Source organism: Rhizobium brockwellii (assembly GCF_000769405.2).
Lineage (GTDB): Bacteria > Pseudomonadota > Alphaproteobacteria > Rhizobiales > Rhizobiaceae > Rhizobium > Rhizobium brockwellii.
This window is the reverse complement of the sequence record NZ_CP053441.1, coordinates 339,634-397,304: the sequence shown is the minus strand read 5'-3', so window position 1 is coordinate 397,304 and position 57,671 is coordinate 339,634. Positions and strand designations below refer to the sequence as shown.

The 57,671-nt window shown below is 61.0% G+C and carries 53 protein-coding genes (2 of these 53 only partly in view); 29 read left to right on the top strand and 24 right to left on the bottom strand.

Going from position 1 to position 57,671, the window contains the following annotated elements:
- From RLCC275e_RS29950 to RLCC275e_RS29935, 4 genes are all read right to left on the bottom strand, one after another.
- Positions 1–366: the 5' portion of a DUF6481 family protein gene (locus RLCC275e_RS29950; protein WP_033183531.1), read on the bottom strand. 15 nt of this gene lie to the left of the window's left edge; only the first 366 of its 381 coding nucleotides appear in the window; the start codon lies at positions 364–366; its stop codon lies beyond the left edge, outside the window.
- Positions 367–614: 248 nt separating this feature from the next.
- On the bottom strand, positions 615–839 hold the full coding sequence (locus RLCC275e_RS29945; protein ID WP_033183532.1) for a hypothetical protein: 225 nt from the start codon (positions 837–839) through the stop codon (positions 615–617).
- Positions 840–968: 129 nt separating this feature from the next.
- Positions 969–1,178: a cold-shock protein gene (locus RLCC275e_RS29940; protein WP_003548109.1), complete on the bottom strand. Its 210-nt coding sequence runs from the start codon at positions 1,176–1,178 to the stop codon at positions 969–971.
- Between the two features lie 279 nt (positions 1,179–1,457).
- Positions 1,458–3,827 carry a trimethylamine N-oxide demethylase gene (locus RLCC275e_RS29935; protein WP_033183533.1) on the bottom strand — a complete coding sequence of 790 codons (2,370 nt, stop codon included), beginning with the start codon at positions 3,825–3,827 and terminating at the stop codon, positions 1,458–1,460.
- A gap of 250 nt (positions 3,828–4,077) precedes the next feature.
- On the opposite strand from RLCC275e_RS29935, the gene RLCC275e_RS29930 reads away from it, so the two are divergent.
- Positions 4,078–5,862: a trimethylamine N-oxide permease gene (locus RLCC275e_RS29930; RefSeq protein ID WP_033183534.1), complete on the top strand. Its 1,785-nt coding sequence runs from the start codon at positions 4,078–4,080 to the stop codon at positions 5,860–5,862.
- Between the two features lie 150 nt (positions 5,863–6,012).
- Here the strand turns inward: RLCC275e_RS29930 and RLCC275e_RS29925 are convergent, their stop codons facing one another.
- The 5 genes from RLCC275e_RS29925 to RLCC275e_RS29905 all read right to left on the bottom strand — a co-directional run bounded on the left by RLCC275e_RS29925 (position 6,013) and on the right by RLCC275e_RS29905 (position 10,960).
- A complete protein-coding gene (locus RLCC275e_RS29925) occupies positions 6,013–6,774 on the bottom strand; it encodes an SDR family NAD(P)-dependent oxidoreductase (protein ID WP_033183535.1) in 762 nt (253 codons plus the stop codon).
- Between the two features lie 13 nt (positions 6,775–6,787).
- A complete protein-coding gene (locus RLCC275e_RS29920; protein ID WP_033183536.1) occupies positions 6,788–7,597 on the bottom strand; it encodes an ABC transporter permease in 810 nt (269 codons plus the stop codon).
- Positions 7,597–8,463: an ABC transporter permease gene (locus RLCC275e_RS29915; protein ID WP_033183537.1), complete on the bottom strand. Its 867-nt coding sequence runs from the start codon at positions 8,461–8,463 to the stop codon at positions 7,597–7,599. Before RLCC275e_RS29915 ends, RLCC275e_RS29920 begins: the two co-directional genes overlap by 1 nt.
- A gap of 204 nt (positions 8,464–8,667) precedes the next feature.
- Positions 8,668–9,828, bottom strand: a complete 1,161-nt coding sequence (locus RLCC275e_RS29910) for a polyamine ABC transporter substrate-binding protein (RefSeq protein ID WP_033183538.1) — start codon at positions 9,826–9,828, stop codon at positions 8,668–8,670.
- Positions 9,829–9,850: 22 nt separating this feature from the next.
- Entirely contained in the window at positions 9,851–10,960 is a 1,110-nt protein-coding gene (locus RLCC275e_RS29905) for an ABC transporter ATP-binding protein (RefSeq protein ID WP_033183539.1), read from the bottom strand.
- Positions 10,961–11,151: 191 nt separating this feature from the next.
- Here RLCC275e_RS29905 and RLCC275e_RS29900 point away from each other — a divergent pair, with 191 nt between their 5' ends.
- Positions 11,152–12,006: a helix-turn-helix transcriptional regulator gene (locus RLCC275e_RS29900; RefSeq protein ID WP_033183540.1), complete on the top strand. Its 855-nt coding sequence runs from the start codon at positions 11,152–11,154 to the stop codon at positions 12,004–12,006.
- A 70-nt stretch (positions 12,007–12,076) separates the two neighbouring features.
- Here RLCC275e_RS29900 and RLCC275e_RS29895 read toward each other — a convergent pair whose 3' ends face one another.
- The 3 genes from RLCC275e_RS29895 to RLCC275e_RS29885 form a co-directional block, all read right to left on the bottom strand.
- Complete coding sequence (locus RLCC275e_RS29895; RefSeq protein WP_033183541.1) at positions 12,077–13,108, bottom strand: aldo/keto reductase; 1,032 nt, start codon at positions 13,106–13,108, stop codon at positions 12,077–12,079.
- A gap of 240 nt (positions 13,109–13,348) precedes the next feature.
- Positions 13,349–14,611 carry a flavin monoamine oxidase family protein gene (locus tag RLCC275e_RS29890; protein WP_033183542.1) on the bottom strand — a complete coding sequence of 421 codons (1,263 nt, stop codon included), beginning with the start codon at positions 14,609–14,611 and terminating at the stop codon, positions 13,349–13,351.
- A gap of 64 nt (positions 14,612–14,675) precedes the next feature.
- Positions 14,676–15,095 carry a MarR family winged helix-turn-helix transcriptional regulator gene (locus RLCC275e_RS29885; protein ID WP_033183543.1) on the bottom strand — a complete coding sequence of 140 codons (420 nt, stop codon included), beginning with the start codon at positions 15,093–15,095 and terminating at the stop codon, positions 14,676–14,678.
- A gap of 88 nt (positions 15,096–15,183) precedes the next feature.
- Here RLCC275e_RS29885 and RLCC275e_RS29880 point away from each other — a divergent pair, with 88 nt between their 5' ends.
- The 9 genes from RLCC275e_RS29880 (at position 15,184) to RLCC275e_RS29840 (ending at position 23,551) form a co-directional block, all read left to right on the top strand.
- A complete protein-coding gene (locus RLCC275e_RS29880; RefSeq protein WP_033183544.1) occupies positions 15,184–16,074 on the top strand; it encodes a haloalkane dehalogenase in 891 nt (296 codons plus the stop codon).
- A gap of 95 nt (positions 16,075–16,169) precedes the next feature.
- Positions 16,170–16,769, top strand: coding sequence for a class I SAM-dependent methyltransferase (locus tag RLCC275e_RS29875; RefSeq protein WP_130708117.1), 600 nt, complete (start codon positions 16,170–16,172; stop codon positions 16,767–16,769).
- Positions 16,770–16,890: 121 nt separating this feature from the next.
- The gene (locus RLCC275e_RS29870) at positions 16,891–17,565 is read left to right on the top strand and encodes a response regulator transcription factor (RefSeq protein WP_033183545.1); all 675 of its coding nucleotides are present in this window, start codon (positions 16,891–16,893) and stop codon (positions 17,563–17,565) included.
- A complete protein-coding gene (locus RLCC275e_RS29865) occupies positions 17,562–18,941 on the top strand; it encodes an ATP-binding protein (RefSeq protein ID WP_033183546.1) in 1,380 nt (459 codons plus the stop codon). The genes RLCC275e_RS29870 and RLCC275e_RS29865 overlap by 4 nt, the downstream gene beginning before the upstream one ends.
- A gap of 96 nt (positions 18,942–19,037) precedes the next feature.
- Positions 19,038–20,018, top strand: a complete 981-nt coding sequence (locus RLCC275e_RS29860; protein WP_033183547.1) for a 3'-5' exonuclease — start codon at positions 19,038–19,040, stop codon at positions 20,016–20,018.
- Positions 20,019–20,201: 183 nt separating this feature from the next.
- Complete coding sequence (locus RLCC275e_RS29855; protein ID WP_003548073.1) at positions 20,202–20,348, top strand: DUF1127 domain-containing protein; 147 nt, start codon at positions 20,202–20,204, stop codon at positions 20,346–20,348.
- Between the two features lie 624 nt (positions 20,349–20,972).
- Entirely contained in the window at positions 20,973–21,809 is an 837-nt protein-coding gene (gene kduI, locus RLCC275e_RS29850; RefSeq protein WP_033183548.1) for a 5-dehydro-4-deoxy-D-glucuronate isomerase, read from the top strand.
- The gene (gene kduD / locus RLCC275e_RS29845; protein ID WP_281032334.1) at positions 21,806–22,570 is read left to right on the top strand and encodes a 2-dehydro-3-deoxy-D-gluconate 5-dehydrogenase KduD; all 765 of its coding nucleotides are present in this window, start codon (positions 21,806–21,808) and stop codon (positions 22,568–22,570) included. The genes kduI and kduD overlap by 4 nt, the downstream gene beginning before the upstream one ends.
- Positions 22,571–22,810: 240 nt before the next feature.
- Complete coding sequence (locus tag RLCC275e_RS29840) at positions 22,811–23,551, top strand: FadR/GntR family transcriptional regulator (RefSeq protein ID WP_033183550.1); 741 nt, start codon at positions 22,811–22,813, stop codon at positions 23,549–23,551.
- Positions 23,552–23,578: 27 nt separating this feature from the next.
- Here the strand turns inward: RLCC275e_RS29840 and RLCC275e_RS29835 are convergent, their stop codons facing one another.
- Complete coding sequence (locus RLCC275e_RS29835; protein ID WP_033183551.1) at positions 23,579–26,866, bottom strand: GH36-type glycosyl hydrolase domain-containing protein; 3,288 nt, start codon at positions 26,864–26,866, stop codon at positions 23,579–23,581.
- A gap of 343 nt (positions 26,867–27,209) precedes the next feature.
- On the opposite strand from RLCC275e_RS29835, the gene RLCC275e_RS29830 reads away from it, so the two are divergent.
- From RLCC275e_RS29830 to RLCC275e_RS29815, 4 genes are all read left to right on the top strand, one after another.
- Positions 27,210–27,878: a hypothetical protein gene (locus tag RLCC275e_RS29830; RefSeq protein ID WP_033183552.1), complete on the top strand. Its 669-nt coding sequence runs from the start codon at positions 27,210–27,212 to the stop codon at positions 27,876–27,878.
- An 821-nt stretch (positions 27,879–28,699) separates the two neighbouring features.
- Positions 28,700–29,488, top strand: a complete 789-nt coding sequence (locus tag RLCC275e_RS29825; protein ID WP_050516852.1) for a DNA polymerase III subunit epsilon — start codon at positions 28,700–28,702, stop codon at positions 29,486–29,488.
- Between the two features lie 48 nt (positions 29,489–29,536).
- Positions 29,537–29,797 carry a hypothetical protein gene (locus RLCC275e_RS29820; RefSeq protein ID WP_033183553.1) on the top strand — a complete coding sequence of 87 codons (261 nt, stop codon included), beginning with the start codon at positions 29,537–29,539 and terminating at the stop codon, positions 29,795–29,797.
- Between the two features lie 222 nt (positions 29,798–30,019).
- Positions 30,020–30,316 (top strand): PRC-barrel domain-containing protein, encoded by a 297-nt coding sequence (locus RLCC275e_RS29815; RefSeq protein WP_033183554.1) that lies wholly within the window; start codon positions 30,020–30,022, stop codon positions 30,314–30,316.
- Between the two features lie 104 nt (positions 30,317–30,420).
- Here RLCC275e_RS29815 and RLCC275e_RS29810 read toward each other — a convergent pair whose 3' ends face one another.
- On the bottom strand, positions 30,421–31,962 hold the full coding sequence (locus tag RLCC275e_RS29810) for a DHA2 family efflux MFS transporter permease subunit (RefSeq protein WP_033183555.1): 1,542 nt from the start codon (positions 31,960–31,962) through the stop codon (positions 30,421–30,423).
- 269 nt (positions 31,963–32,231) lie between these two features.
- Positions 32,232–33,140, bottom strand: a complete 909-nt coding sequence (locus RLCC275e_RS29805; RefSeq protein ID WP_033183556.1) for a flagellin N-terminal helical domain-containing protein — start codon at positions 33,138–33,140, stop codon at positions 32,232–32,234.
- 310 nt (positions 33,141–33,450) lie between these two features.
- Between RLCC275e_RS29805 and RLCC275e_RS29800 the strand changes: the two genes are divergently transcribed.
- Genes RLCC275e_RS29800 through RLCC275e_RS29770 form a run of 7 tightly spaced genes read left to right on the top strand, consistent with a single transcriptional unit; the run spans position 33,451 to position 41,302 of the window.
- Entirely contained in the window at positions 33,451–35,142 is a 1,692-nt protein-coding gene (locus RLCC275e_RS29800) for an ABC transporter substrate-binding protein (RefSeq protein WP_033183557.1), read from the top strand.
- A 17-nt stretch (positions 35,143–35,159) separates the two neighbouring features.
- The gene (locus RLCC275e_RS29795) at positions 35,160–36,140 is read left to right on the top strand and encodes an ABC transporter permease (protein WP_033183558.1); all 981 of its coding nucleotides are present in this window, start codon (positions 35,160–35,162) and stop codon (positions 36,138–36,140) included.
- Positions 36,140–37,042, top strand: a complete 903-nt coding sequence (locus tag RLCC275e_RS29790) for an ABC transporter permease (RefSeq protein WP_033183559.1) — start codon at positions 36,140–36,142, stop codon at positions 37,040–37,042. Before RLCC275e_RS29795 ends, RLCC275e_RS29790 begins: the two co-directional genes overlap by 1 nt.
- On the top strand, positions 37,039–37,854 hold the full coding sequence (locus tag RLCC275e_RS29785) for an ABC transporter ATP-binding protein (RefSeq protein ID WP_033183560.1): 816 nt from the start codon (positions 37,039–37,041) through the stop codon (positions 37,852–37,854). The genes RLCC275e_RS29790 and RLCC275e_RS29785 overlap by 4 nt, the downstream gene beginning before the upstream one ends.
- Positions 37,851–38,777, top strand: coding sequence for an ABC transporter ATP-binding protein (locus RLCC275e_RS29780; protein WP_033183561.1), 927 nt, complete (start codon positions 37,851–37,853; stop codon positions 38,775–38,777). Before RLCC275e_RS29785 ends, RLCC275e_RS29780 begins: the two co-directional genes overlap by 4 nt.
- 11 nt (positions 38,778–38,788) lie before the next feature.
- Positions 38,789–39,259, top strand: a complete 471-nt coding sequence (locus tag RLCC275e_RS29775; protein ID WP_033183562.1) for a GNAT family N-acetyltransferase — start codon at positions 38,789–38,791, stop codon at positions 39,257–39,259.
- Between the two features lie 21 nt (positions 39,260–39,280).
- On the top strand, positions 39,281–41,302 hold the full coding sequence (locus tag RLCC275e_RS29770) for a beta-N-acetylhexosaminidase (protein WP_033183563.1): 2,022 nt from the start codon (positions 39,281–39,283) through the stop codon (positions 41,300–41,302).
- Positions 41,303–41,389: 87 nt separating this feature from the next.
- On the opposite strand, the gene RLCC275e_RS29765 is transcribed toward RLCC275e_RS29770, so the two are convergent.
- Positions 41,390–41,866: a winged helix-turn-helix transcriptional regulator gene (locus RLCC275e_RS29765; protein ID WP_033183564.1), complete on the bottom strand. Its 477-nt coding sequence runs from the start codon at positions 41,864–41,866 to the stop codon at positions 41,390–41,392.
- 90 nt (positions 41,867–41,956) lie between these two features.
- Here RLCC275e_RS29765 and RLCC275e_RS29760 point away from each other — a divergent pair, with 90 nt between their 5' ends.
- Together RLCC275e_RS29760 and RLCC275e_RS29755 are read left to right on the top strand one after the other, a co-directional pair.
- Positions 41,957–42,772, top strand: a complete 816-nt coding sequence (locus RLCC275e_RS29760) for an oxidoreductase (RefSeq protein ID WP_033183565.1) — start codon at positions 41,957–41,959, stop codon at positions 42,770–42,772.
- 50 nt (positions 42,773–42,822) lie between these two features.
- Entirely contained in the window at positions 42,823–43,824 is a 1,002-nt protein-coding gene (locus tag RLCC275e_RS29755; protein WP_033183566.1) for an NADP-dependent oxidoreductase, read from the top strand.
- A 105-nt stretch (positions 43,825–43,929) separates the two neighbouring features.
- Here RLCC275e_RS29755 and RLCC275e_RS29750 read toward each other — a convergent pair whose 3' ends face one another.
- Entirely contained in the window at positions 43,930–44,793 is an 864-nt protein-coding gene (locus tag RLCC275e_RS29750) for a helix-turn-helix domain-containing protein (RefSeq protein ID WP_497006843.1), read from the bottom strand.
- 154 nt (positions 44,794–44,947) lie between these two features.
- On the opposite strand from RLCC275e_RS29750, the gene RLCC275e_RS29745 reads away from it, so the two are divergent.
- Entirely contained in the window at positions 44,948–45,862 is a 915-nt protein-coding gene (locus tag RLCC275e_RS29745) for a DMT family transporter (protein WP_033183568.1), read from the top strand.
- A gap of 29 nt (positions 45,863–45,891) precedes the next feature.
- Here RLCC275e_RS29745 and RLCC275e_RS29740 read toward each other — a convergent pair whose 3' ends face one another.
- From RLCC275e_RS29740 to RLCC275e_RS29720, 5 genes are all read right to left on the bottom strand, one after another.
- Positions 45,892–47,094 carry an ROK family transcriptional regulator gene (locus RLCC275e_RS29740; protein ID WP_033183877.1) on the bottom strand — a complete coding sequence of 401 codons (1,203 nt, stop codon included), beginning with the start codon at positions 47,092–47,094 and terminating at the stop codon, positions 45,892–45,894.
- A gap of 95 nt (positions 47,095–47,189) precedes the next feature.
- On the bottom strand, positions 47,190–48,389 hold the full coding sequence (locus RLCC275e_RS29735) for an MFS transporter (RefSeq protein ID WP_033183569.1): 1,200 nt from the start codon (positions 48,387–48,389) through the stop codon (positions 47,190–47,192).
- 163 nt (positions 48,390–48,552) lie between these two features.
- Positions 48,553–49,329, bottom strand: a complete 777-nt coding sequence (locus RLCC275e_RS29730) for an SDR family oxidoreductase (protein WP_033183878.1) — start codon at positions 49,327–49,329, stop codon at positions 48,553–48,555.
- A 25-nt stretch (positions 49,330–49,354) separates the two neighbouring features.
- Entirely contained in the window at positions 49,355–50,218 is an 864-nt protein-coding gene (locus RLCC275e_RS29725) for a MurR/RpiR family transcriptional regulator (RefSeq protein ID WP_128459551.1), read from the bottom strand.
- Positions 50,219–50,240: 22 nt separating this feature from the next.
- Complete coding sequence (locus RLCC275e_RS29720; RefSeq protein WP_033183570.1) at positions 50,241–50,630, bottom strand: RidA family protein; 390 nt, start codon at positions 50,628–50,630, stop codon at positions 50,241–50,243.
- Positions 50,631–50,741: 111 nt separating this feature from the next.
- On the opposite strand from RLCC275e_RS29720, the gene RLCC275e_RS29715 reads away from it, so the two are divergent.
- From RLCC275e_RS29715 to RLCC275e_RS29700, 4 genes are all read left to right on the top strand, one after another.
- Positions 50,742–51,224 (top strand): hypothetical protein, encoded by a 483-nt coding sequence (locus RLCC275e_RS29715; protein WP_033183571.1) that lies wholly within the window; start codon positions 50,742–50,744, stop codon positions 51,222–51,224.
- A 31-nt stretch (positions 51,225–51,255) separates the two neighbouring features.
- Entirely contained in the window at positions 51,256–52,731 is a 1,476-nt protein-coding gene (locus tag RLCC275e_RS29710) for a M81 family metallopeptidase (protein ID WP_033183572.1), read from the top strand.
- Entirely contained in the window at positions 52,732–53,832 is a 1,101-nt protein-coding gene (locus tag RLCC275e_RS29705) for a D-TA family PLP-dependent enzyme (protein ID WP_033183573.1), read from the top strand.
- A 441-nt stretch (positions 53,833–54,273) separates the two neighbouring features.
- Entirely contained in the window at positions 54,274–55,980 is a 1,707-nt protein-coding gene (locus RLCC275e_RS29700) for an adenylate/guanylate cyclase domain-containing protein (RefSeq protein WP_033183574.1), read from the top strand.
- A gap of 305 nt (positions 55,981–56,285) precedes the next feature.
- On the opposite strand, the gene RLCC275e_RS29695 is transcribed toward RLCC275e_RS29700, so the two are convergent.
- Together RLCC275e_RS29695 and RLCC275e_RS29690 are read right to left on the bottom strand one after the other, a co-directional pair.
- Positions 56,286–57,419: an ABC transporter ATP-binding protein gene (locus tag RLCC275e_RS29695; RefSeq protein WP_033183575.1), complete on the bottom strand. Its 1,134-nt coding sequence runs from the start codon at positions 57,417–57,419 to the stop codon at positions 56,286–56,288.
- A gap of 89 nt (positions 57,420–57,508) precedes the next feature.
- Positions 57,509–57,671 carry the 3' portion of an ABC transporter substrate-binding protein gene (locus tag RLCC275e_RS29690; protein WP_033183576.1) on the bottom strand. It continues 1,043 nt past the right edge of the window, so the window shows 163 of its 1,206 coding nt (coding positions 1,044–1,206); the start codon falls outside the window, past its right edge; the stop codon is at positions 57,509–57,511.

The window sequence follows — 57,671 nt, the reverse complement described above, 5'->3', positions numbered from 1 at the left end:
TTTGCGATTGGCGTAACGCAGGTCGCGTTCGGCCTTTCGGGCGGCTTCGTCGGCAATCACGCGGGCGATCCGCTCTTTGTCGGCCGCTTCGCGCGCGTCGGCATCGGCGCGTGCTGCGGCCTCGGCGGCAGCCTGACGTTCGGCCTCGGCGGCCTGAGCCCGTTCCAGCTCCTCGAGCTTGATCCGTTCTCGCTGAGCGCGACGTTCTTCCCTGGCCGCGGCAATGGCTTGACGCTCCGCCTGCTTTGCCAGCCTTGTCGGTTCGGCTGAATCCTTGGCGCTACGATACGCATTGAGGAGAGCCGCCTTGGCTTCGGCAGCGGCGCTGCGGCGATCGGAAAGCTCGTTGTTTTTGGCGTTTTTCAAATCTGTTTCCTGACTGTTTGACTTCGACCCTAGAGCATGATGCCGAAAACTGTGCGCGGTTTTCGGACGACATCATGCTCTAACTCTTTAATTTATAACAGGATTCAGATTTTAGGCCGATCCGGCCTAAAATCATCCTGTTCTACGGCGCAGCACGTCTTAAGACGTGCAAAGGGCGCTGTAATATTTTGAACTGCTGCATCGCTTTATCCTGAAATCGGACCGATTTAAGGAATTCTGCCGTAGGGTCAGATTTTCTTTTTTCGCTTCGCGCTGGGAGCAGTACCCCCTGTCAAGCGATCCTGCAATTCCTTGGCTTCACGCGCTTCGCGTAACCGCAAGGTTTTTTCCTCGCGGGCACGTACGGTCGAATCGATCTCTTCGACCGCGCGGCTTCGCGCCAGGAACTGCGATTGCGCGTTTCCGAAGGCAATCTCCGCCTGCTTGCGTGATTTGCTGTGTGACTCTGTCATATCAATCCTGGATTTATGAGCCCGCTTGGCGGAACGCAGCAAAAAGGCCAGGCAACTTGCCTGACCTTGATAGTATCATACTTTCGACTGTGCCGGTACATCCGCGGTCAAAGGAAAGCAGATTTCAGTTTAAGCGGCTTGGAGATTGCAAGCGGACATTTTGCCCGACTTGTTATCGCGCTCAAGCTCGTAGCCAATCTTCTGGCCTTCGACGATTTCGCGCATTCCGGCGCGTTCGACGGCAGAGATGTGGACGAAGGCGTCAGCGCCGCCGTCGTCAGGCTGAATGAAGCCGAAGCCCTTGGTGGAATTGAACCATTTAACTGTGCCAGTGGTCATAACGAACCCTTTCATAGCAATTGAAGGCCGCACGTGCGGAAGCACGACGGATGATGATCTCGATTTTGAAGAGGGAAGTTCGTCCAGGGCACGTTGCCAGCGCGCGATAACAAAAGTCAAACAAGCAATATCGACAACCGAGATATAATCATTGACGTCAGAAATGTCAACTTTTAGTTTTTTCGAGCCGTCATTTCGCCACCAGATTGTATCTCGACAGTCTTGCGCGCGCCACAAGATCGAGCGTCGACCGCCGTCCCCTGATCTTGAAAGCATGCGCTACGAGCGCGGCCGCGTCTTCTGCGGATCGTAATGCGAAAGCGGCACGATCGTCGCCGGCAGGCGCTTCTGGTGGCCGTCGAGTTTACCGATCTCGACCTCGGTGCCGGGGCTCGCATGCATCACGTCGATGCGGGCGAGCGCGATCGTCTTGCCGAGGATCGGCGAGCGCGTGGCGCTGGTGACGACGCCCACCTGAGCCCGGCCGATATGGATGCAATCGCCATGACCGACGGCCTCGTTCGCCTTGATATCAAGGCCGACGAGCAGATGGCGCGGGTGCTCCTTGCGCCGGATCAGCGCCTCGCGGCCAATGAAATCGTCCTGCTTGGATTTCAGCGGCACGGTAAAGCCGATGCCGGCCTCGAACGGGTCCGTCTGGTCGGTGAATTCATGATGGGCAAAGATCAGGCCCGCCTCGATGCGGACCATGTCGAGCGCCTCCAGTCCCATCGGCTTCAACCCGTGCGGCTGTCCGGCCTCCCAGACCGCGTCGAACACCGTCAGCGCGTCCTTCGGATGGCAGAAAATCTCATAGCCGAGCTCGCCGGTGTAACCCGTGCGCGAGACGACGACAGGCGTACCTTCGAAGCCGCCGATACGGCCAACGGTGAAACGGAACCATTCGAGCTCGCCAATCGTCGGCTGGCGCGGCGCCGTCCAAATGATCTCCTTCAGGATATCGCGGCTCTTCGGTCCCTGCAGAGCGATATTGTGCATCTGGTCGGTCGATGAGCGGACCCACGCCTTGAAGCCCTTCTTCTCAGCCTGCTGACGCAACCATACGCCGCTGAAATCATCGCCGCCGATCCAGCGGAAATTCTTGTCGCCGAGCCGGAAGAGCGTGCCGTCATCGATCATGCCGCCGTTCTCATAGCACATGGCGGAATAGACGACCTGGCCGGTCGAGAGCTTGCGCACATCGCGGGTCAGGCAATATTGCAGCAGCTCCTCGGCATCCGGTCCCGTCACCTCGAACTTGCGCAGGGGCGAGAGGTCGATGACGGCGGCGCGCTCGCGGCAGGCCCAGTATTCCTCGGTAGGTCCTTCGCTGGAAAAGCGGTTCGGCAGCCAGTAGCCGCGATATTCCGTGTAATCCCGCGTCAGCGCGGAGAGGCGGGGATGAAAGGCGGTTTCCCGCGTCAGTTCGGCGTCGGCATCAGGGGTCATGCGATAGGCTACCGCTCGTGAGAATTTCTCTTTTCCGGAAAAGGTGCGAACGTGGATATCCGTCGGATCCCAGCCGTTCGCCGCATCGATATCGTCAGGGCAGGACGATGAGACGCAGACGAGATCGGTCAACGCCCGCATCAGCACGTAGTCACCAGGACGCGACCAGGGCTCGTCGAGATAGAGCTGGTTGTTGTGGTCGATATTGGTGTTGTAGAAATAATTCAGCGCTTCCCAGCCTTTGCGGCCGGCAATGCCATAAGGCGCCAGTGCGGCATTGAAATTGTCCGTGCAGTTGACATGGCCGGGATAGCCCATGTCGTCGTAATAGCGGGAATTGCAGGCGGTCGCGAAAGCGTCGTGACGGCCAACTGTATCCTGAACGATCTCGACCAGCGGCTCGAAATCCCGGTCGAAGGCCTTGGAGGGGAGGCCCGGCATCGGATAGCTGCGGCCGAGCAGCGTGCGGGTGACGGTGGAATCAAGCGCGAGGTCGAGACCCTTGTCGACCTTGCGGGCGGCAAAAGCCTGGAAATCGGTGCACTGACGCCCATAAACGTCGATGATTTGGATGAATTCGCCAGCGCGCACGAAATAGGCAGACGCAGTCGCCGCCCGGATGCGGATATCCTCGACCGGATCGGCGACCGGTTCCGGCAGGGCGGAGGCATAATCGCGGATCAGCAGGCTGCGCTTGATCCTGACCTCGATCGGTGTTGCCGTATCCTGCGCCTCCGGCGACATGGCGCTGGCCGGTGCTGCGACGATCAGCAGGCCCTTCAGGGAAATCGTGAATTCCGCCCGGCTGCCCGGCGTCGAGCCCGCGCCGAAAATGCTGAGCGCGCCGGCCTTTGCCAGATCGGCGCCGCGACGCTGAAGTGCTGTACGCGTGCGGGCAGCACTCTCATCCTCCGTCTGAAGAATGGCCTTCAAACCCTCGGCCGAATTGCTGAATGCCGTTCCGAGACCGGCCGCCAGGAAGCGCCCTTTCTCGTCGAGAAAAGAGAGCTCGCAGACCTGTGCGCCCTCGCTGTCGATAACGCTGACGCGGTCGCCCGGCTCGACGCGCAGAACGACCGATCCGCCGCCCTTTGCCCTGTAACGCTCGGTCCCCTCCGGCAGGGTGGGAATGCCGGGATAGTGCACGAGGCTCGCAGCCGCCGGCCGCAAGCCCGTCATAGCAGGGTGAAGTTCTCGCATGCTGCCCTCATGGGAGGATCGGGCATCCTCCGACACCCACCCATACAGGTTACAAAATGCGTCACGAAAGTAAAGTCGAGTTGACTAAAAAGAAAAAATCTTCACTATGCATCAAGAGTTGAGACTCGGGGAATCCGTCGGGAACGCGGATCGCAAAAATCATCCGGGCGGGCTTGAGACGGTCAGGGAGACACGTTCAGGGAGACGTACAAAGATACGTCCGGAACAAATAGAATGGGGAATTTCACCGATGACAGACGTTGTGGAGGCCGGGATTGCATCCGGCACCGAAGGTAAGCTTGTACGTGCGCTCGACTGGAAGGGCGCATTCTGGGTGGCTGCGGGCGTGCCGCCGCTCGTTCTTTTCTCCATTGGCGGCATCGCAGGCACGACGGGCAAGCTCGCCTTCGTCGTCTGGATCATCTCGATGGTGATGGGTTTCCTGCAATCATTCACCTATGCCGAAATCGCCGGCATGTTCGCCAACAAATCCGGCGGCGCCTCGGTCTATGGCGCCACCGCCTGGCTGCGCTATTCGAAATTCATCGCGCCGCTGTCCGTCTGGTGCAACTGGTTTGCCTGGTCGCCGGTGCTGTCGCTCGGCTGCGCCATCGCCGCCGGTTACATCCTCAACGCATTCTACCCGATTCCGGCAGCGGATTCGCAGATGGTCCTCGACTGGATCTCAGCCCATGCCGCTTCCATCACGGCCGACAGCCCCCGCGTCGCCGAATATATCGCAGCCCATGCCGGCACCACGCCGGATGACGCCATCAAGGCATTGCTCGGCACCGATGGTATCGCCGCCCTGACGCCGGCGATCCGCAACTGGTCGCTCTTCAGCTTCAACATTCCCTTCCTTGCCACCGCCAATATCAACGCCACCTTCTTCATCGGCGGCATCCTGATGCTGATCATCTTCGCGATCCAGCATCGCGGCATTTCCGAAACGGCAAGCGTGCAGAAGTGGCTGGCCATCATCGTGCTGGTGCCGTTGCTCATCATCGGCCTCTACCCGATCGTCAGCGGCCAGATCCTTGCCACCAACGTCACCGGTCTCGTGCCGCCGACGGCCGCCTATGCCGCTGCCGACGGCACCTGGAGCAACGGCGGCTGGACACTCTTCCTCGGTGGCCTCTATATCGCCGCCTGGTCGACCTACGGCTTCGAGACGGCGGTCTGCTACACCCGCGAACTCAAGAACCCGAAGACCGACACCTTCAAGGCGATCTTCTATTCCGGCCTTGCCTGCTGCCTGTTCTTCTTCCTCGTGCCCTTCGCCTTCCAGGGCGTTCTCGGCCATGCAGGCATGCTGGCCCCCGGCATCGTCGATGGCACCGGTGTTGCCGAAGCGCTCGGCGGCCTGATCGGCGCCGGCCGCGTCGTCACCCAGTTGCTCGTCGTCCTGATGATCATGGCGCTCTTCCTCGCCATCATGACGGCGATGGCCGGTTCCTCGCGCACGCTCTACCAGGGCTCGAAGGACGGCTGGCTGCCGAAATATCTCGACCACGTCAACGAACACGGCGCGCCGACCAGGGCGATGTGGACCGATTTCGCCTTCAATCTCTTCCTGCTGGCGATCGCCTCGGATGTCGGCGGCTACTTCTTCGTGCTCGCCGTCTCGAATGTCGGCTACATCATCTTCAACTTCCTCAACCTCAATTCCGGCTGGATCCACCGGATGGATTCCGGCCATATCGAACGCCCCTGGAAGGCGCCGACCTGGCTGATCGGCCTCAACACCGTGCTAGCCTTCGTCAACGCGCTGTTTCTCGGTGCGGGTGCCAAGGTCTGGGGTTATTCCAATGCGCTCTGGGTCGGCTTCATCTTCGCCGCCCTGATCCTGCCGGTCTTCGCCTATCGCCATTATGTGCGCGACGGCGGCAAATTCCCCGCAGGCGCAATGGAGGATCTCGGCCTCGTCGGCCAGGATCTCGGCGTCAAGAAAGCCGGCATGCTGCCTTATCTCGCACTCGCTGGCGGTCTGGCGATCGTCCTGATCGCCAACGTGATCTTCCAGCTTCCGGCCTAAAATCGCCTCCCAAGCAGACAGGCCGTCAAGCCGCCATGGAAACATGGCGGCTTTTTCGCGCTCAGATTCTTTGATTTAGATCCGGATGACTATAAGCCGAACCGACCTAAAATCACCCGGATGCAATGGTGCAAACCCGTTTCACCACGGTCATACGATGGTCTCGCCGCCATCGACGACGAGGATCTGCCCGGTCACGTAGGACGAGCGGTCCGAGACGAGGAAGAGAATGGGCTCGGCAATCTCCGAGACATTAGCCCAGCGTCCGAGCGGCACCTTCTCGGCGATATAGGCCTCGATCGCGTCGCGCCCGCCCATCTGGGCGATGAACGGTTCGTTGAAGGGCGTATCCACCCAGCCTGGGCAAAGCGCGTTGACGCGGATGCCGAACCTGGCGTAGTCGCCCGCCATCTGCCGGGTCATCGCGATGACGGCATGTTTCGTCGTCGTATAGGCAATCATCTCGCGATCGTAGAGCACGCCAGACGAGGAGGAGGTGTTGAGGATGACGCCGCGGCCGGCCTTCTTCATCAGCGGCATGACGAAGCGAGCCGCCATGAAATGCGCTCGGACATTCAGGCTCCACGACCTGTCGAAGCCTTCGACGGCCACCTGTTCCAGATCGCCCGCCACCTGTGCGCCGGCATGATTGTGGAGGATGTCGATCCGACCGTGACGTTCGGCGACCGCGGCGATGCCGGCTTCGAGTGCAGCATCGTCAGTCACGTCGAGAACGAGGCTCTCGGCCTTGCCGCCGGCGGCCTCGATCCGGCCGACGGTCTCCGCGGCATTGGCGGCATTCAGGTCGGCCACCACGACGAACGCGCCTTCCCCTGCCATGATCAGCGCGCCGGCCTGGCCGATGCCCGACCCCGCTCCGGTGACGATCGCGACGCGATTATCAAGAATCATTGGTGTTTCCCGTTCAGTTTGTTGTTTTCTCGCGCATCAGAAAGCGCGCGATGAGGATCAGTCCCAGCGATGCGACAAGCACCATGGTGGCAATGGCGTTGATCTCCGGCGTCACGCCACGTCGGATCGAGGCGAAGACATAGATCGGTAGTGTCGTGTTTGAGCCTGCAACGAAGAAGGCGATGATGAAATCGTCGAAGGAGAAGGTGAAGGCGAGCAGGAAACCGGCAAGGATCGACGGCAGGATCTGCGGCAGCACGATCTGGCGGAAGGTCGTGAAGGGCGTGGCGTAAAGATCGCTCGACGCCTCGACGATGTCGCGGCCAAGGCCGGCGATGCGCGCTTTGACGATCATCGTCACCAGCGCCATGGTGAAGAGGCCGTGGGCGGCGATGATCGAGCCGTAGCCGAGCGAAAGTTTCGGCGCCTGTTCGCTTGGCCAGACGGCGGCGATCAGTGGATTGGCGAAGCCGAAGACTTCGACCAACGCCACCAGCGTCGCAATGCCGATCACGACGCCGGGAACGACGATCGCCGCAGCGAACAGCCCGTCGAAGACCGCTCGCGTGCGGGCGCCGAGCCGCTCCATGCCGATAGCCGCCATCGTGCCGAAAATGGCCGCCAGCCCGGCGCTGGTAAAGGCGATGATCAGGCTGTTCTGCAGCGCTTCCATCAGGAAGGTGTTGGCGAGCGCCTTGCAATACCATTGCGTCGAGAAGCCGGTGAACTCGCTGGCATTGCGGCCGCCATTGAAGGAGAACAGCACGACAAGCGCGATCGGGGTGTAGAGGAACAGGTAGACTGCGGTGACCAGCGCGCGCATCAGACGAGATCCACCTGGCGGGTACCGGCAACGCGCCAGGCGATGCGCATGGCGATCAAAAGTACGATGACGACGACAACGACGAGGGTGACGGCGATTGCGGAACCGAACGGCCAGTTGCGAGACTGCAGGAAGAGGTCGACCAGCGCATTGCCGATGAAGAAGACCTTGCCGCCGCCAAGCAGCTGCGGGATCAGATATTCGCCGAGCAGTAGGATGGTGACGAGGGCGATGCCGGTCATCACCCCTGGAAGCGACAGCGGCAGCGTGATGCCGAAGAAGGTCGAAAGCGGCCGCGCGCCGAGATCGGCGGACGCCTCCAGCAGGCGGCGATCGAGCTTTTCGAGGCTGACATAGATCGGCATGATCATCAGCGGCAGGTAGCCGTAGACGATGCCGAGCAGCACGGCGCCTGGCGTGTTCAGCAGCCTGACATTTTCGATGCCGACCATCTCCAGGAGATGCGGAATGCCGCGGGCGCCCAAGATGTACATCCAGGCATAGGTGCGCACCAGAAGGCTGGTCCAGAAGGGCACGACGACGAGAGAGACCAGCAGCAGCCGGTATTTGGCGCTTGCCTTGACGGCCAGGTAATAGGCAACCGGATAGGCGACGAGCAGGCAGGCGAAGGCCCCGATCGGCGCAAGGATCAGCGTATTCTTGAAGGCTGCGGCGCGCGAACCGAGATTGGCGAACTGTGCAAAGGTGAAAGCCGCCTGATAACCACCCTCGGGCGCCCGCTCGCCGAAAGCGAAGACGATGATGGCGATAAAGGGCAGCACCAGGAACACGAACAGCCAGATGCTGGCCGGCGCAACCAGCGTGGCCGTGACGAGGCGTTTTTTCGTGTTCGGTGCAAGGGGCATTTCAGTCCACGCAACTTTTTGAAAGAGCAACTTTCGGCGCCCCACTCTCCCTCTTCTCCCCGGCGGGGAGAAGAGCCGAGCAAAGCGAGGGGATGAGGAGCGAAGCGACGAATGCCTTGAGCTCACGCGAAAGGCAGCATCTGTCGCCCCCTCATCCGACCCTTTGGGCCACCTTCTCCCCGCTGGGGAGAAGGCGAGATCGGATCAAGCCGACTTGAAGCGCGCCATCAGCTCCGCGCGCCCGGGATCGGTCAGCGTTACCGCCGCGCCGAATTCCAGCGGCGTCAGCTGCGCCTCGTCGGGATAGACGATCTTGTTGGTGGTGATCTCCTTCGGCAGCAGCGCGATGACGCGGCTGTCTGTCGTCGGCGCACCGTTGGCGATGTGCTCCTTGACGGCATTGGCCGGGTCCATCAGGTAGTTGAGCAGCGCATAACCCGCCGCCTTGTTCGGTGCATCCTTCGGGATGGCGTAATAATCGGTCCAGATCTCGCCGCCATCGGTGCCGAGCACGTAGGCGATCTCGGGAACGTCGCGGTTCAGCTGCGCGCCGTCATTGGTCCAGCACATGGTGAGCCAGGCGTCGGTGGCGCGCATGGCCGGCTGGTAGTCGCTGTTGATGGCGAAAAGGTGCGGCTTGACCTTGATCAGCAGTTCCTCGGCCTTGGCGAGTTCGTCCGCCTTGATCGAGTTGAAGCCGTAGCCGAGCGAGACCAGCGCGCTGCCGATCGTCGTCAGTTGATAGTCGTGCACCATGGCCCGGCCGTCGGCTTCGGTCTGGACGATCTCGAAGAAGTGCTTCCAGCTGGATAGCTTGGTCTTGATCTTCGAGGTATTGACCGAGAATCCGGTCGTGCCCCAGTTCTTCGGCACGGCATAGGTCTTGCCGTCGATCATGCCTTCCTTGGTGAAGCGTGGATTCTCCGTCGCCTGGCTGAAATTCGGGATCTTCGACAGATCGAGTTCGTCGATCAGGCCGAGCTTGTGATGGGTGGAGATCGTGTAGTTGGTTGGCACGAAGAGCGACCAGCCGGAGGCGCCCGCCTGGAGCTTGGCCAGCATTTCCTCGTTGGAGCCAAAGACGTTGACCTCGACGGCAACGCCGGTCGCTGCCTTGAAGTTCTCGAAGGTCGCAGGATCATGGTAGTTCGGCCAGGTGGCGATCGACATCTGGGTACCGAGATCCTCGGCATAGGCAGGCGTCGACAGTGCGCCGGGGAAGCGCGACAGCACGGCGGTCGCAAGGCCGAGGCCTGTGATGCCGAGGAAGTGGCGGCGGCTGACGGAGCCGCGCTTCAGGCGCATGAACTCGTCCATGAAGCCTTCAGGGGTAATGGGCAGATTATCCTTGTAGTCCTTGCTCATGATGCTGTTCCCTTGTTCTGGTTTATGCACTCGATGCAGAAGAAGCTTGGGCAGGAAAAACGTGGGCCATGTCAGGATCGAAGCCGAGGAAGACCGCTTCGCCCGGCTCGACCAGATCGCTCTCGTTCATGCTGCGCCGGTCGGCGGTGACGAGAAAATCGCCAAGCCCCGGAACTGTGACGGCATATTCGGCCGAGGAGCCGAGGAAGATGCGGTGCGTGACCGTGCCGGCAAAGGACGTGCTGCCAACGGCCGCCCGCGTCAGCCGGATCGCCTCCGGCCGGATCGCGACGATGACCTCGCCTGGGACAAGGCCGGACCGGGCGCCCGCTGTGAACGCAGAACCGTCGGCAAGGCGCAGCGTTTTGCCGTCGGCTTCCATCGTCGCGTCGATCCGGTTGGCCTTGCCGACGAAATCCGCGACGAAAAGATCGGCCGGGCGATCGTAGACCTCCTGCGGCGAGCCGAGCTGACGAATGCGCCCGGCGCTCATGACGCAGACGATGTCGGCCATCGACAGCGCTTCTTCCTGATCGTGGGTGACGAGCACGAAGGTGATGCCGAGCTCGCGCTGCAGCGTCTGCAATTCGATCTGCATGGCCGAGCGCAGCTTCTTGTCGAGTGCTGCCAGCGGCTCGTCGAGCAGCAGCACTGAAGGCCGGTTGACGATCGCCCGCGCCAAAGCCACCCGCTGCTGCTGGCCGCCGGACATCTCGTGGATGCGCCGCTTGGCGAAACCGCCGAGCCGCACCATCTCCAGTGCTTCGGCTACGCGGCGGTTGATTTCGGCCGCCGCGATCCTCGGGCGCATCTGCCTCAGGCCATAGGCGACGTTCTCCACGACATTGAAGTGCGGGAACAGAGCATAATGCTGGAAGACCATGTTGACGGGGCGGCGATAGGCCGGAACACCGTTCATCTCCCGCCCATCGATCAGCACGGCGCCCTCGCTCGGCTGCTCGAAACCACCGATCATGCGAAGACACGTGGTCTTGCCGCAGCCGGAAGGTCCGAGCAAAGCGAGGAAAGCGCCCTTCGGTACATTCAGGTTTATGTCGGTCACGGCGGTCACCGCGCCATAATTCTTGGTGACCGAACGGAATTCGATATCGTTCGTCGAAGCGGATGCCACGTCTGTTCCCTGCGGTTGGTCGGTACGGGCAGTCTAGCGCTGCCTTTTTGCCACCGTCGTTAGCGAAAGACTAAGCCCGGGCCTCCCGCGCGGTATATACCCCGAAAGAGGTATTCTACCTCACATCTCTTCGTGGAAGGTGTATATGAAATTGCACCCATTCCTGATGAGACGATTGGGGGAGGCCATCGATGAGCATTGATCTCGAGTCGCTGTTTCAGGCTTTCGACGCCACTGTCGGAAAGCCCGCCATGGCGGATGCAGAGTTTGGAGAGACGTTCCGCCGGATGATGGCGGCGCTGGTACGCTTCGACTATGTCGTGGTTTTTGCCTATCGCGGCAAGGAACGGCCGATCGATCTCTACAGCACCTTCGATCCGCAAGAGAACGTCGTTTTCGTTACCCTCTACCAGGTCGGTCCCTATCTGCTCGACCCCTTCTACCAGACCGCCCGCGCGCGTCGCGCCGGCGTCTTCCGCATGCGCGAGCTGGCGCCCGACCGCTTCTTCTCCAGCGAATATTACCGGAGCTACTACGTCCAGACCGGGCTTGCCGAGGAGATCGGCTTCTTCGTGACACTCGACGACGATATAACCATCGTGCTGTCGCTGATGCGCCGGGAAAAGACCGGCTCGTTTCCGCCGGCTGAATTCGCGCTTCTGAAAAAGGCGGAGCCACTGGTCACGAGCCTTGTCCGGCATTTCTGGCCGGGGCTCGGCGCCCGCTTCGACGCGCAACGTGATGCCGGCATGAGGACGGGGAGGAAACGCGGTGCGGCGACGCAGGCGCTACAGCCGGCCGACACTGTCTGGCGCGACCTCAAGCTGACGAGCCGCGAAACCGCCATCGTCGATCTGGTATTGCAGGGACATTCCTCGGAATCGATCGGCCTTAGGCTCAACATCTCGACGGGCACGGTGAAGGTCCATCGCCGCAACGTCTACCGCAAGCTCGGCATCTCCTCGCAGACGCAGCTTTTGTCGATCTACCTGAAGACATTCGGCAGCACGGGCGACCGACCGGCAGCCCAGAACACGAGTCGATAGACCTCGGCCCGGACAGCCTGTCCGCTTCGGCGAGAAGCGGACAGGCTTCGTTCAGATGCGGCCGAAAGGCTCAGCGGCCGCCCTCGATCTTGCGGTGACGCTGGTTGATGCCGCCCTTGCCGTAGGGATAGTCGAGTGGCTGGGGCGCACTCACCTCGTTGAGCCGCGCCATGTCGTCATCGGAGAGCTTCAGTTTCATGGCGCCGAGGTTGTCGGCGAGCTGTTCCGGCGTGCGGGCGCCGAGGATGACGGATGTGATTGCCGGCTGCGCCGCCGTCCAGCCGAGCGCCACCTGCGCCATGCTGACGCCGTGCGCCTGGGCGATCTCCTCGACGACAGCGATGATCGCCCAGGTTCGCTCCAGCGCATTACGAGGCGCATAGGATTCGCCGCCGCGATTGGGGTTTTCACCGAGGCGGGTGGCGCCTGTCGGCATCTCGTCACGCTTGTACTTGCCGGTCAGCCAACCGCCGCCGAGCGGCGACCACGGCAACAGGCCCATGCCGGCATCCTGGCAGGCCGCGACGATCTCGAGCTCGATGTCGCGCACCAGCAGGTTATATTGCGGCTGCAGCGTCACCGGGCGGGTATAACCGCGCGCCTTGGCGATTTCCGAGGCCTTGGCGATGTGCCAGCCGACATAATTGGAGAAGCCGTAATAGCCGACCTTGCCGGAAGAAACCGCATCGTCGAGGAAACGCAGCGTCTCCTCGATCGGCGTCAGCGCGTCCCAGGCATGCATCTGGTAGAGGTCGATCTGCTCGAGGTCGAGGCGGCGGAGCGAATCGTCGAGCGCCTGGCTAAGATGCCGGCGCGATAGGCCGATATCGTTAGGTCCGTTGCCCATCGGAAAGCGCCCTTTGGTGGCGACGATCGCCTGGCGGGCCTCGGTCGGGCGCGCCTTCAGCCAGCGTCCGATGATCTCTTCCGACTTGCCGGCGCTATAGACATCGGCGGTATCGATGAAATTGCCGCCCCAGGCGAAATAATCGTCGAGCAGCTTGTGCGAGGCGGCCTCATCGGCCTCCGCGCCGAAGGTCATGGTGCCGAGGCAATAGGCGGTGACGACGGTCCCGCTGGGACCGAGCTTGCGATAATCCATTTCTTCCTCCTCATGCGGATACCCGCAGCCGACGTGCAAACGTCGGGGTAGAAGCCGGGGCTCCTGCAATCAATGACAATGACAATATTGTGCTTGAGGGCGGCCGCTTGCCGCCGGATGACGTATGGCGCCCCAGGCTGGGAGCACAGGGGCCGGGGCAAGCATACCCAATCCCACCCGCGCGACAAGTGAGAAAAAAATATTCCTGCCTGCGGTCGCAGCCGGCGAGGATCACAGATTTTACGAAAACGAGCCGGCGATCCGATCGGCTGCGCCGACGCCCGTCTCATAGGCGCCGTGCGCCGTCGAATAACGCGACGTCGAACAGGCTTCGCCGGCAAAGAAGATCCGCTCGTCATGCGGCGCGGCGAGACAGCTGCGCAGATCGGAGGCGCCGGGCTCGGCGTAGGAATAGGAGCCGCCGATATGGGGCGCTGCGGCCCAGGCCGACATTGCCGCCACCGACAATTCCTTGCGGATGTCCGCGCCAAAATGTGCCGCCAGTTCATCTCCAGCGAAGGAGAAGGCAGCCTCTCTGCCTTGCCCCTCAAGATCATGCGCGAGGTCGCCGGCAAAATAGGCTTCGACGACGGGGGCGCCGAACGGCCGGAGCTGATAGGTGCCGGTTGCGCCGCGACTGGTAGAGCCGAGCATATGCGTGTCCGCCGGCAACGCCTCCCGATTTGCGAGCCTCAAGAACAGCTTGTCGGCGAGCCCCAGGGGTAAACGGGCTGCTGCCTCGATCTTGTCAGGCAAAGGCGGGTCGAAGGCGATCTTGCCGGCGGCAAGCACATTCGTCGAAACGGTCACCAGCACCGCGCGGGCACTGAGCACACCCTGGTTCGTCTCGATGGCGATACGGCCGGCATGACGATGGTCGATGCGTGTGACTTCGGTGCCGAGCCTTGCCCGAACCGGCTTGCCGTAAAGCGAGACCAGCGTTCCATAGCCCTCGCGCACCCGCCAGTCAGGGCCAGGCCCCGGATCGTATCTGTTGTAATCGACGACCGACGACCGCCCCAGTTCGGCGCCGGTGATGTAGGTGCCGACCGCCCGGATCTGGCCGTTCCAGGGATTACCGGGCTCGAGCATATCGGCCATGGCTGCGTCATTCCCCGCGTGGCTCTCGAGGCGCTCGAAATAGGCGCCGATCGCCTGCCTTGCGGCACGCGCCTCCGCGTCATCCCGCTGAAGCCGCCGTCCGCCATCACTCCAGGGCGCAGGCGTGCGGTCGACCGTCAGTCCGACCTCACCGGCGATCGCAGTCCAGGCATTGGTCCGCGCGCCATGCAGCCAGCCGCAGCCGAGATCGAGCCCGATATCGGTGGCTTCAGGCAGCCCGACCGTCCAGGCGCGACCGCCGAGACGATCGCCAGCTTCAAGCAGGAGGATGGAAAGATCCGGGCGGATTGCCTGCAGGCGACGGGCGGCGGCAATGCCGGCGGCACCGGCGCCGATGATGACGACGTCCTCCTTGGCGCCCTTGCTTTTGTCACCAGGCATACATTCTCCTTCGGTCGCGCGACGGTTAGGTGGAAAGGGTCGCCCCCATACCAGCCCCGCTTCGCTATTGCAGCTGCTCCAGCAGCCGCCGGAGTGCTGTCCGCAAATCGTCCATCTGTTGCTGGCTGGTCAGGGCGGCCCAGCTTTCATCGACGCGCCGGCCCGCCGCCATCGCTATCGGCCTGACCCCCTGGCCTTTTTCCGTCAGAAACACCAGCCGGCCGCGCCGGTCATTCGGATCGGGCCGGCGCTCGACATAACCCAAGCGCTCGAGTTCTTCCACGGCCTGCGTCATCGTCTGCTTGCGAACACGGGCGAGCTTGGTCAGCTCGCTGACCTGGATGCCCTCCGGCCGCGCGAAGGTGAAGACATTGGCGTGCGGCGGGCGGATATCGCCGTAGCCGGCCTCATCGAGTGCCGCTTCGACGGCCTGTGTCCAATGCTGATGGACCAGACGCAACAACAGGCCAAGGGAAGAAGACATGAAACCCCGCGCAGATATAGACAGTTACCTGTCTATATGATAAATGGACAGTCGCCTGCCTATATAGCACGAAAGCGTGGAGCTCCATATGCCGACCATCGATATCCTCACCTCGTTCATCTCCTACGAGGAGCTGGGGGAGGGCGACCCGATCGTCTTCCTTCACGGCAATCCCACCTCATCGCATCTCTGGCGGAACATCATGCCCGGCACCGGGCCCGGCCGCTGCCTGGCGCCCGATCTCATCGGCATGGGACGCTCCGGCAAACCCGATATCGGCTATCGCTATGGCGATCACATCGCCTATCTCGACGCCTGGTTCGATGCGCTTGACCTCGACGACGTCGTGCTCGTCGGCCACGACTGGGGCGGCGCGCTGGCATTCGACTGGGCCTCGCGCCACGCCGAGCGAGTGCGCGGCATCGCCTTCATGGAAACCATCCTGCGGCCGATGGGCTGGGAGGATCTGCCGGGCGGCGGAAAGGCGCGTTATGAACTGTTGCGGGGTGCGGGAACCGGCGAGGCCAAGGTCCTCGACGAAAATTTCTTCATCGAACAAGCCTTGCGCGCGACCACGCTGAAAGGGCTCAGCGATGCCGACTGGGATGTCTACCGCGCACCCTATCCGGACCGTGACAGCCGACGCCCGCTGCTGGAATGGCCGCGCGCCATGCCGATCAACGGCGAGCCAGCCGATGTGGTCGCCAGGATCGAGACCTATGACCGCTGGCTTTCCGCCAGTCCTGAGACTCCCAAGCTGCTGCTGACCTTCGACGGTCCCTCCGAAACGCTGTTGATCGGCAGCGAGATGATTTCGTGGTGCCTCGACAACGTCGCCGGCCTGGAGATCAGGGGTTGCGGGCCGGCGCGCCACATTGCCCCCGAGGACCAGCCCGAGGCGATTGCCGCCGAAATCAAAAGCTGGATCGACAGGAGGGGGCTCAGAGCAACGCGCCGGAAGGTCGCGTCTCAGGCATAAAAATCTGCGTCTGCGTCACCGTGACTACGACATGACAGACTGTTGCAATGTTGAGCCGGTTCATGGGGGGATCAATCAGCCACTGTGAAGGTCCAATGCCACGTTTCGATCGCCGACGCTTTCTTCTTGCCTGGCTTCGCGCGCCGCTGCGCATCGCCTCGATCACACCATCAGGCCCCCACCTTGCGGGCCTGATGACCAAGGAAATTTCTACGCTGACCGGGCCGGTTCTCGAACTCGGCCCAGGCACCGGGGTTTTCACCGCGGCCCTTTTGGAACGCGGCATTGCAGAGCGCGATCTTACTCTGATCGAATACGAACGGGATTTCGCCACGCTGCTTCAAGATCGCTTTCCCGATGCCAGGGTGCTGCAGCTGGACGTGCGGGAGATGTGGAAGACGGCGCTTTCCAGAAGCTTCTTCGGCGGTATCGTCAGCGGGCTTCCGCTTCTTGCCATGCGGCCGGACGATGTGCAGGCGCTGCTCGAGGGCTGCTTTTCCAACCTCAGACCCCATGGTGCCTTGTATCAATTCACCTACGGGCCAAAATGCCCGGTACCCGTCGAAATCCTCGACTCCCTCGGTCTTGTCTCAAAGAGGATCGGCTGGACGTTGCGCAATATCCCGCCGGCTGCGGTTTATCGCATCAGCCGCAGGTACCAGCCAATGGCCCTGATCGAGCAGCGCCGCGCATGATGAGAGATAGGGTCCGTGTTCGAGGCGGCAATCCGGCGTTCGATACGCTACCGCTGCTGCGGGCGTCGCTGAGGTGATATGGTCTCCTCCTGTGGATCGACGGCCCCGATAGGAATGTGAGATGCGCATATTACTGATCGAGGATGAACCGCAAATGGCTGTGGCGCTCCGGGGCGCCCTGACCAGGCACGACATGGTGATGGACCACGTCTCGACCCTATGTGACGCCGAGCTGGTGATCGGCGACGGCGCCTACGACGCCGTCCTCCTGGATCGGCAACTGCCGGACGGCGACGGCCTTGAACTCATTCCGAAGATCCGCAAAAAGGGGTTGACGCTGCCAATCATCGTCATCACCGCCAAGGGAGAGGTTCCAGACAGGATCACCGGCCTTGAGACCGGCGCCGACGATTACCTCGCCAAGCCCTTCGTCTTCGACGAACTTCTGGCGCGGCTGCGTGCCGTCATGCGCCGCTCCGAAACCTTACGCCCGGCGCTGATCTCGGTCGGCCGGCTTTTATTCGATCCGACCTATTGCGACATCATCGTCTCCGGCCAGCGTCTGGAAATGCCGCGCCGGGAGGCGCTGGTGCTCGAATGCCTCATGCGCCGTGCCGGTCGCATGGTGCCGCGACCGGCCTTGATGGAAGCGGTCTTCGGCTTCGACGACGAGATCCAGTCGAACGCGCTCGATTCCCATATATCGCGGTTGCGGCGCAAGCTGGCAGCATCGCAAGCAGGCGTGGTCATCAACGTTATCCGGGGCGTGGGTTACCTCCTGCGTGAAGCATCATGAGCAAACGATGCTCCTATTCGCTGCGCAAGCGCCTGTTCTGGCGGCTCCTTGCCGTGCAATCGGTCGTGCTCATCCTGGTGATGATCGTGCTGATTTCGGTTGGCAAGATATCCGAATTCAGGTCGACAGAGGGCACGATCGAGATCCTGCGCCAGGCCGTCTTCCGCCAGCCCACCGGAGAGTTGAGCCTGAGGGAGACCGAGGATTTGCGACAGCTGCGGAAAGATGCGCCCGATCTCTGGTTCACCATTCGCGACCTGCAGGGACATGTTTTGACCGAGGGCCGGATTCCGGAAGAATATGCCACCATCGGCAATACGCTCGATCATGTCGGCCAGGCAAGGTTCGGCTCGGATCTCGGCGACCACGACCGTCCGGCTGCCCGGATGATGTGGATTGCGATGGATTGGGGACAGGTGCAGTTTCTGACGGGCACCGACGGTCCGAACTCGCTCACCTTCATCCTGTTCCGCGTTTCATTGATCCTTGTGAAAGTTGTTATCCCCATCGTCGCAGTGATGGCGTTGGGCGCGCTGATCGCAACGCCGCTCGTCGTGCGAAGGTCGCTGGTCGGGATCGACCAGGCCGCACTCCAGGCCGATATGATCGATATCGACCAGCGTGGCGGGCGGCTGTCGGAAAACGATACTCCCGAAGAGATCGCGCCGTTGGTGCATGCCGTCAACCGCGCGCTCGGCCGTCTCGACGAGGGTTATGAGCGGCAGGAACGGTTTCTGACCGACGCCGCCCATGAGCTGCGCACGCCGATCGCCATTCTGAATACGAGAATTGGATCCCTGCCGCACAGTTCGATCAAGACCGACCTGTTGGAAGATGCCGCAAGACTTGCCGTTCTCACCGAGCAGATGCTCGATCTTCAGCGGCTGAAACAGGGCAAGGTCCAGTTCAGCAAGGTCGATTTGGGCCAGCTGGCGAGGAAGGTCATCATCGAGATGGCGCCGCTGGCCTTTGCCGCCGGTTATACGGTGCAGTTCGATGTCGACGGCGCCGGCGAGATTGAGGGCGATCCCCTGGCGCTGCAGCGCGCCCTGATGAACATCCTGCAGAACGCGATCAACCACGGCGGCAGGAAAGGTATCATCTCGCTGACATCAGGCTGCAACTGGATCGAGGTCAAAGACGAGGGGCCGGGCATTCCCGCCGATATGCGGGATCGGATATTCGAGCCGTTCTTCAAGCGCCATCACGACGGACGCGGCGCCGGCCTCGGCCTCAATCTCGTTCGTGACATCCTGCGCATGCACGGCGGCGAAGTGACGATCGACAACCGCAGTCCCGGCGCGGTCTGCCGGCTGAGCTTCCCACCGGACAAAACCGCAGGCGTTCAGACGCCGCCGCGCCTGGCGACTGCATAATTCAAAGGGCTACAGCGTCCTTTGCGCGGTTCTCGAAAAAACGCGCGGCGCTGTCGTGCGATGGATTAAATCGCGTCTCCGTGACATATAGATTCGATGAGCGTGCACAGAGATTCGCAACTCGACATGTTTGCCAAGGCATCGCCCGCGACGGCCAAGGCGCGCGGTCCATCGCACCGGCGGCCGTCACGGCCGATCGCCTACTCTGATGAAGACATGGCGCGGACGCTGGAAGAGAGCGGCAACTTTCGCATCTTGAGAAAACTGGCCGCCAGGCCGGTTGCGCCAGTCAGACGGCCGGGGTTTCCGCGGCTCGGCGTCATTCTCGATACGGAGACCACAGGTCTCAACCACCGCAGCGACGAGATCATCGAAATCGGCGCCGTCGCCTTTACCTTCGACGATGACGGCGCGATCGGCGATATCGTCGGCATTTACGGCGGCCTGCAACAGCCGTCCCGGCCGATCCCGCCCGAGATCACCCGGCTGACTGGTATCACCGATGCGATGGTCGAAGGACAGCTCATCGATATCCAATCGCTGAGGACCCTGATCGAGCCGGCAGATCTGATCATTGCCCACAATGCCGGTTTCGACCGGCCGTTCTGCGAGGCCTTCTCGAAGATTTTCACCGGCAAGGCCTGGGCATGCTCGGTTTCGGAGATCGACTGGAGCGCCCGCGGCTTCGAGGGTACGAAGCTCGGCTATCTCGTCGGCCAGGCCGGATATTTCCACGAAGGCCATCGCGCCGTGGACGACTGCCACGCACTCCTCGAAATCCTCGATCGAGAGCAGCGCGACGGTGAAAGCCCGTTCACCGAGCTTTACCGCGCCAGCCAGCGCTCACGCATCCGTATCTTTGCCGAACACAGCCCGTTCGAGATGAAGGATCATCTGAAAGCGAGGGGTTATCGCTGGTCGGACGGAAGCGACGGCCGCCTGAAGTCCTGGTGGATCGAAGTTGGCGAAGAGGATCTCGGCGACGAGCTTTCCTATCTGCGCTCGGATATTTACCGCTGGGCCGAGGCGGAGCCGCCGATCGTGCGGCTGACGGCCTTCGATCGTTTCAAACTCTGACCGCGGAGCGGTTCGGATCCTGATTGGCTACTACATATGGCGACCCATGCAATCGCCGCATAGGTGCAGTGATGCATTGGCGCTGCAATAATCAGATGTCTCATACTATATACAACTCATCGAAGCGAACGAAGCGCCAAGGACTGGCAGCTAAGCTTCGAAAGCCCACGAAAGGGGATCATCATGAACGTAGCACGCTCTTTTAACAACTGGCGCAAGTACCGTCAGACGGTCGCTGAACTGGGTCGTATGTCCGCACGCGAACTGGATGACCTCGGCATCGGCCGCAGCGAAATCCGCAACGTCGCCCGCGCAGCCATCGCCCGCTAACGGCAGCTTAGACCAAGCATCTTCGAGACTATGCCAGCGCCTGCTTCCTCCCGAGCGGGCGCTTTGCTTTTGTGCCTGCGGCAGATGGAGCAGGCTGATCAAGCCGCCCGCTTTTCGCATAACGCATAGCTGCCCTGCAAAGAAATGCCTATCAACTGAGCAAAAAATAAGTATGATTATTCCTATCGAAGTGATGCACCTCCTCCCGCATCCCTTCGATATACAGGCGCCCCATCCTCCTCCCAGGGTCGTCTGTGGAATGACAGCACTCCTCCTCCCAGCTGTCGTTCGGTTTTTTTCGAAAGCCTGCCGCACCTCCTCCCGCGGCAGGCTTTTTCGTTTTGGCCCAAGAAAATTCCGGACCGCGCCGAAGCGACCACTTGCGATCATCGCTTGATGATGGCGTCATCCTATCCGCAAATTCTCCTGTCTATTCCCAGATTTTCTTTCGTGCTCTTGCGGGCCTTGCGTCTCCTCAAGCGCGCACCGACAAACCTGTTGACACCAAACTTGTCGTACAACTATGTAACCGGATGGATACCGCCGCGGTGGAACAGGCCGGACAAGATCGGCTTCCGCAATAGCGACGACCCCTGGCGACAATGAAGCGGAAGGAAAATTGACATGCAGATCGACGTGAGGCACGCCTCCCATCCAGAGGCCGTGCGTGATTTCGACACGGAGACGCTGCGGCGTCACTTTCTGGTGGAAACCGTCTTCGCGAGCGGCGAGATCCGGCTTACATATTCGCATTACGACCGGATGGTCATCGGCGGCGCGACGCCGATCGGCCCCGGGCTGACGCTGACGGCGCCGACAGCGATCGGACAAGAAACCTTCCTTGCCGAACGTGAACTGGGCGCCCTGAACATCGGTGGTGCCGGCCGTATCATCGTCGACGGCACGAATTACGATCTTGCCAAATATGATTGCCTCTATGTCGGCAAGGGTGCCAAGGACATCAGGTTCGAGAGCGCGGATACTGCCAATCCGGCAAAGTTCTATCTGGTCTCGACGCCAGCCCATCAAGCGCACCCGACCGTGTTGCTCACCCGCGAAAAGGCCCGTCACCTGACGCCGGGCGAAGCCGCGACGGCCAACAAGCGGTCGATCTACCAGTTCATCCATCCTGAGGTCTGCCAGTCCTGCCAACTCACTCTGGGCTTCACCATGATCGAGCCGGGCAGCGTCTGGAACACAATGCCGGCCCATACGCATGACCGCCGCATGGAAGCCTATCTCTATTTCGATCTCGAAGCGGAGCAGCGTGTGTTCCACTTCATGGGGGAGCCGCAGCAGACCCGGCATATGCTTGTCGCCAACGAACAGGCGGTCATCTCGCCGCCCTGGTCGATCCATTCGGGCGCCGGCACCAAGAACTACAGCTTCATCTGGGCGATGGCCGGCGACAATAAGAGCTTCACCGACATGGACCATATCGCCATCGCGGACCTGAGGTGAGCGTCGTGGCAAATCCCTTCGACCTTTCCGGCCGGGTTGCCGTCGTCACCGGCGCCAATACAGGGCTCGGCCAGGCCATCGCGGCCGCACTGGCAGAGGCCGGTGCGTCGATCGTCGCCGTCGGACGCTCCTCGATGGACGAAACCGAGGCGCTGGTGAAGGAAGCGGGAAGCCGCTTCCATGTCGTCAAGGCCGATCTCGCCAGCATCGAACCGGTCAAGGGGATCGTCACTGAGACCATCCAGACCTTCGGCGGCCTCGACATCCTCGTCAACAATGCCGGCATCATCCGCCGCGCCGATGCGCTCGACTTCACCGAGGAAGACTGGGACGCGGTGATCGACGTCAATCTGAAGACCGCCTTCTTCCTGTCGCAGGCAGCCGGCCGCCATATGGTCGACAAGGGCAGGGGCAAGATCATCAACATCGCCTCGCTGCTCTCCTTCCAGGGCGGCATCCGGATTCCGTCCTATACCGCCTCGAAAAGCGGCCTCGCCGGACTGACCAAGCTGCTTGCCTGCGAATGGGCTGGCAAGGGCGTCAACGTCAACGCCATTGCCCCTGGCTACTTCGTGACCAACAACACCACGGCGTTGCGCGAGGATGCCGACCGCAATGCCGCCATCCTTGCCCGCATCCCGGCCGGGCGCTGGGGAACGCCGTCCGAACTCGGCGGTGCAGCGGTATTCCTGGCATCGTCGGCATCCGACTACGTGCATGGAACGGTGCTGCCCGTCGATGGCGGCTGGCTGGCGCGCTGATCGGTCTCACCAATCGGTCACACCGAGAGCGCCTCGCGTCTTTTCAGACGCGTCAAGACGCTCTATCGCCTTGATTTTCCGCATAACCCCGAAAGTCGATTCCGGTTTTCGGGGTTATGCGCTAGAGCATGATGCGGAAAAGTGTGAGCGGTTTTCGGACGACATCATGCTCTGACCATACAATGTAGAACAGGAAACGGGGTCGGAGCGGCCGCCTCGACACCAGGATCTCGAAACAGGATGGCAGACAAGGACAACGCGGTCTTCAACACCATTCAGCAGGCGCCGAACCTGCGTAGCAACCTTGCCGATATGCTGACGGCGCAAATCGAGTCCGGCGACCTGAAGCCCGGCCAGCGCCTGCCGACCGAACAGGCGATCATGATAGCGACCGGCGTCAGCCGGACGATCGTTCGCGAAGCGCTCGCCGCGCTGCGCGCGAAGGGGCTGATCACCACGCGGCAAGGCCTTGGGGCTTTTGTCTCGAACGATCCGACGCCCCGATCCTTCTCCATCATTCCGAACGACCTGCAGTCGATCGACGAGGTTCTGCGCGTGCTGGAGCTGCGCATGGGGGTCGAATACGAAGCCGCCGGTCTTGCCGCGCTGCGGCGCACGCAGGAGGACATCGACCGGATGCAGGATCGTCTCGATGCCCTCGACAAGGCGCTCGAGGAGGGTGGATACGGCGCGCAAGAAGACTACGCCTTCCACAGGTCCATTCTGGTCGCGACGCAGAACTCCTATTACGGCCGTCTCTTCGATACGTTCGGCAACATCATGGTGCCACGGCAATGGGCGCGCCTGGACAAGATGACATCAGCCGAGCGCAAGCGCCATGCGACGCGCATGCGCAGGGAACACCACGCCATATTCGCAGCGATCCGCGACCGCGACGAGCCCGCCGCGCGCCGCGCCATCCGAAGCCACCTGTCGAAAAGTGCCGCGCGCTTCGAAGAGTTGCGCGACGCTACCGCATAATGCCGCAGTGAATGGCGCGGGCCCGCGTCACACCTCAGGCTTCGGCTTCATCAGCCGCCGCCAGGCGGCGTGGTCGGTTTGCAGATCGGCAGAGGCGTAGATCGCGGGCAGAAGTGGTTTGCGTTTGCGCCGGCCGAAGCGTCGTTTGAAGCCGAGGATATTTTCGACGAAGCTTCTGGTGTAGAGCCCGGGGCCGCTTGAATAGATGCGCCATCCGCCGTCGACGGCCATCTCTCCCGCCTTGACGCGCTCCCATTCGGCCGTTGCCTGATAACGGTCATGGAAAGCCGCATCGCTGCTGCTGAAATAGGTATTGCGCTGGCGCAGCGATGCATGCGGCAGCGCTGATGTGACTGAAATCGGATTGACGACGGCGATCGCCTTCCAGAGCTCGTCCACTTCCGCCTCCAGCGCCAGCGTCTCGCAATAACGCAAATGCGCATGCACATACATCAGCCCGATCTCGCGGCCGAAGAAGGAGGAGGATTCCGCGCGGCGAAACAGCGTCTCGGGGCCGCCGGCATAGGTCGCCGGCTTCTCCATCAGCCGCACGCCGTCGGGAAACAGCAGATGCTCTTCGATCAGCTTCATATGACCCTGTCTCTGAGCCGGCGTGAAGAGGCCGCCGAGCATCGCCTGCGTCATCGAGATCAGCGAGTAATGCAGGCCGGTGCGCCGGTCGCTCGGGTGAAGCAGCAATTCGACGCCATCATGGCTGGGATCGAAGATGCCATAACCGGCAACGACGCCGTCACGCACGAGATGGCGGTTGAAATCCCGGCGCATCGCCGTCGCGATCTTCCTCAAGCCTTTGGCCTTGCTGCCATGGCCGAGGCGGCGCAGGATCGCCGAATAACGGACGATCTGCTCGTAGAGCAGGGCAACGGTCCAACTGCTGACCATCCAGTCGCGCAGATGCGGATCGGCCGGCTGCAGAGAATCGTTCCAGTCTCCCTCGCCATAGCGGATCAGATGCGTTCCGGGGATGAAAGCTTCGCGAACAGTATCGAGCAGCTTCTCGACATGGATTGCAATAGTGTCGGGCTCCGGCGCCCTGGCCATCGTCTTTTCATCGCGCCAGGAGACTTTCTCGTCGAGGATGGCGAGATCGCCGGTCGCTTCGATATAGTCGCATAGCGCCTTCAACGGCCAGACGACGATATCGCCGTGACTATCGCCCGCCCGGATGTTGGCATAGGGCTCCAGCATGAACCATTGCGGCCAGTCGCCTTTTTCCAGGTATTGTTCACTGAAGACGGTTTTCAGCACCTCCTTGGCTTCGCGGTCATGCTCATAGGCAAGCAGGAATTCGATCGGCCCCTGGCAGGCGTCGCGTGTGCCCCAGGCCGCACCGGTATATTGCTCGAGGCCGTGCGGCACGCTCAGATGCACAATGGCATCATGCGCAAGCCAGGGCAGCAGGGTCGTCTGCGCGGCAAGGTCGGGCGACGTGCTGCCGATCGCCACGCCGCGCACGGTGTTCCGCCAGAATATTGATGCCGGTGCAAGCATGGCCTCACCGGTGACGCCGGCCTCATAACGCTGCGCCAGTCGCTCGGCTTCCGTCGCATCGGTCATCGAGCCGACGACGGCGAAAGAGAGCGCCTGCGTCATCAGGGATCGGAGCGCGACGAAGGCGCCGTTGCGTGCAATCCCATCACTATAGAGCAGTTCGTCGCCGCCGATTTCATCGATGGCATCGGGCGTCGAACTGACCAGCCAATAGCCGGCATCGGGATAGCGCTCGCCCCAGAGCCAGGCCGGGTCCGGCCGGAAAAGAATGCGTTTGCCGGCCGTATCGAATTCGATCTGCCCGCCCGCGTCATATTCGCGCTCGCCGAGCACGACATGACCAAACACCAGGAAGCGGCACGGTTTGCCCTCGACGGAGACGGTCCATTGCATCGCCGCATCCGCGCCCGAGGCGACCGCCGACACGATGATCGTGCGTTCGGGGAGGCGATAGATCCAGCGGCAATCGCTGAGCCCCATCTCGAAAGCCGACGGCACCGCCAGAAGCTGCCAGCCGGCGCCGACATCGGCCATGATGCGCAGCCCGCTGGCACGCGTCAGATTGTAGGGGTCGCGCGAAACGGAAAAGAGCTTGTGAAAGGACGTATTGCCGATCGTCAGCTGGGCGGCGAAGATGCCCTGCATCCAGCAGGTCGCGGCGAGCGTCGCATCGTCGAGCAGCATATTCTCACCGCTTCTGACGATCGCCCCGTGACGGCGCGCCACAATCAGCTCCTTGTCGCGCAGGACCACATGACGGTTCAAAACGCCGTCCGACACGAAAAACGAAAGAAGCTTTCCGTCGACGCGCTCTTCCAGGCTCCGCTCCGGATAGAGCTGGCTGATCGCCTTTTTATCCAGCGCCTCGGCCTTCAGCAAAGCAGCATCCTGGAGCAGGCTGCGGACCGGCGCGACCTCCTCGATATCGGCCGCCGCACCCTCTGTCGCCGCGAGCTCGTCAAGCCGTGAGAGGTCGGCATCGCTCGACGCCTCGGGATGATCGGCGGCGAAGACGGCAAAGAAGGTCGCGGTCACACCGCTTGCCGGGACGGAAAGCGATTTCGACTGGATGGCGGGGCACGCCGTCTCCTGCTGCCGTCGTTTGCTCGGCAGGCTGGTACCGAAGGGGCCGACCAGCAAGTCGTCGAGGCGGTCGCTCGCCTGCACCAGCTGGATCGCATCGGTGGCATAGGCAGCCGCCCCATCGAGGCAGCCCTGTGCGAGCCAAGGGTTGCGGGCGCCCGACTGCTTGAGATTTTGCCGGTTCATCACGACAGGACCGAATGTCTTGTGATCGGCGATATGATGATCGACATATTGCGAGGCATAGGCTTCGCTGTTCATTAGGAAGCCGCGATCGCCGAGACCGACGTCCTGGATCAGCACCAGATCGACCGGCAGCGTGCCATCCTTCAGATGCCTAATGGAGGCACGCCAGAACCAGGCCGTTTCGGAGGGATGAAGCTCGAGGCGGACATTGTAGCCGATGTCGCCTCTCTTGCCGCTCCAGGAGAGACTTGTCGCATCGTGCCCGAAGCTGCCATCGGCGCGAGACCCGACAAGCTCGACGACATCAGGTGCCGCACCGCCGATGCGCAGATAAAGGCGACTGACGCCGCCGGTGAGCGGCGAGCCCTGGATCTGGTTGATCTGCACCGATCCCTTATCGTCGGCATATTCGATGGCAAACAGGGTGCCGTTCGGCAGGGCCGATATCGACAGGCCGGAACCGTTGCTGATCGTGAAGAGGCCAAGCTCGTCGCGTCGGGGCATTTGAAAATTGCGGTCAAGGTCCGTGGCCATTGAGATCTCGTCGATTGGCTTCAGAGGGGAATTGGAGGATGACGCAAAATGGTTGAGAGAAATCTTACCAACATCGCCGGTTCTCGATTAGGTCCTTGAAAGCCAGGCCAGTCGATATCACTTAATATTCTAATTCGATAGTTGCAGCGATAGGTCATTGCCAACGCTTCAAAGGAACTGTGGTCGCCGGTGACGATATGCCCTCAGGTTCTCAATGGCGCCATACCGGCGGGAGCGGAGTTCCCTATCGTTTAAGTTCAAGGCAAACTAGGACGGAAAGCGCTGATTCCGTCTGTGCGTGCTTCTTGCGCAACTCGCAGCTCCTATTCAACGAGGTTGACCATTGACGCAGTTCTTCGAAACCACTCAAGGGATCATGGCAATGGGAGCGTTCATCGGCGCTGGCGGTTTAGCCGCTGGCTCCTTGCTTCCCATCGTCATTCGACTTGCGAAGTCTGGGATCAACCGGCGCCCGAAAGCCGAGGTTAAAAACCTGGCGATGCTGACGGTGCTGGCCCTGGACGATTTTGTCGGAGCCAGCTATGCGGCCGTTCACGACATGCCCGAATTCAATCCGATGGATGAAGGCCAATTCGCGTTTCACGTTCCCGATCCAACCCTTGCACTTCCGCATGACGCAAACTGGGGGCTTTTTAATACCGAGCTTTCAGAAGAAATTTTGTGGTTGTCGAACCGAGTGAAGACCCTTTCTTATGCGTTGGATAGTCTCGACCTTTCCAGGCCCGGATACGATGGCTTCTTCGAACGACGCCAAGAAGGTTATGCTGGTCTGGCGGCTGAAGCGATGGACATTATTGAGCGGATGCTTGAAGAGTTTGACCTCACCCTGCCTGCCAAGCCAGATTATTATCGCCAGCGGGAAGGTCTCGTTTCAGCTGTCCAAAAGGCTGGAGAAAATAACTCGCAGCGCTCAAAGGCTCGCACTCTCGCGCACCCGAGTGGGTCAAACGTGCTGCAACTGTTCCCAAAGGCGAACGACGACGCCGAGTAAAATCAAGCGAAATCGTCGAACCCGACCAAAGGTATCGCATCCTCACGCATGGCCTCTTCTCCAGTGGATGGCTCGTTCCATTGCGGCTAGTCCGGCGCCAGATCGACGCCTTCTAAAAAGTTCAAGATCCAGGTCGCAGTAGCAGCCTTCAAGATGCCATCCTCCACGGACTACTTTCGGCTAGATGATCCGCCATTGCATAGCTGCATTGCACAAAAAATGTTTTCCAACTGGTCAAAAAAGGAGCATAACGATCATAGCTGATGCAACACGACGGCTTTCCTCCCAGTTCCGTCGTTTCAGCTGTTCCCCTCTGGAGGTTTATATCTCCACAATTAATGGGCCACGGTTTACCGTCGGCCCTCTTTTTTTGTCTCCGAAAATCACGCGTTGCCGTCGGGTTTGATCGACCGGCATATCCAATTGCCAGGCGCTGGCCTCGGTCCGCGATTGCAATGGAGAAAAACTTATAGGGCGCTCAACCCGTGTCCGGGGAGCGCCCTTTTTGTTGCTCAAAGCGCGAAAACCAACGAGTCGGCAGGCGATTTGAAGTGGCGCTGGAATACAGGCGAGACGCCGTCGCGTAAAGTCCCGATTTCTGAGGCCTAGTAGGTGGCCACCGTACTTTCCGGAACATTGGGCATAGCGACCTACCGCTCGGAATAATCTCCAAATTGAACAGTGCTAGCGGCGGAGCAGGCCTCTTTTAGCCATGTCGCTAAGCTTAAGCACGTCACCTTGTCGACTATCGTTAGCAAGTCCGTCGCATCGTGTCCGAGTGATATCTGGACTTTTACGGCATTCGGCCGAAATAGATAAATATGTTGATTGAGAGCAGTGGGATCCTATCAAAACCTGTAGATCATAAATCTCGCATCCGGGTGGTTGACCTCGAAACAGCCGGGAATGGCCAGAATGATGTTTGCGAGATCGGATGGCAGGACGTCGTGCTTGGTCATGACGGGGGATGGCGGGTGGACGATGAGCGCGGATCATTGCTTATAAATCCAGGGCGACCGATCTCTCCTGAGACGATGGCAATACATCACATCGTGGACGCGGAGGTCGCGACGGCACCTTTTTGGAAAGAAATCGCCTCCAGCGTCTTACGGCCGGAAGGTGGAGTGATCGCACTGGCTGCACATAGGGCAAGTTTCGAGCAGCGCTACTGCACCCCCAGATTTACAGGCGGATCGGCCTGGATATGTACGTGGAAATGCGCACTTCGGCTGTGGCCTGACCTGCCGAGGTTCTCCAACCAGATGCTCCGGTATCTGCGTATGCCCGAGGGACTGGTGCACGCGATGGGCCTTCCCGCCCACCGCGCAATGCCCGATGCATACGTAACCGCACACCATTTGCGAGACATGTTGAATGAATCCACCTTCGAGCAACTGGTGAAATGGAGCAGCGAGCCGGGCCTTTTGCCACGAGTACCTTCAGGCCCCGAGCGTGGCAAAAGCTGGGATCGGCTGGATATTGCGGCATCGCGGGCGTTCGCTTGCGATCGGGATGCCGACGTCCGCTTCAGCGCGGAGACGGAACTTCGCTGCCGAGGCGACGCGGACATGAAAGTAGCTGACGAAGCCGAGCAGGGAACACTGTTTTAGGAGTTCTTCGACTCCTGCAGGGAAAAAAGACACAACGGTGAGGGTTTGATGGCAGAACGAATGTCTGAACGCGCCAAGGGTGACATCGACGCCATTTTGGAACGGCTCTATCGGGTTTCCCCGGAGCTGGATAGAATCGCCGCCGATTGCGAGAGAGCTTTGCGGCTCAATGCTGAAGCAAGAGGCGATTACATTTCGCCACGAACCACGCAGGCGTTTGCCGAAATGCGCGCTGCGGTAAGCGCGCTGTACGGCTCGGCGCAGAACGCGATGAAGGAAGCCGATAGGTTCTTCAAGCCGAAATCGTAGGTTAGATTTCGCTACGATTGCGCGATAGGGCCATGGGGCTTGGCACGGCTGATGATTTCAACCCATTCGCCAAGTTAACCGTTCTTCTACCGGAGCTTAGACAACCAGGAGCGACAACGGTTCCCAAAGGCCGATAGCTCTTGAGCGTCAGCCATTAGCCTCACGCAGGAACAAACTGCACCCCGGTGGCTTTCACATGGGCTCGAACGGAGGAGTTTGAAAATGGGCCACAGCAAGCACGTGAGACTTGGCACCGACGAACTAACGCCCGCAGTCCTTGAAGGCGCTACTGTCTACCGCGCAGATGACGACAAGGTTGGAAGCGTGGACCACGTGCACGGTTCAGGCACCAGCGCAAATGTCGTCATCGACGTCGGTGGGTTTCTCGGCATTGGCGCGAAACCTGTTTCCGTGCCGATCAGCGATCTGGACTTCATGCGCGATGAAGATGGTGACGTTCACGCAGTTACGTCCCGGACAAAAGATCAGCTGAAAGAAATGCCTGAGCATCGAGACTAACTCGCGGCGAGGAAGCTGAAAGCCCGATCTCAGCATCAGTCTCGCTCCAGGTTTTTCAACAACTTGGTCGATTCTCTTCAGAGCGGTTTCGTCAACCCCAGTATTCACGTTGACGTTGGCCGCCTGGCAAAGGGCACGGAGAGCAGGGCGCAGCCGGTCAGGACGGCAATCACCATCCAGGCTTCGTTGATTGCCTGGACGCTTGCCGCGGTCTGGACCAGCGGATCGAGCAGTGCCGTCGTATCCGCGTCGAAACTGCCACTACGCCCCGCTATCGTCTGAAGAGGCGCGCCGACGAATGACGCAGCCTCGACGTCGCCGGCTTGAAGGCGGGTCCAGAGGCCTTGTCCCAGCGGCTCCGAGCGCGTGTAGATGATCGTATCGATCAGAGCGATGCCGATTGCCCCGCCGAGATTGCGCATCAGGTTGAAAAGTCCGCTGGCATCGGGGATGCGCTCTGGCGGCAGTGTACCGAGCGCCAGCCGCGTCGGCGGCAGCAAGCAGAACATGATGGCGACGCCGCGCACAACCTGCGGCCAGAACATCGCATCATAATCCGAACGAGGATCCTGAAAAGCGCTCATCCCGACACCGATCGCAAAGAGAGCGAAACCGGCGGCCGACAGCAATCGCGCATCCATCCGCTTCTCCAGCGCCACTGCGATCGGCGCCGTGATCAATTGCGCGATACCGGTGACCAGCATCGTCATGCCGATTTCGAGGGCGTCGTGTCCCCTGATGAAAGCGAGATAGACCGGCATGAGATAGACCGAGCCGAAGAGGCCGATGCCGAGCACGAAGCTCAAAACCGAGCCGACCAGAAAGTTCCGGTCGCCGAAATTGCCGAGATCGACGATCGGACGGCGTCGGCGCAGCGTTCGCCATATGAACACGCCTCCCGATGTAAGACAGATCGTCAGCAGACTGAGCACATAGGTCGATATCCAGCCGCTCGTCGGCGCCTCTTTCAGGCTGAGTTCCAAAGTTGTCAGCGCGGTTGCCATCAGCAGGAGCGACAGACCGTCAAGATGCCTGAGTTCGGACGGATCAGTCGCCTGCCGCGGCAAGGACCGTGCCGCCAGGATCGCGGAGCCGATACCGGGGATGATGTTGATCAGGAACAGCCAGTGCCAGGAATAGGTCTGCGTCAGCCATCCGCCGACGATCGGCCCGACGGTAGGTGCCAGCACCGCAAGCACGCCGGCGATCGTCGTCGCCAGCGCCTGCCGCTCGTTCGGAAAGAGAATGAACACGGCCGAAAACACCGAGGGGATCAGGGTTCCGCCGGAAAAACCCTGAAGCACCCGCCAGGCGACCAACTCGCCGAAACTGCCGCTCGCCGCACAGCCGGCGGAGGCGGCGACGAACAGGCTGATGGCAATGACGAACAGCCATCGCATCGTCAGCAGCCGGGTCAAGAAGCCGGTGAGCGGGATCGCCACCACTTCGGCGATGAGATAGGCCGTTTGTATCCAGCTCATCTGGTCCGGATCGATGCCGAGCGCCGACTGGATGGTCGGCAACGATGTCGCCACCACCTGGACGTCGAGGATCGCCATGAACATGCCGACGCACATCGCCAGGAAGCCGAGCCAGACGATGGCGGGCGTTTCATCAGGACGGGCAGATTCAAGTCGTTCCGACATGCGATGATCCCGCGCGCTGCGTTCTCCGCCCTGAGGTGCGAAGACTAAGGCCGATCGTGGTTGCGATCGAGACGACGGACAGCATGGCTCAGAGGTGAACCGCGATTTCGCCGATCGCGACACCATAGTTCGGATGAGGACAGGAGGGATAGGGACCCGCCGGCACAAATTTGCACGCAGTGAAATGAACGCGATCGAGCCTGACCGGGTAGGCCAGGCTCGATCGTGTGATCGACGGATTTGGTCCGAGCGTCCTATATATCCGGTGCTTAGCTGCGGAAGAGCGACAGGATATTCTGGGACGACGAATTCGCGATCGATAGCGACTGGATCGCAAGCTGCTGTTGTGTTTGCAAGGCAGAGAGTTTGCTCGACTCCTCCTCCATGTCGGCATCGACCAGCCGGCCCACGCCCGAGTCGATCGAATCGGAAAGCGCACCGACGAAGTCTTCCTGCAGATCGATGCGCGTCGAGATCGAACCTAGTTGCGCACCGGCAGAGGTCATTGCCGACAGCGCAGATTCGATGGTCGACAGCGCCGACTGGATCTGACCGGTGGTGAAGTCGGTGATATCAAGCGAATAGACGGAATCGCCGTTTGCGTCAGCCGTTCCGAGGATGCCCGCCGAGGTATCGATCGTTCCGCTGCTCATGCCGAACAACACATTGCCGGTGGAGCTGGTGTCCAAAGCGTATTCCGTCATTTTAACGGAAACGGCGCCGGAGCCGTCGCGAACGAAGGACGACACGACACTTTTCGTGCCATCCGCGCCCGCGACCCAGTTCTCACCGGAGAACGACGCCGACTGGGCAATGCTCAGCAGCTGTTCCTGAAGCTGACTGATTTCTTCCTGGACCTTCGACTTGTCGACACCGTCCTCGGTTGCCGCGACAAGCTTGGATTTGATCTCGTCGACGACGTCGATCGCATTGTCCATGGCCGTATAGGCAGTATCGACCTTTGCTGCGCCGAGGCCGAGCGCGTCGGACACGGCGGAGAGCGCCTTGTTGTCGGACCGCATCGTGGTTGCGATCGACCAGTAGGCGGCATTATCGGATGCAGTGTCTACCCGATAGCCGGTGGAAACACTGTTCTGTGTCGTTTCGAGACTGGAGTTGATGTTGCGCAGCGTCTGAAGGGCAGACATCGCTGAATTGTTCGTATTGATGCTCGTCATGGGAAATTCGACCCGCTCTTAGAAGTTGAATGTGTTGCATCCCGGGGAACATCCCGGCCGTGGCGAGCAGCCTCATGCTTATCGACCAATGTTCGAGCAGGTCGATTCGCCATCGTTGAAAACAATTATGGTACTTAAAGGTACATTAATTATTAACGCCTGAATTATCTTTATAAAACAACATAGTGAACTAGCCCGGAGACCGTTGCAAAAAGTTTGAGATCGGCAATTGACGTGTCGGCAGGAAACTGACTATCAATATTAAATCAATTTGATTGACTTCAAAAATAAACAACAGGGGAACGATGGAATGAGATTGAGCAAGAGTGCAATCCGCAACAATTCCATGCGCGCCAGCTTTGCGGCGGCAACCGCTCTGACGGCGCTCGTCGTTTTTGGGACGGGTGGTGCAGCCGCAGAGTCGGTGCTGACGATGCATATCGAGGAGCAGAGCAGCTGGGTTCAGAACTTCAATCCGTTCGACCTTGCCGGCCGCCGACAGAGCACGATGGATTTCATCTACGAGCCCCTGGTCATCTTCAATGCCGAGGATGGCGGCAAGCCGGTGTTTCGCCTGGCGACCGACTATAAATTCTCCGAGGATATGAAATCGGTCACTTATACGCTGCGGCCCGGCGTGAAATGGTCCGACGGGCAGCCGCTGACCTCGGCCGACGTGAAATACACGATCGATCTCATGCTGAAGAACGCCGCGCTCGATACCGTCGGCGTCGGCGAGACCGTTGCCTCCGTCGAGGCGCCGTCGCCGACCGAGGTCAGGATCGATCTCAAGGCCGTCAACTCCGATTTCCCGGAAACGCTTGCAGACCTCGCCGTCGTTCCCGAGCATATCTGGAAGGATGTTTCCGATCCGGTCGCCTTCAAGAACGAGAAGCCGGTCGGGTCAGGCCCGATGACGGAGCTGCGCCGTTTCACGCCGCACGTCTACGAGCAATGCCGCAACCCGAACTACTGGGATGCCGCCTCGCTGCATGTCGATTGCCTCAGACTGCCGCAGATCTCGGGCAACGACCAGATGCTTGCCATCCTGCCGGAAGGCAATATGGACTGGATCGGCTCCTTCATTCCGCAGATCGACAAGACCTTCGTGGCGCTCGATCCCGACCATAACGGCTACTGGCAGCCGCCAGCCGAGACCGTCGCCTTCCAGATGAACTTCAAGAGCGGCAATGAGGGCAACCTCGAGGCCTACAAGGACCTGAACTTCCGCCATGCCTTCAGCCTCGCCATGGACCGCGCGTCGATGGTCGATATTGCCGGCTTCGGCTATCCTGTCGTCAACGAGCATGCGACCGGCCTGCCGCCGCGCTTCGAGACCTGGCGCAACAAGGGCGCCGAAGGCGACAAGGACGCCTTCATGGGCTTCGATACCGAGAAGGCCAACAAGATTCTCGACGATGCCGGCTACAAGAAGGGTGCTGACGGCTTCCGCACCACGCCGAGCGGCAAGCCGCTCGCCTTTCCGATCATCGTTCCGAACGGCTGGACGGACTGGATCGACGCCGTCCAGATCGCGGTCGAAGGATTGCGTGCTGCCGGCATCAACGCGTCGGTTGCCACCCCGGAATATGAACAATGGCGCAAGCAGATCATCGATGGCAGCTTCGAGGTCGTCATGAACTCCCGCGCGGACGGCGCAACACCGTTCCGCGGTTATTACCAGAGCCTGTCGACCGCCTATGGCGGGCGCATCACCGGCGCGCCCTCGCGCTATTCGAACCCGAAGCTGGACGCGCTTTTCGATCAGTATCTGAAGGCGACGTCAGAGTACGATCACAAGAAGATCTTCAACGACATCCAGCTGCTGATCGCCGATGACTTTCCTGTCGTGCCGGTATTCAACGGGCCGACCTGGTATCAGTTCTCCAGCAAGCGTTTCACCGGCTGGGTCACCGACAAGGATCCCGTCATGAACCCGGAAGATCATGACAACAACCGCATGCGCCTGATGCATCTGCTACGCCTCAAGCCGGTCCAATAAACCTCGCGGGTGCAGGAATGCGTATTTCGAGCCGGCGCCTCGGCGTCTATGCGGTCGCCCTGGCGTTCGCCATCGTCATGAACTTCATTCTTCCCCGGCTGATGCCGGGGAGCCCGGTCGATGCCATGATTGCCCAGCTCGGTCCGCGGGCGACACCTGCGGCCGTCGAGGCGATCAAGGCGCGCTTCGGCGCGGTCGACCAGCCGATGCTCTGGCAGTTCGTCGACTATGTGAAGGGGTTGGCGACCCTCGATCTCGGCGTCTCGGTCAAATATTACCCCCAGACCGTCGTCCAGGTTCTCGGCCGTTCGACGCTCTGGACAGCCTTTCTCGTCAGCACCGCGATCATCTTTTCGCTCTGCGTTGGTGTCGTGCTCGGCGCCATCTCGGCCTGGCGCCGTGGCGGACGCTTCGACACGATCGTCTCGCCGCTCTCCGTGATCATGATTTCGGTGCCGCCGGTTATCGTGGCCCTGACAACGCTTTTCGTCTTCGCGGTCTCGCTACGCTGGTTTCCTGTCGGCTATGCCTACGATCCGAACCTCGATCCCGCCTTCAATTTCACCTTCGCGGGCAGCGTGTTCATGCATGCGATCCTACCGGTCCTGACGCTTTCGCCGTTTCTGATCGGCGAGTTCCAGACGACGATGCGCTCGTCGATGATCTCGGTACTCGGCGAGGACTATGTAACCATGGCGCGAGCCAAGGGGCTCAGCCACCTCACCGTCATGTTCGGCTACGGCGCACGCAATGCCATGCTTCCCGTTTTGACCAACCTAGCGCTGATGCTCGGCGCCGTCTTCGGCGGCTCGATCGTCACCGAGATCGTCTTCAACTATCCGGGGTTGGGACTGACGCTCTATACTGCGAGCATCGCCCGCGATTACCCTGTCATCCAGGGGCAGTTGCTGCTGATGACGCTCGCGACGCTGGGCGCCAACTTCCTCGTCGACATCATCTACGGGCTCGTCGATCCCCGATTGCGGGAGGCCGTATGATGGGCTTTACGCTGCGGCCTATCCTCAGGCAGAAGAAAGCGCTGGCCGGCCTCGTCATCATCGTGGCTCTGTGGCTGATGGCGCTGTTTGCGCCGATCGTTGCGCCCGGCGAGCCTGGAGCGCGTGTCGGGCGATCGCATCAGCCGCCGTCGATCGAACATGTCATGGGCACCACGAAGATGGGGCGGGATGTCTATCGCCAGTTCGTCTGGGGCGCCCGCAGCTCTCTCTCCGTCGGCTTTGCCACGGGCATTGCCATCACCGTTCTCGGCACGGCCATCGGCCTCATCGCCGGTTATGCCGGAGGCAGGACCGATGCGGTGCTCGATCTTGCGACCAATGCCGTGCTTGTCGTGCCGAACATGCCGCTTTTGATCCTGCTCGCCTCCTTCGCCGGCACGGTTGGGCCGATGACGATCATGGCGATCATCGCGCTGACCTCCTGGCCCTGGGGTGCTCGCATGACACGCTCGCAGACCATGGCGCTTCGCAATCGTGACTTCGTCACGGCCTCCAAGATGATCGGAGAGCCGGCCTGGCGCATCATCTTCGTGGAAATCCTGCCGAACCTGACGACGCTGATCGGCATCAATCTCGTCGGCAGCATCATCTACGCCATCGTTGCCCAGACGACGCTCGAATATCTCGGCTTCGGCGATCCCCTGAAAGTCTCCTGGGGCACGATGCTCTACAATGCCCAAAATTCTTCGGCAATCATGGTTGGCGCATGGTGGGATATCGGCGTGCCGGCGCTCGGCATCGCGGTGACGGGGCTAGGTCTTGCTCTGCTGAATTTCACCTTCGACGAGATCGCCAACCCGCAGCTTCGCTCCGGCCCGGCGCTGACACGCTGGTTCCGTCTCACCCGCGCCCGCAACCGGGAACTGGAGCTCGGCCGATGAGCGACAATCTTCTGGAAATCGACAAGCTCAATGTCGACTATCTCGTCGACAAGGGAGAATTCCGCGCCGTGAAGGAGGTCTCCTTCAATATCGCCCGCGGCGAGATCTTCGGGCTCGCAGGCGAATCCGGCTGCGGCAAGAGCACGATTGCCTATGCCATCACCCGTCTTTCCAAGGCACCCGCCTGGATCAGCGGCGGCAGCATAAGGCTCGACGGACAAGATCTCCTGAGGCTGCCGGAACGCGAGTTGCAGAGAATCCGCTGGAAGCGCATCGGCATGGTCTTCCAGAGCGCGATGAATTCGCTCAATCCGCTGATGCGGGTCGAGGCGCAATTCCATGACGTTCTGCGCCGGCACACCGGTTGCTCACATGAGGAATCAAGGGCTCGGGCTGAGGAGATGTTCCGCCTCGTCGGCATTCCCACGCATCGCATCGGCGATTACCCGCACCAGTTCTCGGGTGGCATGCGCCAGCGCATCGTCATCGCCATCTGCCTGGCGCTGAGGCCCGAGTTCATCATCATGGATGAGCCGACGACGGCTCTCGACGTGGTTGTGCAGCGGGAGATCCTCGAGCAGGTCGTCGATTTGCAGCGGAGCTATGGTTTCTCGGTGCTCTTCATCACCCATGACCTGCATCTGATGGCGCAGCTCTGCCAGCGCATCGGCGTCATGCTGAACGGTGAACTCGTCGAAGTCGGCGATGTACGCCAGGTCGCAGAGGCGCCGCTGCACGATTACACCCGCAAGCTTTGGAATGCCATTCCCCAGCTTCCGGGCAATCCGCATCACTCGGGAGTCTTGGCATGAAGGCGGAGACAAATCCTGTTGTCACCGACGCCGTGATCCGGCTCGAAAACATCCAGCGTAATTTCGGCCCGGTACACGCGCTGAAAGGTGTGTCCTTCTCGCTCTTTCCCGGTCGGGCCTTGGCGCTGGTCGGCGAATCCGGCTGCGGCAAGACGACTTGCGCCCGCATCATCGCGCGCTTGGACAAGCCGACGGGCGGCAAGCTGTTTTTCCGCGGGCAGGATCTGACCGCCCGCGGCGAGGCGAAGGATGAGCATCAGTACCGCAGGGCGGTGCAGATGGTCTTCCAGGATCCGTTCTCGTCGCTCAACCCGGCCTTTACGGTCAGCCATCATCTGGCGCGGCCGCTGCAATTGTATCGGCAGAGCGGCTTCAGGACGGATCTTGCCGAAGAGATTGCCCGCCTGCTGACAAGCGTCGGGCTGGAGCCCGATTTGACCAGGCAGAAATTCCCGCATGAACTCTCCGGCGGCCAGCGGCAGCGGGTGAATATCGCGCGGGCGCTAGCCGTCGCGCCGAGCGTGCTGGTCGCCGATGAGCCGACCTCGATGCTCGATGTCTCCATCCGCAAGGACATTCTCGATCTGCTGGCGACAGTGAAACGCGAAAACGACCTGGCCATGCTCTATATCACGCACGACATCGCGACGGCAGCGCATGTGGCCGAAGAGATCGTCGTCATGTTCGCCGGCCAGATGGTCGAATGGGGCGATACCGATACGGTTCTGTCCGATCCGCGCCATCCCTATACAAGGTTGCTGCTTTCGGCCGTTCCGGACGGCAGCAGGCCCTTCGTGACCGGCGGAAGCGCGCGTTTCCTCGAACAGGCGGAAAAGGTACGCTCGCTCAGCCGTCCTGAATCGACTGTCATCGAGCAGGTCGGCTCCAACCATTTCATGCGCGCACTCGGCGTTTCCAGCTGAAGGATGGCAAAGTGGATTATCTCGTCAACCTCTCCACCCTGCCGCAGGACGATCAGTCGCCCGAACGAATGGGGCGCGAGGATGTGGTGATCCGGCGGGCCCTGCCGCCGGAATTCCGGCTGATCACCGGCTGGATCGCAGAACAATTCGGCGAGGGATGGGCGAGCGAGGCCTCCGTCGCGATGACCCGCCAGCCGCCGAGCTGCTTCATCGCCACGCGCGAGCAGAAGCTCGTCGGTTTTTCCTGCCATGAAGCCACGGCGCGCGGCTTCTTCGGACCGACCGGCGTCGACGAAGGCCTTCGCGGGCTCGGAATCGGCCGGGCATTGCTTTTTGCCAGCCTGAACGACCTGAAAGCGATGGGCTATGCCTATGCGATCATCGGCGATGTCGGCCCTTCTGCCTTTTACGAAAAGGCCGTCGGGGCCATGCCAATCCCCAATTCCGCTCCCGGCATTTACGCCGGAATGCTCAAGACCTGATCTTCAGAAGGAAGAGTGACCATGCCCATATCGCGACCGAAAGCCCTGCGGCTCGAAACCCTTTGGAACCCGCCTGCGGACGGGAAGGAGTTTTCCTACGTCCTGCGCCTCAAGAACCTCGGCACCGAGCCGCTTTCGAATTTCTCCCTCTGCGTCAGCGGCCCGGGTCGTGTCGATCCGGCCGGGCGCGTCGAAGGCGCCACGGTTTCGAAGCGGCTTTCGAATTTCACCGAATTCCAGCCGCCTGATAATTTCGTTCTCGGCGCCTGCGAGACGTGGACGATATCGGTCTACGCGCTGAGCTGGCAGTTCCGCCACTGGACGGACGGTGCGACGAGCGGTTATCTCGCTCTGGCCGATGGCAGCACGATCGTGCTCACAATAGAGCCGACGCGATCTTCGGTCAGCAACGCGCCATTGAAGCGTGGCGCCGAGATCTATCCGGTGCCCGTCAATGCGCCCGTTCAAGTGTCGATCATCCCCTGGCCGAACCATGTGTCCGTCACTTCCCGACGTCCGCTGCCGGCCGGTTTTGCGCCGCAGGCACAAAGCGCTGCAGGGGAGGCAGCAGCCCGCGGCTTCGCAGCGCTGGTCGAACATCTCTTCGCCGTCGAAGGCATCGTGCGGAGCGAGGCGGAAGGCGCGGTTCTGGTTGCCCTGAAGGATGCCGGCGGCTTCGGGCCAGAGGCCTATCGGCTGACCTTCGAGGGTGAGGCGATCACGATCGAGGCAAGCAGCCAGACCGGCTTCCTCTACGGCCTCGTCACACTCGGCCAGATCTGGCGCGGTGCAAGGCTGCATCCCGAGGTCTTCCAATTTCCGGCATCCGGCGAGATCGTCGATGAGCCGTCAATGGGCTGGCGCGGCCTGCATCTCGACGTCGCCCGCCAGTTCTACGGTGCGGCCGAGGTCAAGAAGCTGCTGGCGGTGCTTGCCTGGAACAAGCTCAACCGTTTCCACTGGCACCTTTCCGACGACGAAGCGTGGCGCGTCGAGATCGACGCCTATCCTGATTTGACCGCGGTCGGCGCCTGGCGCGGCCACGGCCTGGCCGTTCCGCCGCTGCTCGGTTCGAGCCCGGCCCGCACCGGGGGTTATTACACCAAGGCTGCAATCCGCGAGATCGTCGCCCATGCCAAGAGCTTCGGCGTGGAGATCGTGCCGGAGATCGATGTCCCCGGCCATTGCTACGCCATGCTGCAGGCGATACCGGAGCTGCGCGATCCGGCCGAGGTCGGCAGCTATTATTCGGTTCAGGGCTTTCCCGACAATTGCATCAATCCGGCCCGCGAGAAGACCTATGAGATCATCGAGACGATCCTCTTGGAACTCATCGAGCTCTTTCCGTTCAAGACCATCCATCTCGGCGCTGACGAAGTTCCGCTTGGCGCATGGTCCGGCTCGCCGGAAGCGCTCGAGCGCCTGCGCAGCGTGGCGGGCGACGAGGTTGCCGATGCGCATGCCAAGCGGCTGAACGTCGTGACCAATACCCACGGTGCCGACGACATCCACGGCTCGGGTGCCGCCATCCTGCAGGCGGAGTTCCTGAACCGTGTCCAGCGCTTCCTTGCGAGCAAGGGCTGCATCACCGGCGGCTGGGAAGAGGCGGCCCACGGCGATGTCATCGACAAATCGAAAAGCTATCTCTGCAGCTGGCGCAATGTCGAGGTCTCGGCCGAACTTGCCGAACGCGGCTACGAAATCGTCGTCTGCCCCGGACAGGTCTACTACCTCGACATGGCGCTCAGGCCCGACTGGGATGAACCCGGCGCCAGCTGGGCGGGGACTTCAGATGCCGAGAAGCTCTACAATTTCGATCCCATCGGCGGCTGGACGGCAGAGCAGAAACAGAAACTCCTCGGCATCCAGGCCTGCATCTGGTCCGAGCCGATGACGGATCGCGCCGTTTTCGACCGCCTCGTCTTCCCACGCCTTTCCGCGCTTGCCGAAACAGGCTGGACGAAGCCTTCGTCCAAGTCGTGGGAGCGCTTCAGGGCGCTCGCAGGACTAATGCCGCTGCTCTATGGGCTGCAGCAGTCGTAGCGCTCGATTGGGGCCGCGGGTTTTGATTTGAGGATCACCCTCGCCATCGCCGGAGGCGGTGATGGCGGGGGGATACTGACATCGCTTTCAAAGGGTATTGTCAGGTGCCGCTTCATCTGCCGCGGGCAGCTCGCATTCGGGTGCGGCGATACGAATAGGACGAGTTCCAATCGGCGCGCCGGTCGCGCGGTCGATGGTGACGGGATCGATCTCGGTTCCGGTCTCGGCGTCGAAGAAGCGGGTGACTGCACCGCCGCTGCGGTGCTTGCGGCCCCAGGCGCCGATTGCAAATAGCACCGGCAGAAAATCGCGGCCGGCTTCCGTCAGCACATATTCGTCGCGCGGCGGACGCTCGGAATAGCGACGCTTTTCCAGCAATCCCTCCTCGGTCAGCGATGATAGCCGCCCCGTCAGCATTGTCGGGACGATGCCGAGGCTTTTGCGAAATTCATCGAAGCGGGTCAGCCCCGCATGGGCGTCGCGCATGATCAGCATGCTCCACGCATCGCCGACGAGCGCCAGGCTGCGGGCGATTAGGCAGGGCTGTTCGGAAAGATTCTTCATGTCGATATCTTTTTAGTAGTGACTTGCTATCGATTTGATAGTAACAGAATGCGCATGGATGTTCCACCACAAAAATGAAGGCAGACGTCAATGAGCAAGAGAGAACGCGGCATTGCCCTGGTCACCGGGGCCTCCTCCGGCATCGGGCTGGTGACGGCGAAGGCGCTGCGGCGCGACGGTTGCCGGGTGTTCGGCACCAGCCGAAAGCCGATGGCCGACACCCCCGACGGCATCACCATGCTGGTCTGCGACGTCATCGACGATCAATCCGTGCAGAGCGTCGTCGACGAGGTTCTGAAACGCACGGGACGGATCGACCTTCTGGTCAACAATGCCGGGATCGGCCTGCTCGGCGGCGCCGAGGAATCGACGACGGCGCAGGCCAAAGCCGTATTCGACGTCAACGTCTTCGGCACGATGCGCATGACCAATGCGGTGCTGCCGGTGATGCGGCGGCAGCGCAGCGGCCGGATCATCAACCTGAGCTCGATCCTTGGGCTGATCCCGGCGCCCTTCAACGCGCTCTACGCTGCGACCAAACACGCGATCGAAGGCTATTCGGAATCCCTCGACCATGAAGTGCGCACACAGGGCATCCGCGTCGTGCTAGTCGAACCGGGTGTCACCCGCACCTCCTTCGAGGAGAACATCACGCGCCCCGACCGGCCGCTTGCCGTCTATGATGCAGTGCGCGCCGATGCGGAGAAGCTGATGCGCGAGATCGTTTCAAAAGGCGATGCGCCCGAGGTGGTCGCCGCAACCGTCGTCAAGGCCGCCAACGCGCCATCGCCGAAGAGACGCTACACGGCCGGGAAAGCAGCAGGGCAGGTGCGTTTCATCCGCCGCTTCCTGCCCGAATCCTTCGTCGACAAGAGCCTCCGGAAATTCAACAAACTTCCTGATTGATCCTGGCTTGCCGCATTGTCGGCTCATCACAAAAACGAAAGTTCGCCCTCATGAAAGCATTCCTGATCGATCGCTACAAGAAAGGCGGCGCCCTCAGGCTCGGCCAGAGCCCTGAACCGCAGCTGCGCGAGAATGACGTCATGGTCGAGATCCATGCCGCCAGCGTGAACCCGCTGGATGCCAAGATCCGGGACGGAGAGTTCAAGCTGATCCTGCCTTACCGGCTTCCGTTGGTGCTCGGCAACGATGTCGCCGGCGTCGTCGTGCGGGTCGGCGCCAATGTCCGGCAATTCAAACCCGGCGACGCGGTCTATGCGCGTCCCGGCAAGGATCGCATCGGCACATTCGCCGAGTATATCGCCATCGACGCTGCCGATGTTGCGCTGAAGCCCGCCAATCTCAGCATGGAAGAGGCCGCATCCATTCCGCTTGTGGCGCTGACCGCATGGCAGGCGCTGGTCGAGCGCGCCAAGCTGCAGAAGGGGCAGAGGGTGCTGATCCATGCGGGCTCCGGCGGCGTCGGCACCATCGCCATCCAGCTTGCCAAACATCTCGGCGCCCATGTGGCGACGACCGTGAGCACGGCAAATATCGATCTGGTGAAAAGCCTCGGCGCCGACGTGGTGGTCGATTACAAGAAAGACGACTTCCAGACGGTGCTGAAGGGCTATGACGTCGTGCTGAACAGCCTCGGCAAGGAGACGCTGGAGAAATCGCTCGCCGTCCTGAAGCCCGGCGGCAAGCTGATCTCGATATCAGGTCCGCCCGATCCCGATTTCGCCAGGGAAAACGGCTTCGGCTGGTTGCTGCAGCAGGTCATGCGCCTCTTGAGCTTCGGCATCCGTCGGAAATCGAAACGCCGGGGGATCGGCTATTCCTTCCTCTTCATGACGGCAAACGGCGCGCAGCTCGGCAAGATCACTTCGCTGATCGAGGCGGGCGCCATCCGCCCCGTCATCGACCGGGCCTTCCCGTTCGAGAAGACCAACGAGGCGCTGGACTATGTGGAGACAGGCCGCGTCAAGGGCAAGGTCGTCATCGCGGTGAAGTGAGGCCTTGGAAGGCCGAAGAGCCCTCGGCTTAGCCGAGCGGCTTTTGCAGGACGTCGAAGCGCGGATTGGTTTCCGAAAAGAGAAGTGCGGTCGAGCGAAGGGGCTTCACTGTCTTTGCCGGTAGGCAGAGGGTGTGACGCCTGTGCCCAACTTGAAAGCCCGTGTCATGTGGCTCTGGCTGCTGAAGCCGCAGGCCGAAGCGATCTGCGCGATCGGGTCCATGCCTGATAACATCGATTTGGCGCGCTCGACACGCCGGTGAGCCACCCAGCCATGCGGGGACACACCATAACTTGCCCGGAACATCCGCTGAAAATGAAAGGCGCTGAGCTGCCCGATCGCCGCCAGATCCTGCAATCGGATTGTCTCACCGAGATGGGCCTCGATATACTCCAGACTCCGGCGCCGCACATGAGGAGCGAGCCCGCCGCTGATCGCGCAGGGACGCACCCCTCCATAACGAGTATCAACGAAGAAATCGTTGATCGTCTGTGCCATCGCTTCTTCAGCCAGCAGATGACTGCCCGCCACGATCGCTTGTGTCATCTGCCGAAGCGTGCGCGCCAAGGCAGGTGCATCTGCGAAGGTCACTTCGGGAAGAGCCATGAGCCGAGCATCGCGGTCAAATGTCTCGGCAAACATCCGGCGCATCTGGTCGTCGGGAACATACAGATGGACGAATTGGGAGAAGTCGGTGATTTCCCATTCGGACGAGTGCTCCTGTGGCATGATGCACAGCACTCCCGGACGGCCGCGAGCGGCGGGGCTGCCATCCAGACGACGCGTTCCGGCGCCGCCCCTGAGATAAAGACTGAACGTATGACCGTTTGGCCGCTGATAGCTCATCCTGTCGTGTGCATTGCTCCAGATGGCAGCTGATCGTCCGAATCCCAAATCGATGGACTGTGACATCCGCGCAGTGGGAGATGCGGATAGAAACCCGAAAACCGAGGGGTGACTATATTTCACCAATTCTTCCCCACACCTGACCATGCCGCGCGAACAATACCGGCGGACGACCCGCATGGCGAGCCGGAAGTCCGGGCAATTCGATTTCATAGCAAGAATCTGCAAGAGGCCTGCTCACGGTTCGCCTATTGGTCGGGAAAACGAGGATCACTCCATGGCAAATGCCGCTCTTTTCATCGCGACCGTGCTCATATGGGGGACGACTTGGATCGCCATTGCGATGCAGGTCGGTCCCGTGCCGGTCTTGGTCTCGGTCTTTTACAGATTTGCGGTCGCAGCCGTGATCCTCGTCGCCATCCTAGTTGTCATGCGGCAGCTCAAGCTGCCTGCCTTGCGCGATCAACCTTTCATCCTTGCGCAAGCGCTCTGCCTGTTTAGCCTCAATTTCATCTGTTTCTACAACGCCGCCGCCTCTATCCCGTCCGGGCTGATCTCCGTGATCTTCTCGCTCGCAACGATCTACAATGCCGTCAATGCGCGCCTCTTCTTCGGCGACCGCATTACAGGCCGCACGCTTCTCGCAGCGGCGCTCGGAGCAACCGGGCTTCTGCTCCTTTTCGGACAGGACGTTATCGTCGATTTCGATATGGGCACGTTGAAAGGGATCGGGCTCGCAGCGCTCGGCACGCTGTTCTTCTCGCTGGGCAATATGGCATCGCGTCGAAACAGCGCGGTCGGAATCTCGCCGCTGACCGCCAATGCCTGGGGGATGACCTATGGCGCGATCATCCTCCTCTTCCTGATTGCCGTGACGCAAACGCCGATCGTGGCACCGCCCAGCATCACCTATCTTGCCGCGCTGCTCTATCTCTCGGCAATCGGATCGGTGATCGGCTTCACCACCTACCTGATGCTGGTGTCCCGCATCGGCTCCTCACGCGCTGCCTATGCCACAGTCCTGTTCCCGATCGTCGCCCTGTCGTTGTCGACGGTCTTCGAGGGCTACCATTGGAGCGGTCTGGGCCTGGTCGGCCTGGCGCTGACGCTTCTCGGGAACGTGGTCATCTTTGCGCGACCTCTAGCCCGTCGCCCGCCGCAGTCAGATGCGAGGCTGCCCGCAGGCGGATGAGGGGCCGGCGTCGGCAATCTGACTAGGCTCTAGCCGAGCGGCTTTTGCAGAACGTCGAAGCGCGGATTGGTTTCGGAAAAAATCGGCAGGGCGGCGGCGCCGAGAATTGCCGTATCCTTGCCGGTCATGCCGATCATCACCCGAGGTACCGTCCGCTGCTGGTTGGGATCGATCGGGGTGTGCAGCGGCTCCAGCCGCTCTGCAAGCCGAAGCATCAGCGATGTCGATATGCTGCCGCCGAGCACGATGGTCTGCGGATCGAAGGCCAGTTCCAGAAAATCGACGGTCTGCCGCAGCGGTTGGACGGCCTGATCCAGCCAGGTATCAAGACCTTCGCCGCCCTTGGCGATCAGCGCATCGAGATCGTCGGGCGACAGCTCCTCGGCGTTGGTAATGCCCATGAATTCGTAGGCAACGGCCGGCGAGACGTAGCGATCCAGACAGCCGCGCTTGCCACAGCTGCAGAGCTTGCCATGCGGTTCGACGATGATATGGCCGATCTCGCCGGCATTGTTGCGGCTGCCCTTGTAGAGGTGTCCGTCGAGGAACATTCCGGCGCCGATGCCGCCGCCGCCCGCAAGAAACAGATAGACGAAGCTGGCGAGACCGCGGGCGACACCGTGAAGACGCTCGCCGATCGCGGCTGCCGTCGCATCGTTCTCAACGAGCACCGGCACTTTGACCCGCTGTTCGAGCTCATGCCCGACAGGAAAACCCTGCCAGCCGGGCAGGTTCAGCGGGCTGAGCGAGGTGGTGCCACCATCGGCATAGCGGCCGGGCAGGGCCATCCCGACGCCGAGCAGCCGGTTCCGGTCGAATGCGAAGGCCTGCTGAAGATCCTCGACTATTGCTTGGAGCGCCGGCATGGCCCGTTGCGGATCCGGCTGTTCGACATGCCGCTCGATGCGCGCGCAGACGGCACCGGAGAGATCCGTCAGAACGCCGCTTGCGCGCTGGCGGCCAAGTTCGAGGCCGATCGAGTAGGCGCCGCGCGGATTGATGGTGTAGGGGATGATTGGCTGGCCGCGCGCCAGCTTCTGCGCCTCGGATGGGACGAGAAGGTGCGACCTCTCCAGTTCCTCGACGATGTTCGATACGGTCTGGGCAGTCAACGCCGTCATCCGGGCGATCGCCGCGCGCGACAAGGGACCATTCATGCGGACAGCCTCGATCACCACACGCCGGTTGTGAGACTTGGCCTGCTCGAGATTCGTACCGGAAATCGCCTTCATGTCGCCTTCAAAGAAATGGTGCGTCACCCTTGTCACAAGACGAACACCGATGAAAGCCACATTCTTCGTCACGTCCTCTTTGCCGATCGCGCCGGCTAATGGGCTTTGCCTCTATGCAGGAGGCCGATGATCGCTATCCCCGCCAATCCAGTGACGGCGCTCAGGATCGCGGTTCCTGAATAGCCTGTCACATAGGTGCCGGCGGCAAAGACCAGCGCGCCGATCCCGGCGCTGGCAAAGATATTGACGGAGATCAGCGCACTGCCGAGCCCCGGTCGGTCGGCGATCAGATCCTGCAGATAGGTGATCGGAATGCTGATGATCGCCGACGCTCCCATGCCTGCAAGCAAGGTTAGCGCATAGAGGTGCCACGGCTCTGAGGCAAAGCCAAGCAGGCTGAGGAACACGGCATAGATGATGGTACCAGCGGCAAGCGCTGTCATCTGGCCGGCCTTGCGCGCGATCCGCGACCAGACGATGATGAAGACGACTTCCAGCAATGCGACGATGCCGACGAGAATGCCGACGTCGCTCAGCCTGCCATGCGCAGCACCAGTGGCGATCAATGGCAGAAGGGCGTCATTGAGATGCAGCGTGCTGGTGATCAGCGCTACCCCGCAAATATGCGCCGAGATGCGCGGCGAAACCACCTGGCGAAGCGCGCCGAGATAGCTGAGATGATGAGCCGCAGCCATCTCCGTTCCCGTCCGCTTCGGCAGGGCGAAGACGATGATCCCCTGGCAGAGCAGGCATGAGATGCTGGCAAAGAGGTAGGCCGGCAGCATGCTCGATGCGCCAGAGAGCAGCAGGCCGGTTATCCCGGGGATCAGCACCCAGGACAGCGAGATCATGGCGCGCACGCCCGAGTTGGCCGTCACCATGTCCCTTCGGTTCATGCCGTGCATCGCTGCACGCGCATTGGCAAACAGCAGCGAGTTCAGCGCCCCGTAGATCGGCAGGGGCAGCAACCCGCTGATAACGAATATGGCCGCAGTCGGAAAGGCGTAGACCATGCCGTAGCCGACGATGCCGAAGAGGCAGGCGCCGATCATCGTCGACCGGTACTCGCCAAGCCGGTCGGCGAGATTGCCGAGCAGGATGCTGATGACGACGTTCACCGCCGCCGAGACGAAACTCAGGGAGGAATAGAGGCCGTCGCTCAAGCCCAGTTCACGGATACCCACGACCGAACGGTAAGGTGCGGTCATCGCCCCCGCCATTCCGAAGGTGAAAATGGCGATCATGCTGGCGCGGATCGCCGGATTGCGGAAGACGTCGGGAAAAAGTCGGCTCATGCGGTTATCGATCAGAAGTAAGCCGGCTTCACAACCTGCTCCTCTCGTCTTCCTCTGGAGCAATTCCAGGAAAAATGCGAAGCGGTTTTTCGTCCGGAATTGCTTAAAAACAAAAAGTTAGAGCGGTTCTGCGGTTCCATGAAAAGTTGAACCGCTCTGGGTTTCAGTAATGTTCCGATTGCGAGAAGGTCCGCGCGAGCTCGGCCTGGCCTGCCGTGAGTCCACAGTCGACTGGCAGGCAGATGCCGGTGATAGAGGCGGCCTGGGGACCCGCGAGGAAGGCCACGGCATTGGCAACATCTTTCGGATCGACGACCCGCTGTAGCGGATACCAGCGGCGTGCTTCCTCGAAAACGTTGGGATTGGCGCTCGCACGGGCTTCCCAGGCCTGCGTCTTCACCGTGCCGGGTGCGACGGCGTTGGACCGGATCCCGAACTTGCCGTATTCCACGGCGACCAGCCGGGTGAAATGCAGAAGGCCGGCCTTGGCGGCGCTATAGGCGGGGTGTCCGAAGACATGCATGCCGTTGACCGAGGCGATGTTGACGACGGAACCCTTGGAAACCGTCAGCATGGGCTCGAATGTGCGGAAACATAAGAATGCCGCTTCGAGATTAAGCGCAACGTCCGCCCGCCAGATCTCGGGCGTCGTGTCGTGCAGGCTGGTGGCGCGGGCAGCACCCGCATTGTTGACTAGGGTTCGAACCACGCCGACGTCGGCGGCGCGTCTTGCCAATTCGGCAATGCTCGTCTCGCTGGTCACATCGCACTGGACGGCGACGAAGCGATTGCCCGGCCCGAGCTTCAATGCCACGGCAGCCGCAGCCTCCGCATCGATGTCGGCGAGCAACACGATGTCGTGGTCATCGGCGAGCCGTGCGGCGATCGCCGCGCCGATATCGCCTGCAGCGCCGGTAACGATGGCTATCGACTGCGTCATTTTCTGTCGCTCCCGTTCATGAACCTCAATCTCCAAGCAATTGCCGGTCGTCGCCGTCGCGGTGAATGACCAGCTGTTGCTTGATGCGCCGAAGCGTGGTCGTCGCCTTTGGCTGAACGGCGTAGGCGACCAGGCTCGACAGGATATCGACCGTCGCGATGTAGGCGATGCGCGTCGAGGTCGGACGATAGATATTGCTGCCTTCGGGAAGATCGATCGGCACGACGATTTCGGCAGCCTTGGCAACCGGGCTGTCCGTCTGGGTGAGCGCGATCGTCTTCACCTTGGTCTGGCGGGCAAGCTCGAAGGCCCGCACCAGCTCCATATTGCGCCCTGAGAAGGACGAGCCGATCAACACGTCGCCCGGCTTTGCCGCGGCAGCCATCATCAGCTGCATGCTGTGGTCGGAACTTGCCGTGATGCGAAGCCCGAGACGGAAGAGGCGGTTCTGGAGCTCGTCGGCGATCATCGACGAATTGCCGCCCGACCCGAACGCATAGATCATATCGGCCTTGGCGATATGCGAAACGGCGGATTCGATCGCCGCAAGATCGAGCGACCGATGCAGGAGAAAGAGCGCGTTCTGGGCCTTGGTGATGATATCCTGTGCGACATCGGCCGGATCGGTGCTTTTCGATTCCGGGTTCAGATACCGCACCCCGATATGGGCGGTACGGGCGAGTTGCACCTTGAAGTCGGAAAAGCTCTCGCAACCGAGCCGCCGGCAAAAGCGGGTAACGGTCGGCGGCGATACCTCGGCCCGTTCCGCGAGCTCGATGATCGAGGCATTCACGGCAAACTCGAAATCGTTGACGATGATCTCCGCGATGCGGCTCTCGGAGGGAGAGAGCCTGCTCTTGTCTTCCTGCAGCGTTGAAAAGATATCCAAGCCCGTCCCCCCCGATGGTTCTCTACTTATCCTTCTTCTTATAGGCCACGCAGTCGATCTCAACCTTGCAATCAACCATCATCGACGATTGCACACAGGCGCGTGCCGGTGGATGTTCGCCGAAATACTCCTGATAGATCTTATTGAAGGTCCAGAAGTCGCGCGGATCATCGAGCCAGACGCCGACACGCACGACGTCTTCGACGCCGTATCCGGCCTCGTCGAGGATCGAAAGGACATTGGCGATCGTCTTGTGGGTCTGGGCAATGATGTTGCCGTCGATGATTTCGCCGTCTTCCATCGCAACCTGGCCGGAAACATACAGCCAACCGTCGGCTTCGACCGCACGTGCGAAAGGCAGCGCCTTGCCGCCGGCGCCCGTTTGAACAGTGCCATAGCGCTTGATGGGCATGCTAAAGTCCTTGCAAATTATTTTCTTGATAAGTTGACAAGTGACCATAGAAAGCAGAATTTGACCAGTGAAAAACACGATTTATGAAAAGAATTTCAATCTGGGGCAGATATGCGCGATCCTTTCAAGAATCCTTTCCCGTCCGACAGCGCCCGGCACGCTATCTGGGAGATGCTCGTTCCGCGCGATATCGATGCCTTTCTGGCCGCCGATTGGTCGATGGTCGAGCATGACTTCGTGGAAGAGGGTTTCATCGGCATTGACGGCCAAAAGGAAGTCAGCCCCGACAAGTGGCGCCTCGCATTTCCGACGCTCTCTGCCTATCGCCAGGAATGGCTGAGGCAGGCGGAGGATTTCGCCAAACAGAGTTTCGCAGAAGATGCGCGCACAGCGATCTTCACCACAACGACGCTGGAAGATATCGAAATCGAAGGCGACATGGCGCTTGTCCGCAAGAAATTCGACGGCGGCATTTCCAAGGCTGACGGCAGCAGAGACGTCATGCAGTGGCAGACGCTCTATTATTGCAGGCTTCACCAAGGACGCTGGAAGATCTCAGGTTTCACCGGCTACCTGCCGAACCCGATGGGTTGAAGCAAGGGCCGATAACACGAAGGCGACTTTCTTGCGCATTTTCACGGCAGCACTGGCGACCGAGACCAACACTTTTTCCCCGATCTGCGTGGATCGTCGCGCATTCGAAGCCTCTCTTTATGCCCCGCCTGGCCAGCATCCCGAAACGCCGACGCTTTGCACCGCGCCGATCACCGTCGGAAGGCGCGTCACTGCCGAAAAGGGTTGGGAGCTGATCGAGGGAACCGCCACCTGGGCCGACCCGGCAGGCCTCGTCAACCGGGCGACCTACGAGGAATTGCGTGACGAAATCCTCGGCCAACTCAGCGCAGTAATGCCTGTCGATGCTGTCGTCATGGGCCTGCATGGCGCCATGGTGGCCGCAGGATACGAGGATACCGAAGGCGATCTTCTCTCGCGCATCCGCGAGATCGTCGGGCCTGATGTCCTCATCTGCGCCGAGCTCGATCCGCACAGCCATCTCACCGCAAAACGTGTCGCCGCTCTCGATTTCGCCGTCTATTTCAAGGAGTTTCCGCATACGGACTTCGTCGACCGCGCCGAGGATCTCTGGCGCATGACGGTCGAAACGCTCGAAGGCCGGATCAAGCCTGTTATGTCGGTATTCGACTGCAAGATGATCGACGTCTTCCCGACATCGCGCGAGCCCATGCGTTCCTTCGTCGACAAGATCATGCAGATCGAGACCGATGATCCGGACGTCTTGTCGATCTCGGTGATCCACGGCTTCATGGTGGGCGACGTTCCCGAAATGGGAACGAAGCTGCTTGTCGTGACTGATAATAAGCCGGAGAAGGGCGCGGCTTTGGCGCGTGAGCTCGGCCTTGAGCTATTTTCGAAGCGCGGCACCTTCATGGTCCCGCAGATCGACGAGAAGGAAGCCGTCTCGCGCGCGATGGCTGCCACCGCATGGCCTGTTGTCATCGCCGATGTCTGGGATAATCCGGGTGGCGGCACGGCAGGGGATGCGACGGTTATCCTCGGAGAGCTCATGGCCCGCGGCATCACGAGTGCAGCGATCGGCACCATCTGGGATCCGGTGGCCGTCCAGATTTGTTTTGCGGCGGGCGAGGGGGCAGAAATTCCATTGCGCTTCGGCGCCAAGTCGGCGCCGGGCACCGGCAATCCCATCGACGGCACCGTGAAGGTCGTCAAGCTGGTGAAGAATGCCGAGATGCAGTTCGGCGAGAGCCTCGCACCTTTCGGCGATGCCGTACATATCGTGCTTGGCGGCCTGGACATCATCCTCAATTCGACGCGCGCTCAAAGCTTCGATCCGAGCCTTTTTTCGGCGATGGGCATCGATCCCGCCAGGCAGAAGATCCTGGTAATCAAATCCACCAACCACTTCTTCGCATCCTTCTCGAAGATCGCGGCCGAGATCCTTTACTGCTCCGCCGGAACGCCCTATCCCAATAATCCGGCGACGACGCCGTACAAGCGGGCACCGAAGACCATATGGCCGATCGTCGCCGAACCACACGGACCAGAACGCGGAGCCGCCTAGATGCATGACAACAGGTTTGCCGTCGTCGCCAAGGCAGGAGACAGGATCGCCGATCTCTCGACGCCGCGTCCTGTGATCGACGAAGACAGGCTGGCTGCAAACATAGACCGTGTTCAGTCCTATATGGATCAGCACGGGCTGAACTTCCGCCCGCATATCAAGACGCACAAGATCCCGGCTCTCGCCGTCGCGCAGGTTGCCGCCGGCGCCAAGGGCATCAATTGCCAGAAGGTGACGGAAGCAGAAGTCTTTGCCGAAGCCGGCTTCGAGGACATCCTCATCACCTTCAATATCCTCGGACCGCAGAAGCTCGAGCGACTGGCCAAGTTGAACGAGAGAATTTCGGCCCTCAAGGTCGTCGCCGACAGCGAAGTGACGATCGACGGGCTGGCGGCGCATTTCTCCGGCCACAAGCCACTGAACGTACTGGTCGAATGCGACACCGGCGGCAGCCGCTGCGGCGTGCAGACACCGGCAGAAGCGGCTTCGCTCGCCAGGCGCATCACCGCTGCCGACGGCCTCACCTTCGGCGGCATCGTGACCTATCCGAAGCCGCAATCGGCCGCCGCCGTGGAGGCCTTCATCACCGAAACGCTCGAGCAGCTGACATCGGAAGGCATAACCTGCCCGATCGTCAGCAATGGCGGAACGCCGAGCCTCTTCGAGGCGCATCTCGTCACCTCAGCCACGGAACACCGCGCCGGCACCTATATTTACAACGATCGCCAGATGGTGCGCATGGGCCATTGCACCGAGGACGATTGCGCCATGCATGTGCTGGCAACCGTCGTGTCGCGGCCAAACGCCGACCGCGCCGTCATCGATGCCGGGTCGAAGGCGCTAACCTCGGATCTGCAGAGCTTCAGCGATTTCGGCCTGGTGGTCGACTATCCCGACGCGCGCATCACCAGCCTCTCGGAAGAGCACGGCGTGATCGACCTGTCCAATTGCACCGGCCCCCGGCCTGAGATCGGCGAGAAGCTGTTCATCATCCCGAACCACACCTGCGTCGTGTCGAACCTGTTCGACACCATGGTCTTCCATCGGGGCGGCGTCGTCACCCGCGTCGAAGAAGTCGCCGCCCGCGGCCTCGTCTGGTAGGGGTCGGTTCCGATTGAAGGCGAAGTGGCCCGATCACCTAAGACCGCAGTGATTGGCTGATTGCCCGCGGTCCCGGTATCAGCAAGAATGCAGTCGCTGATATGGCAAGACATGACATCAGCTTGGCACCGACAGATGACCGATTTGGGGCCGGAAGGAGACCTGGCCGCATCTGGAGAGTTAGCCAGAAATGCAGACTTAGCGCAGTTGCAGTTCGGGTCCCCCCCGGACAGAACTGGCCACTTCCGCCGAGGCCCCCGCTCGCCGCCCCTCACCAGTCGTTCAAGAATTCCGTGTCGTCCACCTCGACGCCGCCGGTCACAAAGAAGGATGACGGCTCGATGGAGGTGGCGATCGCCTGGACATTCCCTCTTTACCACTTGTTGACTCACCCGCGGTTGAACAATAACTTGTGAATTCAGTCGTTAGGCTTGTCCTCACATGGCGGATCACTCTCTTCAGCGTCGCCTTGCTGCCATCGTCGTTGCCGATGTGGTGGGATATTCACGCCTGATGGAGGCTGATGAAGCCGCAACGCTGGCGAACCTCAGGGAGCTCCGTTCAGGCGTTATCGAGCCGGCTGTGATGCGCCACCACGGTCGCATCTTCAAGGTCATGGGCGACGGATTCCTAATCGAATTCGGTAGCGCGGTGGACGCGGTCGCAGCAGCGTTGGAAATGCAACGGGCGGCCACCGCTGTTGAGGCTTCCGGAGACCGGCGCCTGCTTTTGCGTGTAGGCGTCAATCTGGGAGATGTCATTGACGACGGTTCAGACGTCCTCGGCGACGACGTCAATGTCGCGGCGCGCCTCCAGACGCAGGCCGCACCGGGAGGTATCTGCATTTCAGCCAATGTTCACGGCGAGATCGACGGCAAGATTAGCGACCGGTTCTTTGATGCAGGCGAACGCTACCTGAAGAACCTGACTCGCCCGGTCCACGTGTGGCATTGGCCGGATGCGCTGCAGAGCATATTGCCGCTGCCCGAATGTCCCTCGATCGCTGTATTGCCATTCACGAATATGAGTGGGGATGAAGCGGACGCGCCTTTCGTCGACGGCTTGACCGAAGACCTGATCACCGACCTCTCCCGTACGGCTGGTCTGTTCGTCATCGCGCGCAATTCCGTGTACGTCTACAAGGGCAAGCCGGTCGACGTACGGCTGGTCGCCCAGGAACTCGGCGTCCGCTATGTCCTCGAGGGGAGCGCCAGACGCGCAATGGGCCGTGTCCGCATCAATGCCCAATTGGTCGATACGCTTGCCGGCCAGCACTTGTGGGCCGACCGGTTTGACAGGACGGTGGAAGATGTTTTCGAACTACAGGATGAAGTTAACGCCAAGATTGTTGAAGCCCTCGTCGGCCGGCTAACCATCCCGACGCCGCGCAATCGGCCGAAGAACTTTGAGGCGTACGATCTGTGTGTGCGCGCCCGCCTCCTGACGGAAGAGTCGCCGCAAACTGAGCGTGAGGCCTATATGCTGCTCCAACGCGCGGTTGAGCTCGAGCCATCATATGCCGAGGCGCTCGGTCTGCTCGCCTATAACCGTTGGCTTGCCTGGACTCATTTCGGCGAGCCCGAAGATCCTAACCGTCGGATGGCGGCGACGTTCGCGCAGAAGGCGGTCGACCTGGATCCCAACGATGCCGGCTGCCGTTACGTTTTGGGGACCATTTTGGCTTATGAGCGGCGATGGGAGGAATCAGAGGCCGCCTTCGCCAAGGCCCTGGAGCTGGACCCCAACCACGCCGACACCTGGGCCGCCATGTCGGACATGTCCGTGCTGGACGGCAGGGTTGCCGACGGACTGGCGCAGATCGAAAAAGCTCTGCGGCTCAATCCTTACCCAGCCTGCTGGTATCTCTGTCATCTTGGGCAGGCGCAATACGCCGCGCATGACTATGAGGCGGCAGCCGCTACGCTTCGCAGGAAAGACACGTATCGTACCAACTCACGCAAATTCCTGGCTGCTACGCTTGCGCAGTTGGGCCACCATGAGGAGGCGCGGCGAGAAGCAGAATTGTTCCTGATCGCCCACCCTCATTTCACGATCGGCCATTGGCTCAGCTCCCAGCCGCTGCGCGATGCATCTGTAAGAGACCACTTTGTTGACGGCTTCCGAAAGGCCGGTCTGCCGGAGATGTGACAGCGGGTGGGCACAATCCCGACGCGTTCGAGGACTTGATCAACGGATATGCGCTGTGCGAGAACGGTGGTCTGGATCGCAGTGCCCTGCTTCTTCAAACGCTCCACAAAACGCGTCAATCAGCCCGAGTCTTGCATGACTTCAAATGGGCCGGACTCTGCCATCTGCAGGAAATTGTCCAACGACGTTCGTGGGGTGAAAATCACCCCGAACCCTACCGGCGAGGAGCCAAAATTGCTTATGGCGTCGTTTGGCCCCTATCCGGAGCCGACCCCGGTAGGAAAAACGCCGACTTGGCCGCCGCTTCAGGCCGCCGTCGGATTGATCACGTTCATATCGATTTCGGTCAGCTCGACGCGACGCTCGAAAGCAATGCCCGCCTCGTCGAAGAGGTGGCAGTCCGCGGCATTGATACCGGTTGCGACAGGCACGTCCGTGCGGATGCCGACGCTGCCCGGCAGCATGGCGCAGAAATTTTCGGCCTCTCCGTTGAGCGAGGCGTAAGCGACCGTATTTGCTCCGAGGCGCTCGATGACCGTCGGCGTCACCTTAAAGACGATATCGCCGCCGCCAAGCTGGATATGCTCCGGCCGGATGCCGAGCGTCAAAGCCTTGCCGGCCATGCCGTCGCGCGGCGTCACGGGCAGAACGGCTGTCTGGCCTTGATAATCCACCTCGACGCCGTTGGCGCTGACGCCCTTGCAGGTTACGGGCAGAAAATTCATTTTCGGATTGCCGATGAAGCCGGCGACAAACTGGTTTGCGGGCTTGTGATAAAGCTCCAGCGGCGCCCCGGTCTGGGAGATATCGCCGGAATCCAGCACGACGATACGGTCGGCCATGGTCATCGCCTCGACCTGGTCGTGCGTCACATAGATCATCGTCGCCTTCAACTGCCTGTGCAGCTTGGCAAGCTCGATGCGCATGTCGGCGCGAAGTGCTGCGTCGAGGTTGGAGAGCGGCTCGTCGAACAGGAATATCTTCGGTTCGCGCACGATGGCGCGGCCGATCGCGACGCGTTGGCGCTGGCCGCCGGACAGCATGCCGGGTTTCTGTTGCAGCCGCTGTTCGAGGTGAAGGATGCGCGCTGCATTTTCCACCTTGGCCTTGAGCTTTTCCTCTTCCATCCTTTCGACCCGAAGCGGAAAGGCGATGTTCTCGAAGACCGTCATGTGCGGATAAAGCGCGTAGGACTGGAACACCATGGCGATGCCGCGCTTGACCGGCGGCAGGTCATTGACCCTGATACCATCGATGACGATGTCGCCCGCGCTCGTCGCGTCGAGACCGGCGATCATGCGCAGCAGGGTAGACTTGCCGCAGCCCGACGGGCCGACGAAGACGACGAACTCGCCGTTCTTCACATCGAGCTGCACACCCTTCAGAACTTCGTAATCGCCATAGAACTTCTGAACTTTGTTGAGAAGGAGCTGTCCCAAAAATCTGTCTCCACCGGCGGCCTTCGTCGCACATTCGATCGGGGAGGGATCGCGGGTGTTGCACCCGCGATCCCAAGGTTCCAAGAGGCTTACTTGAACGCCTCGACTTCGGTGGCAGCCTTCTTGAGTGCTGCCTCCGGCTCGGCCTTGCCCGTCACCACGGACTGGATCATCTCGATCACCGAGTTCTGGAAGCCCTTGTAGTCGGTGAAGAGCGGCTCGGGACCACCATAGCTGATGCCGTCGATCAAG

Coding starts and splice junctions, on each gene's coding strand:
- RLCC275e_RS29770 (WP_033183563.1), top strand. CDS start 39,281: ATGCCCATATCGCGACCGAAAGCCCTGCGGCTCGAAACCCTTTGGAAC.
- RLCC275e_RS29800 (WP_033183557.1), top strand. CDS start 33,451: ATGAGATTGAGCAAGAGTGCAATCCGCAACAATTCCATGCGCGCCAGC.
- RLCC275e_RS29885 (WP_033183543.1), bottom strand. CDS start 15,095: ATGTCTTCTTCCCTTGGCCTGTTGTTGCGTCTGGTCCATCAGCATTGG.
- RLCC275e_RS29815 (WP_033183554.1), top strand. CDS start 30,020: ATGGGCCACAGCAAGCACGTGAGACTTGGCACCGACGAACTAACGCCC.
- RLCC275e_RS29730 (WP_033183878.1), bottom strand. CDS start 49,329: ATGACGCAGTCGATAGCCATCGTTACCGGCGCTGCAGGCGATATCGGC.
- RLCC275e_RS29870 (WP_033183545.1), top strand. CDS start 16,891: ATGCGCATATTACTGATCGAGGATGAACCGCAAATGGCTGTGGCGCTC.
- RLCC275e_RS29855 (WP_003548073.1), top strand. CDS start 20,202: ATGAACGTAGCACGCTCTTTTAACAACTGGCGCAAGTACCGTCAGACG.
- RLCC275e_RS29930 (WP_033183534.1), top strand. CDS start 4,078: ATGACAGACGTTGTGGAGGCCGGGATTGCATCCGGCACCGAAGGTAAG.
- RLCC275e_RS29920 (WP_033183536.1), bottom strand. CDS start 7,597: ATGCGCGCGCTGGTCACCGCAGTCTACCTGTTCCTCTACACCCCGATC.
- RLCC275e_RS29760 (WP_033183565.1), top strand. CDS start 41,957: ATGAGCAAGAGAGAACGCGGCATTGCCCTGGTCACCGGGGCCTCCTCC.
- RLCC275e_RS29705 (WP_033183573.1), top strand. CDS start 52,732: ATGCATGACAACAGGTTTGCCGTCGTCGCCAAGGCAGGAGACAGGATC.
- RLCC275e_RS29720 (WP_033183570.1), bottom strand. CDS start 50,630: ATGCCCATCAAGCGCTATGGCACTGTTCAAACGGGCGCCGGCGGCAAG.
- RLCC275e_RS29945 (WP_033183532.1), bottom strand. CDS start 839: ATGACAGAGTCACACAGCAAATCACGCAAGCAGGCGGAGATTGCCTTC.
- RLCC275e_RS29790 (WP_033183559.1), top strand. CDS start 36,140: ATGGGCTTTACGCTGCGGCCTATCCTCAGGCAGAAGAAAGCGCTGGCC.
- RLCC275e_RS29875 (WP_130708117.1), top strand. CDS start 16,170: ATGCCACGTTTCGATCGCCGACGCTTTCTTCTTGCCTGGCTTCGCGCG.
- RLCC275e_RS29735 (WP_033183569.1), bottom strand. CDS start 48,389: ATGAGCCGACTTTTTCCCGACGTCTTCCGCAATCCGGCGATCCGCGCC.
- RLCC275e_RS29765 (WP_033183564.1), bottom strand. CDS start 41,866: ATGAAGAATCTTTCCGAACAGCCCTGCCTAATCGCCCGCAGCCTGGCG.
- RLCC275e_RS29785 (WP_033183560.1), top strand. CDS start 37,039: ATGAGCGACAATCTTCTGGAAATCGACAAGCTCAATGTCGACTATCTC.
- RLCC275e_RS29820 (WP_033183553.1), top strand. CDS start 29,537: ATGGCAGAACGAATGTCTGAACGCGCCAAGGGTGACATCGACGCCATT.
- RLCC275e_RS29840 (WP_033183550.1), top strand. CDS start 22,811: ATGGCAGACAAGGACAACGCGGTCTTCAACACCATTCAGCAGGCGCCG.
- RLCC275e_RS29755 (WP_033183566.1), top strand. CDS start 42,823: ATGAAAGCATTCCTGATCGATCGCTACAAGAAAGGCGGCGCCCTCAGG.
- RLCC275e_RS29780 (WP_033183561.1), top strand. CDS start 37,851: ATGAAGGCGGAGACAAATCCTGTTGTCACCGACGCCGTGATCCGGCTC.
- RLCC275e_RS29900 (WP_033183540.1), top strand. CDS start 11,152: ATGAGCATTGATCTCGAGTCGCTGTTTCAGGCTTTCGACGCCACTGTC.
- RLCC275e_RS29805 (WP_033183556.1), bottom strand. CDS start 33,140: ATGACGAGCATCAATACGAACAATTCAGCGATGTCTGCCCTTCAGACG.
- RLCC275e_RS29860 (WP_033183547.1), top strand. CDS start 19,038: ATGAGCGTGCACAGAGATTCGCAACTCGACATGTTTGCCAAGGCATCG.
- RLCC275e_RS29865 (WP_033183546.1), top strand. CDS start 17,562: ATGAGCAAACGATGCTCCTATTCGCTGCGCAAGCGCCTGTTCTGGCGG.
- RLCC275e_RS29835 (WP_033183551.1), bottom strand. CDS start 26,866: ATGGCCACGGACCTTGACCGCAATTTTCAAATGCCCCGACGCGACGAG.
- RLCC275e_RS29740 (WP_033183877.1), bottom strand. CDS start 47,094: ATGAAGGCGATTTCCGGTACGAATCTCGAGCAGGCCAAGTCTCACAAC.
- RLCC275e_RS29700 (WP_033183574.1), top strand. CDS start 54,274: ATGGCGGATCACTCTCTTCAGCGTCGCCTTGCTGCCATCGTCGTTGCC.
- RLCC275e_RS29935 (WP_033183533.1), bottom strand. CDS start 3,827: ATGCGAGAACTTCACCCTGCTATGACGGGCTTGCGGCCGGCGGCTGCG.
- RLCC275e_RS29825 (WP_050516852.1), top strand. CDS start 28,700: ATGTTGATTGAGAGCAGTGGGATCCTATCAAAACCTGTAGATCATAAA.
- RLCC275e_RS29895 (WP_033183541.1), bottom strand. CDS start 13,108: ATGGATTATCGCAAGCTCGGTCCCAGCGGGACCGTCGTCACCGCCTAT.
- kduI (WP_033183548.1), top strand. CDS start 20,973: ATGCAGATCGACGTGAGGCACGCCTCCCATCCAGAGGCCGTGCGTGAT.
- RLCC275e_RS29910 (WP_033183538.1), bottom strand. CDS start 9,828: ATGAGCAAGGACTACAAGGATAATCTGCCCATTACCCCTGAAGGCTTC.
- RLCC275e_RS29915 (WP_033183537.1), bottom strand. CDS start 8,463: ATGCCCCTTGCACCGAACACGAAAAAACGCCTCGTCACGGCCACGCTG.
- RLCC275e_RS29940 (WP_003548109.1), bottom strand. CDS start 1,178: ATGACCACTGGCACAGTTAAATGGTTCAATTCCACCAAGGGCTTCGGC.
- RLCC275e_RS29810 (WP_033183555.1), bottom strand. CDS start 31,962: ATGTCGGAACGACTTGAATCTGCCCGTCCTGATGAAACGCCCGCCATC.
- RLCC275e_RS29890 (WP_033183542.1), bottom strand. CDS start 14,611: ATGCCTGGTGACAAAAGCAAGGGCGCCAAGGAGGACGTCGTCATCATC.
- RLCC275e_RS29880 (WP_033183544.1), top strand. CDS start 15,184: ATGCCGACCATCGATATCCTCACCTCGTTCATCTCCTACGAGGAGCTG.
- RLCC275e_RS29715 (WP_033183571.1), top strand. CDS start 50,742: ATGCGCGATCCTTTCAAGAATCCTTTCCCGTCCGACAGCGCCCGGCAC.
- RLCC275e_RS29745 (WP_033183568.1), top strand. CDS start 44,948: ATGGCAAATGCCGCTCTTTTCATCGCGACCGTGCTCATATGGGGGACG.
- RLCC275e_RS29795 (WP_033183558.1), top strand. CDS start 35,160: ATGCGTATTTCGAGCCGGCGCCTCGGCGTCTATGCGGTCGCCCTGGCG.
- RLCC275e_RS29925 (WP_033183535.1), bottom strand. CDS start 6,774: ATGATTCTTGATAATCGCGTCGCGATCGTCACCGGAGCGGGGTCGGGC.